The sequence below is a fragment of the Aeromonas aquatilis genome (assembly GCF_054052405.1).
The window spans coordinates 54674-106123 of the sequence record NZ_JBSTYP010000002.1 but is presented as its reverse complement, the minus strand read 5'-3'; the positions used below and the strand labels follow the sequence as shown (position 1 = coordinate 106123).

General features: G+C 56.8%; 70 protein-coding genes and 1 pseudogene (2 of these 71 only partly in view). 34 read left to right on the top strand and 37 right to left on the bottom strand.

The window, feature by feature from the left end; translation table 11 throughout:
• The 13 genes from lysC to ACW5W8_RS01360 form a co-directional block, all read right to left on the bottom strand.
• Positions 1-162, bottom strand: the 5' portion of a protein-coding gene (gene lysC / locus ACW5W8_RS01420) for an Rz1-like lysis system protein LysC (protein WP_498626083.1). The gene continues 81 nt to the left of window position 1, outside the view; only the first 162 of its 243 coding nucleotides appear in the window; it begins with the start codon at positions 160-162; the stop codon falls past the left edge of the window.
• Positions 44-487, bottom strand: coding sequence for a hypothetical protein (locus ACW5W8_RS01415; protein WP_498626082.1), 444 nt, complete (start codon positions 485-487; stop codon positions 44-46). Before ACW5W8_RS01415 ends, lysC begins: the two co-directional genes overlap by 119 nt.
• The gene (locus tag ACW5W8_RS01410) at positions 484-963 is read right to left on the bottom strand and encodes a TIGR02594 family protein (RefSeq protein ID WP_498626081.1); all 480 of its coding nucleotides are present in this window, start codon (positions 961-963) and stop codon (positions 484-486) included. The genes ACW5W8_RS01415 and ACW5W8_RS01410 overlap by 4 nt, the downstream gene beginning before the upstream one ends.
• The gene (locus ACW5W8_RS01405) at positions 963-1277 is read right to left on the bottom strand and encodes a phage holin, lambda family (RefSeq protein ID WP_429194532.1); all 315 of its coding nucleotides are present in this window, start codon (positions 1275-1277) and stop codon (positions 963-965) included. The genes ACW5W8_RS01410 and ACW5W8_RS01405 overlap by 1 nt, the downstream gene beginning before the upstream one ends.
• A gap of 21 nt (positions 1278-1298) precedes the next feature.
• Positions 1299-1508, bottom strand: coding sequence for a TraR/DksA family transcriptional regulator (locus tag ACW5W8_RS01400; RefSeq protein ID WP_139695768.1), 210 nt, complete (start codon positions 1506-1508; stop codon positions 1299-1301).
• A gap of 3 nt (positions 1509-1511) precedes the next feature.
• Positions 1512-1967, bottom strand: coding sequence for a phage protein (locus ACW5W8_RS01395; RefSeq protein ID WP_429194534.1), 456 nt, complete (start codon positions 1965-1967; stop codon positions 1512-1514).
• Positions 1968-1970: 3 nt separating this feature from the next.
• Positions 1971-3095, bottom strand: coding sequence for a DUF2586 domain-containing protein (locus tag ACW5W8_RS01390; protein WP_498626079.1), 1125 nt, complete (start codon positions 3093-3095; stop codon positions 1971-1973).
• Positions 3096-3099: 4 nt separating this feature from the next.
• Positions 3100-3789, bottom strand: coding sequence for a phage virion morphogenesis protein (locus tag ACW5W8_RS01385; protein ID WP_498626078.1), 690 nt, complete (start codon positions 3787-3789; stop codon positions 3100-3102).
• Entirely contained in the window at positions 3786-4310 is a 525-nt protein-coding gene (locus ACW5W8_RS01380) for a phage tail protein (RefSeq protein ID WP_498626077.1), read from the bottom strand. Before ACW5W8_RS01380 ends, ACW5W8_RS01385 begins: the two co-directional genes overlap by 4 nt.
• A complete protein-coding gene (locus ACW5W8_RS01375; RefSeq protein WP_139695759.1) occupies positions 4307-4768 on the bottom strand; it encodes a head completion/stabilization protein in 462 nt (153 codons plus the stop codon). The genes ACW5W8_RS01380 and ACW5W8_RS01375 overlap by 4 nt, the downstream gene beginning before the upstream one ends.
• Positions 4769-4894: 126 nt before the next feature.
• On the bottom strand, positions 4895-5620 hold the full coding sequence (locus tag ACW5W8_RS01370) for a phage terminase small subunit (protein ID WP_498626076.1): 726 nt from the start codon (positions 5618-5620) through the stop codon (positions 4895-4897).
• A gap of 3 nt (positions 5621-5623) precedes the next feature.
• Positions 5624-6682, bottom strand: a complete 1059-nt coding sequence (locus ACW5W8_RS01365; RefSeq protein ID WP_498626075.1) for a phage major capsid protein, P2 family — start codon at positions 6680-6682, stop codon at positions 5624-5626.
• Between the two features lie 10 nt (positions 6683-6692).
• Positions 6693-7547 carry a GPO family capsid scaffolding protein gene (locus tag ACW5W8_RS01360; RefSeq protein WP_498626074.1) on the bottom strand — a complete coding sequence of 285 codons (855 nt, stop codon included), beginning with the start codon at positions 7545-7547 and terminating at the stop codon, positions 6693-6695.
• A gap of 175 nt (positions 7548-7722) precedes the next feature.
• On the opposite strand from ACW5W8_RS01360, the gene ACW5W8_RS01355 reads away from it, so the two are divergent.
• From ACW5W8_RS01355 to ACW5W8_RS01345, 3 genes are read left to right on the top strand one after another with little or no spacing between them, the layout of a single operon-like run.
• Positions 7723-9543 (top strand): terminase large subunit domain-containing protein, encoded by a 1821-nt coding sequence (locus tag ACW5W8_RS01355; RefSeq protein ID WP_498626073.1) that lies wholly within the window; start codon positions 7723-7725, stop codon positions 9541-9543.
• Positions 9540-10550, top strand: a complete 1011-nt coding sequence (locus ACW5W8_RS01350; RefSeq protein WP_498626072.1) for a phage portal protein — start codon at positions 9540-9542, stop codon at positions 10548-10550. The genes ACW5W8_RS01355 and ACW5W8_RS01350 overlap by 4 nt, the downstream gene beginning before the upstream one ends.
• A 57-nt stretch (positions 10551-10607) precedes the next feature.
• Complete coding sequence (locus ACW5W8_RS01345) at positions 10608-10859, top strand: ogr/Delta-like zinc finger family protein (protein WP_101323614.1); 252 nt, start codon at positions 10608-10610, stop codon at positions 10857-10859.
• A 38-nt stretch (positions 10860-10897) separates the two neighbouring features.
• Here ACW5W8_RS01345 and ACW5W8_RS01340 read toward each other — a convergent pair whose 3' ends face one another.
• The 19 genes and pseudogenes from ACW5W8_RS01340 to ACW5W8_RS01250 all read right to left on the bottom strand — a co-directional run bounded on the left by ACW5W8_RS01340 (position 10898) and on the right by ACW5W8_RS01250 (position 19521).
• Positions 10898-11230 (bottom strand): hypothetical protein, encoded by a 333-nt coding sequence (locus tag ACW5W8_RS01340; RefSeq protein WP_498626070.1) that lies wholly within the window; start codon positions 11228-11230, stop codon positions 10898-10900.
• The gene (locus ACW5W8_RS01335; RefSeq protein WP_275065898.1) at positions 11223-11351 is read right to left on the bottom strand and encodes a hypothetical protein; all 129 of its coding nucleotides are present in this window, start codon (positions 11349-11351) and stop codon (positions 11223-11225) included. Before ACW5W8_RS01335 ends, ACW5W8_RS01340 begins: the two co-directional genes overlap by 8 nt.
• Positions 11348-11587: a hypothetical protein gene (locus ACW5W8_RS01330; RefSeq protein WP_139695740.1), complete on the bottom strand. Its 240-nt coding sequence runs from the start codon at positions 11585-11587 to the stop codon at positions 11348-11350. Before ACW5W8_RS01330 ends, ACW5W8_RS01335 begins: the two co-directional genes overlap by 4 nt.
• Entirely contained in the window at positions 11584-11802 is a 219-nt protein-coding gene (locus ACW5W8_RS01325; protein WP_498626068.1) for a hypothetical protein, read from the bottom strand. Before ACW5W8_RS01325 ends, ACW5W8_RS01330 begins: the two co-directional genes overlap by 4 nt.
• Complete coding sequence (locus ACW5W8_RS01320; RefSeq protein ID WP_498626067.1) at positions 11799-12395, bottom strand: 3'-5' exonuclease; 597 nt, start codon at positions 12393-12395, stop codon at positions 11799-11801. Before ACW5W8_RS01320 ends, ACW5W8_RS01325 begins: the two co-directional genes overlap by 4 nt.
• Before the next feature lie 2 nt (positions 12396-12397).
• Positions 12398-12907: a hypothetical protein gene (locus ACW5W8_RS01315; protein ID WP_498626065.1), complete on the bottom strand. Its 510-nt coding sequence runs from the start codon at positions 12905-12907 to the stop codon at positions 12398-12400.
• A 2-nt stretch (positions 12908-12909) separates the two neighbouring features.
• On the bottom strand, positions 12910-13158 hold the full coding sequence (locus ACW5W8_RS01310; protein WP_498626064.1) for a hypothetical protein: 249 nt from the start codon (positions 13156-13158) through the stop codon (positions 12910-12912).
• A gap of 4 nt (positions 13159-13162) precedes the next feature.
• Entirely contained in the window at positions 13163-15370 is a 2208-nt protein-coding gene (locus ACW5W8_RS01305) for a replication endonuclease (RefSeq protein ID WP_498626114.1), read from the bottom strand.
• A 140-nt stretch (positions 15371-15510) separates the two neighbouring features.
• Positions 15511-15768, bottom strand: a complete 258-nt coding sequence (locus ACW5W8_RS01300; protein WP_101316842.1) for a hypothetical protein — start codon at positions 15766-15768, stop codon at positions 15511-15513.
• Positions 15765-16049 carry a hypothetical protein gene (locus ACW5W8_RS01295; RefSeq protein ID WP_498626062.1) on the bottom strand — a complete coding sequence of 95 codons (285 nt, stop codon included), beginning with the start codon at positions 16047-16049 and terminating at the stop codon, positions 15765-15767. The genes ACW5W8_RS01300 and ACW5W8_RS01295 overlap by 4 nt, the downstream gene beginning before the upstream one ends.
• On the bottom strand, positions 16046-16582 hold the full coding sequence (locus ACW5W8_RS01290) for a DNA methyltransferase (protein ID WP_498626061.1): 537 nt from the start codon (positions 16580-16582) through the stop codon (positions 16046-16048). The genes ACW5W8_RS01295 and ACW5W8_RS01290 overlap by 4 nt, the downstream gene beginning before the upstream one ends.
• Positions 16579-17112, bottom strand: coding sequence for a hypothetical protein (locus ACW5W8_RS01285; protein WP_498626060.1), 534 nt, complete (start codon positions 17110-17112; stop codon positions 16579-16581). Before ACW5W8_RS01285 ends, ACW5W8_RS01290 begins: the two co-directional genes overlap by 4 nt.
• Positions 17109-17318, bottom strand: a complete 210-nt coding sequence (locus ACW5W8_RS01280) for a hypothetical protein (protein WP_101316849.1) — start codon at positions 17316-17318, stop codon at positions 17109-17111. Before ACW5W8_RS01280 ends, ACW5W8_RS01285 begins: the two co-directional genes overlap by 4 nt.
• Before the next feature lie 248 nt (positions 17319-17566).
• Positions 17567-17821 (bottom strand): annotated as a pseudogene (locus ACW5W8_RS01275) (helix-turn-helix domain-containing protein); the annotation flags it as partial.
• 2 nt (positions 17822-17823) lie between these two features.
• Entirely contained in the window at positions 17824-18012 is a 189-nt protein-coding gene (locus tag ACW5W8_RS01270) for a hypothetical protein (protein ID WP_498626059.1), read from the bottom strand.
• Positions 18013-18079: 67 nt separating this feature from the next.
• A complete protein-coding gene (locus ACW5W8_RS01265) occupies positions 18080-18535 on the bottom strand; it encodes a hypothetical protein (protein ID WP_498626058.1) in 456 nt (151 codons plus the stop codon).
• Between the two features lie 10 nt (positions 18536-18545).
• Positions 18546-19058 (bottom strand): phage regulatory CII family protein, encoded by a 513-nt coding sequence (locus tag ACW5W8_RS01260; protein ID WP_498626057.1) that lies wholly within the window; start codon positions 19056-19058, stop codon positions 18546-18548.
• 48 nt (positions 19059-19106) lie between these two features.
• Positions 19107-19316 (bottom strand): Cro/Cl family transcriptional regulator, encoded by a 210-nt coding sequence (locus tag ACW5W8_RS01255; RefSeq protein WP_498626056.1) that lies wholly within the window; start codon positions 19314-19316, stop codon positions 19107-19109.
• A 10-nt stretch (positions 19317-19326) separates the two neighbouring features.
• Positions 19327-19521 carry a Cro/CI family transcriptional regulator gene (locus tag ACW5W8_RS01250; protein WP_101323630.1) on the bottom strand — a complete coding sequence of 65 codons (195 nt, stop codon included), beginning with the start codon at positions 19519-19521 and terminating at the stop codon, positions 19327-19329.
• A gap of 102 nt (positions 19522-19623) precedes the next feature.
• On the opposite strand from ACW5W8_RS01250, the gene ACW5W8_RS01245 reads away from it, so the two are divergent.
• From ACW5W8_RS01245 to ACW5W8_RS01215, 7 genes are all read left to right on the top strand, one after another.
• Positions 19624-20307 (top strand): LexA family protein, encoded by a 684-nt coding sequence (locus ACW5W8_RS01245; RefSeq protein ID WP_498626055.1) that lies wholly within the window; start codon positions 19624-19626, stop codon positions 20305-20307.
• 9 nt (positions 20308-20316) lie between these two features.
• The gene (locus ACW5W8_RS01240) at positions 20317-20559 is read left to right on the top strand and encodes a hypothetical protein (protein WP_498626054.1); all 243 of its coding nucleotides are present in this window, start codon (positions 20317-20319) and stop codon (positions 20557-20559) included.
• Positions 20559-20765, top strand: a complete 207-nt coding sequence (yidD, locus tag ACW5W8_RS01235) for a membrane protein insertion efficiency factor YidD (protein ID WP_498626053.1) — start codon at positions 20559-20561, stop codon at positions 20763-20765. The genes ACW5W8_RS01240 and yidD overlap by 1 nt, the downstream gene beginning before the upstream one ends.
• A 37-nt stretch (positions 20766-20802) precedes the next feature.
• Positions 20803-21531, top strand: a complete 729-nt coding sequence (locus ACW5W8_RS01230; protein ID WP_498626052.1) for a hypothetical protein — start codon at positions 20803-20805, stop codon at positions 21529-21531.
• Positions 21532-21566: 35 nt separating this feature from the next.
• Positions 21567-22622, top strand: coding sequence for a phage integrase (locus ACW5W8_RS01225; RefSeq protein WP_498626050.1), 1056 nt, complete (start codon positions 21567-21569; stop codon positions 22620-22622).
• A 65-nt stretch (positions 22623-22687) separates the two neighbouring features.
• Complete coding sequence (gene nhaR, locus ACW5W8_RS01220; protein WP_498626048.1) at positions 22688-23620, top strand: transcriptional activator NhaR; 933 nt, start codon at positions 22688-22690, stop codon at positions 23618-23620.
• Between the two features lie 51 nt (positions 23621-23671).
• On the top strand, positions 23672-23974 hold the full coding sequence (locus ACW5W8_RS01215; protein WP_498626047.1) for an ArsR/SmtB family transcription factor: 303 nt from the start codon (positions 23672-23674) through the stop codon (positions 23972-23974).
• Positions 23975-24023: 49 nt separating this feature from the next.
• On the opposite strand, the gene rpsT is transcribed toward ACW5W8_RS01215, so the two are convergent.
• A complete protein-coding gene (gene rpsT / locus ACW5W8_RS01210; RefSeq protein WP_005308808.1) occupies positions 24024-24287 on the bottom strand; it encodes a 30S ribosomal protein S20 in 264 nt (87 codons plus the stop codon).
• Positions 24288-24478: 191 nt separating this feature from the next.
• Between rpsT and murJ the strand changes: the two genes are divergently transcribed.
• From murJ to tapY2, 12 genes are all read left to right on the top strand, one after another.
• Positions 24479-26041, top strand: coding sequence for a murein biosynthesis integral membrane protein MurJ (gene murJ / locus ACW5W8_RS01205; protein ID WP_498626046.1), 1563 nt, complete (start codon positions 24479-24481; stop codon positions 26039-26041).
• Positions 26042-26195: 154 nt separating this feature from the next.
• Positions 26196-27170: a bifunctional riboflavin kinase/FAD synthetase gene (ribF, locus tag ACW5W8_RS01200; RefSeq protein WP_498626113.1), complete on the top strand. Its 975-nt coding sequence runs from the start codon at positions 26196-26198 to the stop codon at positions 27168-27170.
• Entirely contained in the window at positions 27170-30031 is a 2862-nt protein-coding gene (gene ileS / locus ACW5W8_RS01195) for an isoleucine--tRNA ligase (protein ID WP_498626045.1), read from the top strand. Before ribF ends, ileS begins: the two co-directional genes overlap by 1 nt.
• Positions 30031-30528 (top strand): signal peptidase II, encoded by a 498-nt coding sequence (gene lspA, locus ACW5W8_RS01190; protein ID WP_005340447.1) that lies wholly within the window; start codon positions 30031-30033, stop codon positions 30526-30528. Before ileS ends, lspA begins: the two co-directional genes overlap by 1 nt.
• Complete coding sequence (gene fkpB, locus ACW5W8_RS01185) at positions 30525-30977, top strand: FKBP-type peptidyl-prolyl cis-trans isomerase (protein ID WP_101530173.1); 453 nt, start codon at positions 30525-30527, stop codon at positions 30975-30977. Before lspA ends, fkpB begins: the two co-directional genes overlap by 4 nt.
• Positions 30977-31912 carry a 4-hydroxy-3-methylbut-2-enyl diphosphate reductase gene (ispH, locus tag ACW5W8_RS01180; protein WP_498626044.1) on the top strand — a complete coding sequence of 312 codons (936 nt, stop codon included), beginning with the start codon at positions 30977-30979 and terminating at the stop codon, positions 31910-31912. The genes fkpB and ispH overlap by 1 nt, the downstream gene beginning before the upstream one ends.
• Before the next feature lie 110 nt (positions 31913-32022).
• On the top strand, positions 32023-32427 hold the full coding sequence (locus tag ACW5W8_RS01175; protein ID WP_498626043.1) for a type IV pilin protein: 405 nt from the start codon (positions 32023-32025) through the stop codon (positions 32425-32427).
• A gap of 2 nt (positions 32428-32429) precedes the next feature.
• Complete coding sequence (pilV, locus tag ACW5W8_RS01170; protein WP_005348939.1) at positions 32430-32999, top strand: type IV pilus modification protein PilV; 570 nt, start codon at positions 32430-32432, stop codon at positions 32997-32999.
• A complete protein-coding gene (locus ACW5W8_RS01165; protein WP_498626041.1) occupies positions 32996-33991 on the top strand; it encodes a PilW family protein in 996 nt (331 codons plus the stop codon). Before pilV ends, ACW5W8_RS01165 begins: the two co-directional genes overlap by 4 nt.
• On the top strand, positions 33988-34425 hold the full coding sequence (gene tppD / locus ACW5W8_RS01160) for a type IVa pilus pseudopilin TppD (RefSeq protein WP_498626040.1): 438 nt from the start codon (positions 33988-33990) through the stop codon (positions 34423-34425). The genes ACW5W8_RS01165 and tppD overlap by 4 nt, the downstream gene beginning before the upstream one ends.
• A gap of 10 nt (positions 34426-34435) precedes the next feature.
• Complete coding sequence (locus ACW5W8_RS01155) at positions 34436-38098, top strand: pilus assembly protein (protein WP_498626038.1); 3663 nt, start codon at positions 34436-34438, stop codon at positions 38096-38098.
• Positions 38095-38376, top strand: coding sequence for a type IVa secretion system protein TapY2 (tapY2, locus tag ACW5W8_RS01150; protein ID WP_498626037.1), 282 nt, complete (start codon positions 38095-38097; stop codon positions 38374-38376). Before ACW5W8_RS01155 ends, tapY2 begins: the two co-directional genes overlap by 4 nt.
• Positions 38377-38412: 36 nt before the next feature.
• Here the strand turns inward: tapY2 and ACW5W8_RS01145 are convergent, their stop codons facing one another.
• Together ACW5W8_RS01145 and ACW5W8_RS01140 are read right to left on the bottom strand one after the other, a co-directional pair.
• Positions 38413-38940, bottom strand: a complete 528-nt coding sequence (locus ACW5W8_RS01145; RefSeq protein WP_498626036.1) for a GspH/FimT family pseudopilin — start codon at positions 38938-38940, stop codon at positions 38413-38415.
• A 101-nt stretch (positions 38941-39041) separates the two neighbouring features.
• A complete protein-coding gene (locus ACW5W8_RS01140; RefSeq protein ID WP_498626035.1) occupies positions 39042-39596 on the bottom strand; it encodes a GspH/FimT family pseudopilin in 555 nt (184 codons plus the stop codon).
• Between the two features lie 122 nt (positions 39597-39718).
• Here ACW5W8_RS01140 and ACW5W8_RS01135 point away from each other — a divergent pair, with 122 nt between their 5' ends.
• From ACW5W8_RS01135 to ACW5W8_RS01115, 5 genes are all read left to right on the top strand, one after another.
• Positions 39719-41341 (top strand): NAD+ synthase, encoded by a 1623-nt coding sequence (locus ACW5W8_RS01135; RefSeq protein ID WP_498626034.1) that lies wholly within the window; start codon positions 39719-39721, stop codon positions 41339-41341.
• 9 nt (positions 41342-41350) lie between these two features.
• The gene (gene glnB / locus ACW5W8_RS01130; protein WP_005308848.1) at positions 41351-41689 is read left to right on the top strand and encodes a nitrogen regulatory protein P-II; all 339 of its coding nucleotides are present in this window, start codon (positions 41351-41353) and stop codon (positions 41687-41689) included.
• 50 nt (positions 41690-41739) lie between these two features.
• The gene (locus ACW5W8_RS01125) at positions 41740-42342 is read left to right on the top strand and encodes a transglycosylase SLT domain-containing protein (protein WP_167570880.1); all 603 of its coding nucleotides are present in this window, start codon (positions 41740-41742) and stop codon (positions 42340-42342) included.
• 18 nt (positions 42343-42360) lie between these two features.
• Positions 42361-42870 (top strand): S-ribosylhomocysteine lyase, encoded by a 510-nt coding sequence (luxS, locus tag ACW5W8_RS01120; RefSeq protein ID WP_005340462.1) that lies wholly within the window; start codon positions 42361-42363, stop codon positions 42868-42870.
• A 177-nt stretch (positions 42871-43047) separates the two neighbouring features.
• On the top strand, positions 43048-43227 hold the full coding sequence (locus ACW5W8_RS01115) for a DUF5363 family protein (RefSeq protein ID WP_076494532.1): 180 nt from the start codon (positions 43048-43050) through the stop codon (positions 43225-43227).
• Here the strand turns inward: ACW5W8_RS01115 and ACW5W8_RS01110 are convergent.
• Positions 43196-43807: a type II secretion system protein gene (locus tag ACW5W8_RS01110; protein WP_498626032.1), complete on the bottom strand. Its 612-nt coding sequence runs from the start codon at positions 43805-43807 to the stop codon at positions 43196-43198. The genes ACW5W8_RS01115 and ACW5W8_RS01110 overlap by 32 nt on opposite strands.
• 41 nt (positions 43808-43848) lie before the next feature.
• Between ACW5W8_RS01110 and ACW5W8_RS01105 the strand changes: the two genes are divergently transcribed.
• The 7 genes from ACW5W8_RS01105 to deoD all read left to right on the top strand — a co-directional run bounded on the left by ACW5W8_RS01105 (position 43849) and on the right by deoD (position 51080).
• Positions 43849-44652, top strand: coding sequence for a TatD family hydrolase (locus tag ACW5W8_RS01105; protein ID WP_498626031.1), 804 nt, complete (start codon positions 43849-43851; stop codon positions 44650-44652).
• A 192-nt stretch (positions 44653-44844) separates the two neighbouring features.
• The gene (locus ACW5W8_RS01100) at positions 44845-46119 is read left to right on the top strand and encodes a NupC/NupG family nucleoside CNT transporter (RefSeq protein WP_498626030.1); all 1275 of its coding nucleotides are present in this window, start codon (positions 44845-44847) and stop codon (positions 46117-46119) included.
• 125 nt (positions 46120-46244) lie between these two features.
• Complete coding sequence (locus tag ACW5W8_RS01095; RefSeq protein ID WP_005340467.1) at positions 46245-46415, top strand: XapX domain-containing protein; 171 nt, start codon at positions 46245-46247, stop codon at positions 46413-46415.
• 424 nt (positions 46416-46839) lie between these two features.
• A complete protein-coding gene (deoC, locus tag ACW5W8_RS01090) occupies positions 46840-47613 on the top strand; it encodes a deoxyribose-phosphate aldolase (protein ID WP_374867806.1) in 774 nt (257 codons plus the stop codon).
• 115 nt (positions 47614-47728) lie between these two features.
• Positions 47729-49060, top strand: coding sequence for a thymidine phosphorylase (gene deoA / locus ACW5W8_RS01085; RefSeq protein ID WP_498626029.1), 1332 nt, complete (start codon positions 47729-47731; stop codon positions 49058-49060).
• 14 nt (positions 49061-49074) lie between these two features.
• Positions 49075-50283 carry a phosphopentomutase gene (locus ACW5W8_RS01080; RefSeq protein WP_498626028.1) on the top strand — a complete coding sequence of 403 codons (1209 nt, stop codon included), beginning with the start codon at positions 49075-49077 and terminating at the stop codon, positions 50281-50283.
• A gap of 80 nt (positions 50284-50363) precedes the next feature.
• The gene (gene deoD / locus ACW5W8_RS01075; RefSeq protein ID WP_498626027.1) at positions 50364-51080 is read left to right on the top strand and encodes a purine-nucleoside phosphorylase; all 717 of its coding nucleotides are present in this window, start codon (positions 50364-50366) and stop codon (positions 51078-51080) included.
• A gap of 67 nt (positions 51081-51147) precedes the next feature.
• On the opposite strand, the gene ACW5W8_RS01070 is transcribed toward deoD, so the two are convergent.
• Positions 51148-51450, bottom strand: the 3' portion of a protein-coding gene (locus ACW5W8_RS01070; RefSeq protein WP_498626026.1) for an AhpA/YtjB family protein. The gene runs 318 nt beyond the window's last position; only the last 303 of its 621 coding nucleotides appear in the window; its start codon lies off the right edge, out of view; its stop codon occupies positions 51148-51150.

Below are 51450 nucleotides of genomic sequence, written 5' to 3'. Positions count from 1 at the left end.
GGGGATAAACCGCACGGCATCGCCGTAGGTCGCCCCCGTGAACTCAGGTTCCGGGCAGTTTGGCACCAGCCCCGGCGGCGGTAGCCGCTTGACCACCTTGGTTTGCACCACGGTTGTTGGCTGGCTGGAGCAGGCGCAGAGCGCCAACAGGCAGAGGCTCACTAGCGCAGTTCGGGCGGCCTTCCGGGGGCGTGGCCAACGCTTGTTGCAGTTCATCGGCGGTCTTCCTGTTCTGTTGATCGAGATCGGCCAAGGCGGCGTTCTGGTGTTCAAGCAGGGCGCGCAAGCCCGATTCCTTCTTCGAGAGAGTTTCGAGGTCTTCGGCCATCAACTGGTTAGCCAACTGCAAGGTGCTGATGGTGCTGTCGGCATCAGCCAGAGCCTTGGTGCGTTCTTTTAGCACCCCATAGCCTGCTCGTATGGTTACCAGCAGGACCAGCACCAGTACGAACAGCACGTTGGAGAACAACTCCTTGATGATGTTCATGCTTCACCCATCGACAGCTGGGCCGGAGTACCAACAGGCAGATCACCCACTGGCAGCGGCTCATTGAGCGGCCAGCGATAACTTGGCTTTCTGCTGAGCGGAAACTCTCTCACGTTCACGGCATCGTCTTGGTTGCCACCCAGCACCAGCAAGTTGCCAGAGGGTGACTGTCCGACCACGAAGCCCACATGGCCGCCGCCGTCACGGCTGAACACGACCACACAGCCGAGCACCGGGCGATCCAGTTTTTCGCCCCAACCCAGATAGCTTTTGGCGCTCTCGAAGCGGGTAGACTGGATGCCAACCCGTTCCAGGCAAGCGCCCACGAAGGCGGCGCACCATGGGGTTTCATCGTCTTTGATGCCGCCCCGCTTGATGGCTTTCCACATGTCCAGAATTTCCTGAGCATGCTTCGACCCTTTGATCTCTTTCAGGCCCAAGAACTTGCGAGCCTCGTTAATCCAGCGCAGAGCCATCAGCCCTCCTCCTTCTTGTTGAACACCAACTTGGCCCGCTCGCGGATGATGTCTATCCCGAGCAGCCCCACCATTCCGCCGATAAGGGGGGACGCCTCATAGGGGACGCCCAGCAGAGTGGTACCGGATGAGGCGGCCAAGGTGATCAGGCCGCACATGGTTGATTCGATCAGACGGCGGCGCCCGCTGCCGCCGTCATAGGTGATGCGCATAAATGAAATGCTCAACGCCAGCAGAGCCCCGGAAACGGCGGGCCAGTTGTCCATCAACCAGGCCAGCAGGGCGGCCCAGAGGGTGGGGTCTTTGTTTGGCATAGGGTTCATATCCCGTTCTCGTTATTGTCCGCGCCGTTCGGAGCGGCTTTTGCAGCTGACGCACAGGCGCACACCCGGCACATGCTGGCGGCGCGCTTCCGGGATCGGATCGCCGCACTCTTCGCAGTGGTGAAGGCTCTCGCCCTGGTGGTGACTGCGGCCGAGCTGGTTATCCAGCTGGGCCGCCAGCATCCGCTCGGCGTGTTGGGTGGCACGGTCGATCAGATCCATCCGTTAGCCCTTCATGTGGCGGGTGTCGTCTTCGGAGAGGTACGGCACGCCATCGATGTGGATGAAGTCAGGGGAGGTAACGAAGCCCTTGATCTTGTTTACCGCCTTGCTACCACCCTTGGGGTCGAGATCGAGCAGGTCTGCGATCAGCAGCTTCACGCCGAATACTTCCACCTTCATGGCCTCGTCACCGGTGTCGGCGTAGAACAGCACATCTTCCGGCTTCATCCCGCGCCAGCTACCGGCCCGCTTGGCCGCATCGCTCAGTAGTTTGAAGTTCTTGGCATCGAGCTCGAACTCCAGCTCGGCCGCCACATCACCATCGATATAGCCGTCAGGGATGCCACGGGTCTGGGCCACAGCGCTGTTGTCGGTGATGGAGAGGCTGGCCTTCTCGACGTGCACCATGGTGCCCATCAGCTCTACGTCAAAGCTCTGGCCTGAAATGCGTCTGGTCATGGGTTAGCCCTCCCCGTTGTTGAGGCTCAAATCGAGCATGATGTTGATATCGATGCCCTTGGGGCAGTCCACGGTGCGGACTTTCACGTAGATGGAAACGTGGTTTTTATCGATCCACTGGATGGTGATATCGCCATCCTTGGGTGAGGCGATATCGCCCGGGAACGGCTTACCATCGATGGTGGTTGCCTTGGCCATGGTGCGCAGGTCTTTACCGATGTACATGATGGCGGCGGCGGTACTGCCCGGAGTGGAGTTGAACGAGCGATCGCCGATGCGGGCAATGGCGCGCAGGCGCATCCGGCGGGCTACCTTGTAGACCACCCGCAGGTTTTCGATCACCTGGTAGTCGCCGCCTTCGGCGTCCAGGGCGCGACCATCTGCCCAATAGATGCCGTCATAGTCCGGGTACCACATCGGCACCGAATAGCGGTTCTGTTCGAGGGTTTGCAGGGTGGCCAGCGGCAGCTCGGTGCCGTCTTTGTCCTTGGGCTTGTTATCCAGCCCAACCAAAGCGCCGGTCTGCACCCGGCAAGGGGTATCGGCAATGCTCACCGCACGGTTGCAGAGGCGACCGGCGTAGGCCCCGGCGAGGTTCGGCCACAGCTGCGGCAGCAGGGTGACGGATTCCGCTTTGATGCCATCTTGCAGCGCGGCCAGTTCGGCCTCGTACTCGCTCCAGTCCTGGCCGCCTTCGAGGGTGGTGACGATGCCAGCAACGGCCAACAGCATGAACTGCCAGCGACCCCACTTGGCGATCAGCTCCTGGTTGAGAGCGTGGGCCGCGTTGATTTTCGCTTCGTCCCACTCCTGACCCAGTACCACACAGCCCTCGAAGGATTGGGTTTTCTGGGCCTCGCGGACGGCATCTTTCCAGTCCATGTCAGTCGGCAGCACAAAGGCGGCGGCCGTCCAGTTCTGACCGGCGTTGACCATGGCGGCGAGCAGGTTGGTTTTCAGCTCGCTGTCGGCCTCGCCCAGCAGCTTGTCGAAGTCGCTCTGGGTGTTGATGGAGAGCAGCTTGCCGGTATTGGTCGGCGCGGTACCGATGAACAGCAGGTGACGCTCGACTTCCGTCACTGGCCCCTGCATCTGGTTCTTGTTGTTGATCTGTACATAAGGCCACATGGCGTTATTTCCTCTTCATCTCTTGCTTGTTGACGTCCCAGCCGTAGTTGATGCTTTGCAGGGCACGGGCAAAGGCTTGCTCTCGTTGCTTGGTGTTGGCGCCGAGGAACGGGCGGGCTGGCAGAGTTACATCCCAATTTGTTTTTCTGGGGTCACCCTTCAACTTCTTGATCAGCAACCCCGCCTGGGCGTAATTGATGTTCTCGGTTATCCAGCCAATGGATGCAGAGCGGTATGTTCCTTTGCGCTTACCCGGACGTTTGAACCCCAGTTCCCGCAGTTTGCGGGCCTGCCTCTTAGTCGAAGCCATGTCTTTTCCGGCGCCATTAGGCTTCACCTTTAGACGGCTGACATGGTTGACCTTGTAGGTATGCCCTGACTGATGAGCCCCGGCGACTATCCCCGGATGCACACCATATGCACCGCCCTCAAATCTGAGCTTGGCCAAGTTCTGCTGCGGCTTTTCGGTGATCACGATCAGCTTTCGCATGCCCATCAGCATCTTGCGGCGGCCATGCTTCCTTGGAGCCCATGAGCGGCCATTCCAGTCCTGTTGCTTCTGGATGTTGCTCTTTGCCGCAATCCGTAAGTTTTCTGCTGCCCGCCACACCAGCCGCTGGCGCTTCTTGGCTGGCATTTCCAACAGCTTTAGCTGCTCCTTTACCGGTATGGTGTCGATGGTGATGGTGATCATGACTGACCACTTACCTGGTGATGGCCGGTGTCACCGACGTTCATATCGATGTGCTCGGCCACCCAGATTTCATACGGGGCCACGTTCCAGCGTTTGCCCATCCAGTTGATGGGGCCGCTCGGGTTCTCGATCAGGCGCAGCGGTTCGGTAAAGGCGAGCTGGATCTCGAGATCGGCGGTCTTCTCATCGTTCGGGGTGACGGCGTACTCGGGATCGGCCAGATCGAACCGCTCGCGAAACTCGTCATTCTCCTGCACCCATGTGGCCACCGAGGCCAGCACGATGGCCGGATCCAGTTCGCGAAACGGCAGTTGCTCGACGGTGAACACCGCCTGATAAGTGAGCCATGCCACATCCACCCCGGTGGGGCCCATGTTCTTGGGTTCCAGCCGGATGGTGCCGTTCTCCATCCAGCTATCCAGATGCTTGTGGCACTTGGCTGGCAGCACCCGCTTGATCTCGGCATGCAGGGCATGGAGGAAATAGCCCTGGGCCTGCTGTTCGTTAACGCCTGCGCTCATATCAACGACACCCCCGCACGGCGCTTTCCCTTGATGTTGCGCACCAGTTGCTGACTTTCGGCCAGCAGCTGGGCGCGTTGGTCTGGGGATCGCTCTACCTGGTTGTTGGCGGCGGCCCGCTCGGTGACGCTGGCGAACTCCGGCAGCAAGGCGGCTTTGGCACGGGCAAACACGGCTGCCAGATACTGCTCGGTCAGGGCATTGGTGCCGCCCTCAAGGCTCGGCCCCGGCACATCGGCGGCGCTGGCGTAGCCCTCGGCCATCAGCGCGGCCTGACGCATCGCCAGTTGCAGGTTGATTTCAGAGACGGCAGCCAGCAGGGCGGCGCCGGTGGTCTGTTGGTCGAGGTCGGCAGGCAGGGCGCGGCGGCGCTCGAAGTCGGCCACGGCCACATCAGGCCAAAACCCGTCATTGCGGATAGTGGCTGCGCTGTAGTCGATATCCTTGCCTGCAAACATCACTGACCTCGCTGGTTGAATTGGGGCACCCCTGTAGCCACGCAATTGCCGAAGGGTTAGCCAAAGGCTGCCCATGGCATTCGCGCCGGGGTGCGGTGGCGCGGAGAGTCTTATTGCTCCGGCTTTTTATTCCGGATTCAGCGCCCGCAGGCGCATGGCAATTTTGAGCAGCAGGGTGTTTACCCCCACTTTGCTGTGCAGCTTCTCGGCCTGGAGCAGCCAGTGGGCGGCCTGCTCCAGAGTGGCGCTGTCACCCACGGCACTCGGTCTGGGCTGGCCGTCGTGGTCGCGCAGTAGCAGGCAACCCGCAGCCTTGAACCACTTGGCGGTCAGCTTCTCGTTGAGGCGCCAGTCGTTGCGCACCTTGTCGAACACCCGAGAGAACCATGGATCGACGGCGTGACCTTCTGCGGCCTGCTTCTCGGCCCACTCCAGCACGGTGTCGGCCACGAAGTGGGCCCAGTCGCGCTTGATGTTGTTCGGGGAGCGCTGGCCCTGGATGATGGCGAGCTCGGCCCAGGCGATCCCGGTGTCGAAGTCGCCCACATCGAAGGCCCAGATCACCAGCCGCTGAAACAGCTCGTTCTGGTAGGACTGGCCGGACTCGGCCACGCTGGCCAGATACCGCTCCACATAGGGGCGGTATTTGGGCATCAGCTCGTCCCGCTTCATGTTCACCCGGTCCCCAATGCGGGCCAGCTTGCGCAGGCGAACGATGTCCTGTTCCAGGGCAATCATTTGCAGGTGCAGGCTGTCAGCCACCGCACCGGTGGCCACGCCAGTGCAGGCGGCCTGTTCGGCCCCCTGCATGGCTTGCACGCGCTGCTTGTGACGCTGACCGGGTGAGCTCATGGTTTACGCACCCGCTTCTGCGGGAGCCGCAGGAGCCGCACCGATCACAATGTCCGCCTCTTCAAAGCCGCCATAGGCTTTGTGCTCGCCCAGGGCATAACCTTCCATCCGCCAGTACTGGTTATCGAAGCTCTTGGAGTCCTGGTTATCGTCGGCCTTGCGCTTGCGGGTACCGCGCTGGGTGTAGCAGTGCAGGTTGTCCAGGGTGGTGACCACCATCCGCTTGCCCGGGAAGAACGGCGGGATCATCGCCTTGCGACCGGCAATGGACTTGGCCAGCTGCTGGGCGGCGATCTGTTCGCTCGGCTTGGTGGCTTCGCTGTAGAGCTTGGCCTGAGCTGCGGCTACCAGATCGGTACCGACCAGCACCACCAGACGGGGGTCTTGCTGGAACAGCGGATCGATAGTGGTGTTGATCAGGTCAGACGCCATTTCGTCCAGGGTCTTGTAATCGCCCTTGCCGTCCGGGTCGAAGTAGATCTTCTTGCCCGCTTCGGCATTGATGATCTGGCTGCCACCGTCCCACTCGCGGGCGATCTGGTGCCAACCCTTGTTGACGTCTTCGCCGAGCGGGTGAGCGTCCGGATCGGTGTTGTCAGCAGCTGACACACCATTCCAGCCTACCCGCAGCATATCGAGAGCGAATGCGGTGTTGACGAACTCACCAACCAGCTTGATGAACTCGCCTTCGCTACCAGCATTTGCCCAGGTGCAGAGGGTTGACCAGTCGAGAGATGCGCAAGAGTCGGTCTCGGTCAGCTCGTAGGTATTGCCATCCACGCCGACCTTGCCCTTGAAGCGGCCGCCTTTTTTACGACCGGTATAGAGCTTGCCGACGCCGACCTGCACCACTTGGCCCTTGATCTGGTCTACGTCCAAACAGGTGATCATGCCGAGGAATTCGACCGAGGCGAGCAGGGCAGAGCGTAGGGTCGTCTCAATCGGCCCGGTGACGCTGAACTGTTTATTCAGCTTGGTGATGTTGATGCCATAGGCTTTTGCCAGGGCATCGCAGTATTTGCTCAGGCGCTGTTCGGCCTGAACGGTCAGGGTTTGGCTCACTGAATGCTCCTTAGCAAATGTTATAGGTGGTGTCGTCACCGCCGAGCGCATCAGGTCGCTGACCCGGCACCTCGGCGGAGAACTTGTCGATCTGGCCTTTCATCTCGCCGACTGTGGCGGCCAGACCGGTGATGGTCTCGTTCAGCTTGCTGAACTTGTCGTCGTCTTCTTCTTTCTGTTCAGTAACCTGTTCTGGCTTTACTTCCGGTTTTGCTTCCAGCTTCGCGCTAAAGCCTTCGATCTTGGTGCCAAGGCCGGTGACGGCACCCAGCAACTGGTCGAACTGTTCTTTGGTCATTTCCTCATCCTCTGGATGGCTGGGGGTAGGTTTGGTTTCCTGTTCACCATGGCTGGCCAAGAAGCTGAAAAACTTGGCGATTAGACCGTCAGCTTTTTCGTTCTTTGGCAGTTTGAAGGTGGAGAGATCCAGCGGCTCACTGGTGCCAATCAGGCGAGATTTGCCACTCTTGTCTTTGAACTTCAGGTGGGTGGTGCCGGTGCTGGCTGGCTCATCGGTAACGCCGAGACCGCGCAGGTAGGTGCGTCCCAGATCGGCAAATTGCTCTTGCGGCTCGATGGAACAGAACTGGTATTGGCCAACCTGGTTGTAATAAACCAGATCACGAGTCGGGCTCAGGATGGCGAACAGCTTGAGCTTGCCATCAACGACTTCAGTCTTCAGTTCCTGTACATAGCCGAAGTTCGACCAGCGGTCGTGATCAGGCCAAATCAGTGCGGTGTAGTATTCCGGATCGTAGGTCTCGGCCATGTCAGTCAGCCAAGCGGCAGTAATCTCCCGACCATCGACGGTTGTCCCTTCGTTGGCGATACAGACCCAGCCAGTTCTCAAGGTTGATGTGTTCATGCCTGCTCCCAATTGATACGGGCTCAGGCTATCGGGTCGGCAAGGGGTATTCATCCGGTTGTGTTCAAGGCGATTCGGATCCGTGGGGATATCCGAATTGGTTGGAACATCAGGGCGATAAGTGGGGGCGGGTGGCTGGCTATGATGGCGCCATCATTCACAAGATGGAGGCGCCGTGGCGTATCCCGAAGAGCTCCGCAATGCTGCGCGGGGTCTGTATCTTAAGCGCTGGACCCCTCAGGAGATCAAGGACGAACTGGGCCTTAACTCCTGCAGGGTAGTCTACTTCTGGGCCGAGAAATACGGCTGGCGCGACCTGTTGACCGACGAAGCGGTAGAGGATGCTATTGCCCGCCGCCTGCACTATCTGCTGGGGCGAGAGAAGAAAACCGCCGAGGAGCTCGACGAAATCGACCGGCTGGTCGGCCACCATGTCAGCCTGAAAGAGAAAGCCCTGAAACGGGCAGAGCGGCAGCATGCCCTCACCGCCCGCATTGAATCCGGTGACGAGCCCGCCCCCGACCGCTCCCCGCGCAGCAGGGGCGGGCAGGATGGCGGCGGCCGCAAAGGGAAGGGCGGCAAGAAGGGCAAGAACGAGATCGGCCACCTCACTGAGGCCGACTTTGCCGAGTGGCTTGGCACCCTGTTTGGCTATCAGCTGCGCTGTCGCGAGGCCAAGAACGACCCGGCATTGCCGCGCACCCGTAACATTCTGAAATCCCGTCAGGTCGGCATGACCTACTACTTCGCCGGTGAGGCGCTGGAAGATGCGGTACTGACCGGCGGCAACCAGATATTCCTGTCTGCTACCCGCGCCCAGGCGGAGGTGTTCCGCTCCTACATCTGCAAGATTGCCCAGACTTTCCTCGGTGTCACCCTTACCGGTAACCCCATCGTCCTGTCGAACGGGGCCGAACTGCACTTCTGCTCGACCAACTCCAACAGTGCGCAGTCCCGCTCCGGCAACGTCTACATCGATGAGTATTTCTGGATCCCCGGCTTCGAGAAGCTGTCAGACGTGGCCAGCGCCATGGCGACCCAGAGCCACTGGCGCAAGACCTTTTTCTCGACTCCATCGAGCAAGACCCACGAAGCATATCGATTCTGGACGGGGGATCGCTGGAAGGGTACTCGCCCAAGTCGGCAGGCTATCGACTTCCCTGGTGAGGACGACCTGCGCGACGGCGGCCGCGTCTGTCCGGATCGGCAGTGGCGCTACGTCATCACCATCGAGGACGCCATTCGGCTTGGCTGCCACCTCATCGACATCGAGGAGCTCAAGGACGAGTACCCCGAAGAGGTGTTCGATCGCCTCTACATGTGCCGGTTTATCGATGATGCCCTGTCGGTGTTCAAGTTCCAGGATATGGAGCGGGCAGGGGTGGATCCGAGCCGGTGGGAGGACTACAAGCCCGGGCGGCCTGACCCGTTTGGGCGGCGTGAGGTGTGGATGGGCTACGACCCGAGCCGCACCCGCGACAATGCCACCCTGGTGGTGGTTGCCCCGCCGATGGTGGCTGGTGAGCGCTTTCGGGTGCTGGAGAAGCACTACTGGCGCGGGCTAAATTTCCAGTTTCAGGCAGGCGAGATCGTGCGCATTGCCAAGAAGTTCAGGGTCACTTATCTGGGGGTCGATGTGTCCGGCATTGGCTCAGGGGTCTATGACCTGTTGAAACCTGAGTTCAAAGGGGTGTGCCACCCCATCAACTACAGCATCGAGAGCAAATCGCGGCTGGTACTCAAGATGATCGATGTGGTGGAGGCGAACCGCATCGAGTGGGACGGCTCGGATCGGGATATCCCGCTGGCGTTCCTTGCCATCAAGCGCAGCACCACCGGCGGCGGCCAGATGACGTTCCGCGCCGCTCGGGACAACGTGACCGGACACGCTGATGTATTTTTTGCCATTGCCCACGCCGTGGCCAACGAGCCGCTCGATACCAACCGCAAACGTAAATCCACCTGGACAACCAGCCAGCAGAAGAAGGCAGCATGACCAAACGACAGCAACCACAGGCCAAGGTGGCCACACCCGCAAAGAGCGCCGTGGCGTTCAGCTTGCCGGAGGCCATCGACCCCACGGCCTGGATGACCGATTACACCGGCGTTTTCTTCAATCCCTACGGGGAATATTACCAGCCGCCCATTGATCGCAAGGGGCTGGCCAAGGTGGCACGGGCCAACGCCCACCACGGGGCGATCCTGATGGCGAGGCGCAATATGGTGGCTGGTCGCTTCACCACACAGCGCAATGTCATCACCGCCTACGTGCACAATTACCTGCAATTCGGTGACGGTGGCCTGCTCAAGCTGCGCAACGCCTTCGGGCAAGTGGTCGCCCTGCATCCGCTCTCCAGCGTCTACCTGCGCCGCCGTGCTGACGGGTGCTTTGTCTATCTGCAGCAGGGCAAGCCGAGCATCATCTATCGCCCCGAGGATGTGATTTGGCTGGCCCAGTACGATCCCGAGCAGCAGGTCTATGGCATGCCCGATTATCTTGGCGGCTTGCAGTCGGCCCTGCTCAACCAGGATGCCACCCTGTTCCGCCGCAAATACTTCCTCAATGGTGCCCATATGGGGTTCATCTTCTACGCCACAGACCCGAACATGGACGATGACACCGAGGAGGAGATGAAGCAGATGATCGCCAACTCCAAGGGTGTTGGTAACTTCCGCTCGATGTTCGTCAACATTCCGGACGGCAAGCCTGATGGCATCAAGCTGATCCCGGTGGGGGATATCGCAACCAAGGATGAGTTCGCGGCCATCAAGGGGATCACCGCTCAGGACGTGCTGACCAGTCACCGCTTCCCGGCGGCGCTGGCCGGTATCATTCCGACCAATGGCGGCGGTGGTTTGGGTGACCCCGAGAAGTATGACGCCACCTATGCCCGCAACGAGGTGCTGCCCCTGTGCGAGCTGGTGCAGGACTCGATAAACAGTGCTGGTTTGCCCCGTGCGCTATGGGTCGATTTTCGGGAAACGATAGGTTCAACTGTATAAATAAACAGTGTCTTGTGGCATAATAGCTCGTTGATTTATAAGAGAAAGGGGGATGTGATGCGGGTGTATTGCAAAGAGTGTGGCCAGCGTGGTCGCATTACCAAGACCAATAAGCTCAGCCCTGATGTTTCTGACCTTTATTGTCAGTGCACAGATGCGGAGTGCGGCCACAGCTGGGTTGCGTGCCTATCTTATTCGCATCCCCTGAGCCCCTCATCGAGAACGGCGAGCCAGCTGGTATTGAACCTTGTTGGTTCACTCACGCCAGAGGGGCGGCAGATGGTACTGAATGGATTGAGGGCGCAATAGCGCCCTCTTTATTTTCCCCTTCCCGATCATATTCACCCTTACAAGGCCAGTTCCTTGTCGCCCTGGGTGTGCCAGCATTCGGCTTGGCCCGTGAATACGCCGCCGCATCCTTGCGGCAGTGCACAGTCGCAGTTGGGGCAGGTCTGTTGTTTCAGCTCGGCCTCCTGTTCCAGCCACTTCTCCCAGTCCCGCCGGATCAGGGTGCTGATGTACTCGTCTACTGAGTAGGGTTCACCGCTGCCAGCGCGAGCGATGCGCAGGTGGTCCAGCTGCTGGCGCTCCCGCTCTGAGAGCGCCACCTCGACACGCTTGATACCGAGAGCCGCCCGTCTGGCCCGCTGGGCCTGCTTGCGCTTGGTGGCGTCATTCATCCCTTGCCCCCTTCTGTCTTCCCCATCCGCAACGGCGCCACAAGTCCGGAATGACGATCAGATAAAACAGCACGTGGCCGATCAGCCATATGATGCCGAGCGGGTCGATATGGTTGCTCATGTCTCACGCCCTTCTGCTTTGGCAATGGCAGTGCGCCCGCTATTCCGGATCATGCTTTCCATATTGGATAGAGTCCCGACAACCCCAATTCTATGTTCCCAATATGATTCATACAGCTTCAGCGCTTCCAGCAACTCTTTGCACGGGCTTTCTGGCTCTGGCATCTCAAGCTCGATGTTCTCTGCATGGAGCAGCTGAACTCGCATCATGGGGGTGATTGGTATAGTCAGTTTCATGCCGTTCCCTCCCTGACTACCATGGCATCCTGCTTTGCCCACCCCCGCCAGCTGGCGATGGTGGCTTCTGTCTCTGGCAGGTCAACTGCCGGATGGCGGTACACCACATGGGTGACGGTGCTGCGCTCGTTCTGCTTGGTGGCCGTCACTTCCCTGGTGGTAGCGAAGCGGGTGAGCACGTCACCCGGTACCGGATTTTTGCGTGGGTCTCTCATGCCGCACCCCCTACCATGCCGTAGCCGTTAATCGCTGCCTGCATTCGCTGATAGATGGCACTTACGTAGCGGGCCTGATGCTTGGCGTCGTCCAGAGCGCGATGGGCCACGCCCTCGAATGGCATGTCTTTCTTAGGGTCAAAGCCCAGCAGGTCACGCCCCATATCAACAACGGTGCGCACGTCCCGGTCGTTCCAGTAACGCCACGCGGGTGGCACTCGAGTTTGCTGGCAGGCATTGCGCAGGATCACATTGTCAAAACTGGTTCCGTTCCCCCACACATTCAGGTTTCCGTCGTTTCCTTCGCTTCCGTTCACCATCCATTCGTAGAGCCCCCAAAGCGCATCATTTAACGGCTGGTGTTTTCCTGATGGCTTGAGAGCCGCCCTGGCATCGTCACTTTTCCCCAGCCACCACAGCATTGTGTCAGGGTCCATCTCTCCGAAGCGGGCACTATCGTTCAGGTCGATATGCGCCTCAAACTCGGCGCCCAGTTCACCTGTCATCGGGTCAAAGAACACGGCCCCGATGGTGACGATTGCCGCGCGTGGGCCCTTGCCCATGGTTTCCAGATCCAGCATTACGTTATTCATGGTTACTCTCCTGCTTCGATTTGACGGTGGTCAGCCACTACCTGGTGCAGGGCTGGCTGGTATGTTTTGTTGAGCTGTTCGGCGGCGCCCGGGTTGGCTCGGTCGATTTGGCTGCCCGGTGCGATAAAGAGGGTGCGGCCGGTGACGGCGCAGCGGATGGTGCCGCTCTGGTCGATGGCCACTGGGGTGAGCCCGTCCACGATATGGCGGCGGCCGACAGTGCGGCCATCGGCTGAGCGCACCGGCACAGTGGGGCGGTTGGCGCTGGCTTGAAACGGGTTCGGCACCTCGGGGGCTATGGCCGGCAGAGCCAGCTGCGCGGGGCGAGGGTGGCGACGGCGCAGGATGGCGCAGGCCACAGACTGCTGTTTGCCCTTGAGCATCCCCACCCACTGGCTGATCTCTTTGGCTGGCCAGCGTTGCTGCAGGATACAGGTCACCCGATTATCCAGGCTGCGGTATTCTTCGCGGCTGACGGCCTTGGCGCTGGCGCCCTGGTGATGGTTGTTCATATTTATCCTTCTTGCTTATCCCGTGGATACAGGCACTCATAGGCAGCTGTCGGGTTTTGATATACCAGCTCCGCCAATTCGGGTGATATGTGGCAGATGGCGTCCCAAACTCGCCCCTGCGCCTTGTGCCAGTCCCCAAAGTAATAGAGGCTCACCAGCTCCTTGAGGGCGTTCATGATTTTGTCATTATCCGGCGGTGGTATATCCGCCCTTGGCGCGTACTCGATACCATCAACAATCACTCTCGGCATACCTCTATACCTCCCACGCTTGTTCGCTGTAGTCGTTCTGCTCTTGCATCCACTCCGGGGTGTCCAGCATCTCCAGCACCCGCCACATCTCGGACTGATAGGGCTCCGGCAGCATCTCGATCCAGCGGTGCGCCCCGGCGTGGCCTTGTGCCTGGTAAACCTTGCCGCACAGCTCGACCAACATTGGCCAGTCCTGATCCCCCGTGGGCACTGCGTACTCATCCGGCTGGCCCTGTTCGGCTGGCCGCTGGCCCTCTGGCTGCCAATCCGGCTCGCTTGGTAGTGCACGGCCAGACTGCACCTGACCGTTCTCAAGCCAGAGGCTGAAACCGTCTGCTCTAACGCTGGCGCCTGAGCGCAAACGTCCGATAGAGAAGGGCGATAAACCCCATTGCTCTGCCATTAACTGATCCGCATACGCCTCTGGATCCGGCTGCGTACAGTTATTGTCAGAGCTCCAAGGTGCCGGGCTGCCGCCCGACTGAACTGCAACACCTAAACCCACACCCACACCGGCAGCCCCTGCGGCTTTGGTGGCCGCATGGGTGCCGGCGGGTACGACTTCCCACCCTTGCAGGCGGGTCTTGATACCCAAGTTCGCGGTGTGCAGTCCCATCAACCGTTTGATGTCTTCGCCGTAGCAGTTGGCCTGCTCCTCGATGAGGTGGGCCAGCTTGATGGGGTGCTCGGCACGGGTGGCCAGTGCTCCGCCCATGGCTTCGAGGTAGCAGCGAAAGATGGCGTTATCGGCAGCAAAGCGGGCTGCCTCAAAGCGCGGGTCTTGCAACACCGGCTTGGGTGGCCCCACCAAATCGCCATGCTTCTTGGCGTTGCTGATGCGGCGCAGCTCGCGCCACACCCCGACCGGTGCGCCGCCGAGTTGCTGAAAGGAACGAATCCCCCACCAACTTGCCCAGGCGCAGGCATGCAGCGCGCCCTGATCGGCAGGGGTGTTTGCCTCTTCGTCGTCACCGACATAGGCGCCGTCGATGTTCTTGGCGATGTATTTGGCCAGATAACCGGTGGCATCGCCCTTGGTGGGGTCGATCAGCTTCCAGTCGAATCGTGGCGTGATATCGGTAAAGGCGGGGGCGGCGATGGGGTTGCGCTCCAGCTCGGTTTTATTGTCAGTCAGGGCATAGCGCTGCAGGGTGCTGATCACCTTGTTGCGATCGCTCGGGCGCATAAACAGCAGCATGTGCCAGTGCGGGGTGGCGTCGTGGTGCGGCTCGCAGACCCGAAAGCCGTACACCGGGGTGTTGTGGCGCTTGAGTGCGGCGCGGCTCTTGCTCCACAGCTTGGCCAGATAGGCGCAAGTTTCGCGCGGGGTGGCACCCTCATACTTGTCGTTATCAATGGTCTTGCCATTGCGGCCGGTCTTCCAGGCGTGAAATTTGCTCGGTGCGGTCCAGGTGAAAAAGACCCCCACATGGCCCTGGTCTTCGGCGTAATCCTCAAAGCCACGCATGCGGGTCATCATCTCGGCGCGGCGGTTGATCGGGTTTGAGATGCTGGACTCCCAGCAATCCTTCATCGAGATCACCAGATCGTGCTTGGCGTTCATCACTTCTGATTCAGCCAGCCAGCGCATCATGGCCCGCTTACGCTCGCGCACCACCTTGATGGTGGTGTTCGAGACGTAGGCAGAGACGCCCTTGCGTACCTTGCCCAGCAGGATAGCGATGTGCTCTTGCAGCCGATCCCAGCAGCGGTTCACGCGCTTCTCCCACCACTTGGCAGAGAGCAAGCGCACCATCACGCTCAGGATCCAGCTATTCCGCGCCTCTTTGGTTTGGAAGTCCGGCATCTTGCCGATGAACCCCCACTGGTCTGCGGGCTGCTTGATGGCTTCCCATGTTGCCAGCAGATCCAATTCACCGGCGGTACTGTTCTGTTCGATGTTTTTCCAGATGGCGGCGCACTGGTTGGCGAACGAGTGCGCGACCCGCTTGCGGCCTTCGTCATCGCGCAACTGCTGGGCATCGACCGGGATCGCCAGTACAAGTTCGCGAATCCACCTGACCCGCTCACTCAGCCAGATGTTGGCATCGCGGGCTTTCCTGGCGGTGCCACCCTTGCGGCGGCGGATGTACTGCTTGAACAAGGTCTGGGTCAGCGGCATGGAGAAACCATCGAGCAGCTGCACGGCCCACACCAGATCATATTCACCGACAGCACCGATAAACGAATCGGCCAGGTTGATACCTGGCATGGAGTTGGAGAGCGATTCAATGCGCGACCTGATGGCCTTCTTTGACAGCGGCAGCTGTCCATGAGCAGCAGACGGCAGGCGGGTGATGGCAAAACCAAATTGGCCAGCCTCGGCGGCTGGCCCTGTGTTGTGCTTGTTGGTCATTGTGCGGAAGTACCTAACAGCGAGCTCAGGCCGCCACGGCGGGCCTTGATAACGAGGGTGGTGTGGGCCCGCAGCTTGCGGGCTGCGACACACTGGCGCAGGGTCAGCGCAATGCTGGCCCGTGGGCGGGGCGAGATCTGGCGACAGGCGATCAGATGGCGCTGGTAGTCACGCAGGCGCGCACTGGCACCGCGCAAGTCTTCCCACCACCAACTCAAGTCCCGTTCCATGTCGGATATCAAACGGTGGTTCATGCGCTGCCCTCCTCACTTTTGTACCATTTGGCAAAACTGTCCTTGGCAGCAGCGAGGGCTTCTAACCCATAGAGGCGGGCACGGCGCTCCACCCTGCATTCAAACAGCAGGCGATAAATGGCATATTTTGGACAGGGCTTATTGCCCCGCCGCATGGTGACGAGCATGGTCTGGTACTGACGCAGGGATGTCAGCTTCACTTCGGCAATGTCTTGCAGGGTGGCCAGTTCGGCCTTGAGTTCAGCCTCAAGCGTGAGGCGCGACGGCTTGAGGAGTTTCATACCGCATCCTCCGCAATCAAATGGCTCAGCCCGTGCGGCAGGTTCACGCGGCCGCCTTTATCCCAGATAAACCAGCTGTATTCGCAGGAGTCAGACCCGCCATTCACAAAGCTATGGCGCGGAACCAAGATCGGTGTTTTGTTCGGAAAGCCAACCTCTGCCCAGAACGGCACTCGTTTCCTGCTGCCCAAGAAGTTCACCCGCTGCAAATAAATCAGGGTGCCGTCAGGCGCGAGCTCCGACAGGCTTTTTCTCAAAAACTCTTCGGTCAGCGAAAACGGTGGGTTGGTGATGATTACGTCAAACTGGCGGCCAAAATCCCACGCCAAGTAGTCACGGCCTTGGCTGATCTCTGCCCACTCTTTCTGCTCTGCAGGGAGTTGCACAGGGTTATAGATGTTCCCCTCTGCGCGGCACGGCTCCATAAAGTGGTCGCCAGCGCGAAAGCTGATGCAGTTCAGCAGGGCAGCAACGGCGCTTTTCGGGGTGGGGTATAGCTCACGTGCGATGGTGTTGCCGGTGGTGCGGCTCATGCTGCACCCCCTACCACCGAGCACCCGTTCGCCGGTGACCAGCTTGAGATCGGGACTTGCAGGCCCAGCTTGTTTTGATCACGCTCGCCTTTCAGCAGCGCGCTGACAGTTTCGTTACAGTTAGCACAGCCGCACCACTGGCCGCCGCACTGGCAGAACTCCATCCCGTATTGCTTTTCCTTGGAGCAGATCGAGGTGCGCAGGCAGCCTTGGCACAGCACAAAGAAGCTAATGCGGATAACGCTCAAGCGATTAGGGCGGATCGGCTCATTGGCCATTGGCTTGCTAAACACGGTTTCATCAGGGCCAGATGCCATATCAGCGCCAATGAAGAACGGGTCAGCCATAAACGGCAGGTCATCAAACTCCACCGGCTCTGCATCGTCTTGCGGCTGGAAGACCAGCCGATCTTCTTCGAGATCCCACGTAAAACCGCTTCTCCCCTCAGCGAACAGCCATTCATCGGCTGCCTGTGGGTTTGCGGCCGCGAACTCGTTAAACAAGCGAAGGAACATCAGGTCTTGGCTCATTCCTCGTCCCCCATCACTGAGTCGTCATCGAGCAGATCAGCAGGGCAGCTGGTCACCACCAGTTGCACCTGGATGTATTGGTCGCCCGAGTAGAGTTCGCCCAAGGCGATCCGGTTGGCTTGTTCATTGCTGGCCAGCAGTTCGGTCAGCAGCGGCAGCACGGCCTGCTCGGCGCGCTTGGCGATATGAATGGCGTCGATGCTCATGCCACCGCCTCGTTGTTCTTCGGAAATAGTGGTTTGAACCATGTTTCAGACGTCTTCTCAAAGGCTTTGCGGCCGTCGTGGCAACCTTGTTCATAGAAGGCTTGGTCGATACCAGGGAACTGTTTGATGGGATGAACGGCCGCCTCAGTCCAGCCACGGTTAAACCCTTGGGTGTAAGCTGACCCCTTTTTGTTTTCGTGATGGTCGGCTAGCAGGTGCGGTTTGGTTGCCGCCACATCCAGCATCGGCTGCTGCTGGTTGGCATTGATGCCAGTCATCAGCCATCCGGTGTACTGGGTCAGCCCTGGATGGTTGGCGATCAGCAGCAGCAGGCCACCGCCGATCTCGCGGTATCCCAGCTCGTAGTTTTTGAGCGTGGTGGGCGGAATGCCCAGCAGGTCTGCAAACTTCGGGCGGCTCAAGCTCATCTGTTCCCGCAACTGGCGCAGACGCTTGGCGGCATGGTGGTTCAACAGATTGATTTCGGTCATGGGTGCGGTCATGGTCAGACTCCTTGTTGAGTGGTGCAGGGATGGATGCAGCTGAACAGGGATGCCCAAGCCAGTGCAGTTGAACGCTCGGCGAGCGCAATACCATCAGGGTGCTGAGTAAGGCGGGAGCCATAACGGCCCGCCAGCTTGCGTTGTTGAATGCGAAGGTTGCGCATCGCGCAGGGGATCGCTAAAGTTGGCATGTCGATTCGTCCTATGGATTGATTAATGAAGGCCCGCTTGGAGTTGCTGCTCCGTTAAGCGGGCTTTTTATTGCCCGATTGCTCGCGGGCCTGGCGTCATCTGGCTTGCCGCCAGCACTGCACGTTTCATCCGCAGCTTTGCGGCTCTCTCTTTCTTCTCTCTCTCGATATCGCCGATAGCGCGGGTCACCGGAGCCGGGTGCCACACCTTGCTGTCACAGCCGCCGCGAAACTCCCCCTGATAATCCAGCGCTAACACCGCCAGACGGAGCGCCTCGCGCTGCCCATGGGGCAGGGCAGACAGGGTGGCAGTCATCAGCTCACCGCGTGGCTGGCGGGCGATGGTGCAGATGGCTGCTTTTTTGGCGGTGCTGATGGCCAACCAGTCGGAGTCCAGGCGGCTGCGGGTCTTGCCGAACATCTCGCGCACCAGCATTAATCCTGCGGTGTTCATCGCGGCTTGTTCGTCTGGCGTCAGGCCAGCCAAATTGCGTTGTTCATGGTCAATACGTTGGGTTTGCATGGGTTTCCCCTTACATGGTCATGGTTTGCATCAGGATGTCTGATGCGCAGGCGACAGCCGGCACAGCCTGAAAGCGGGCCTCGATGTCGTGGATTAAGATGGCGATAGACCCCATCGCTGACGTGGCCACGCTCACCAGGGTGTTGCGTTCTGAACGGGTGATCCGGCCACGGTCGGTTAGCTCCAGCGTTCGCTGGCCAATGCTGGCGATCTTGGCGTTCAGGTCGATTGCCTGATGGGGAAGTGATGGCGCGCGCTCTGCGTTTGGAATGGCGATGGCGGTGAGCTTGCATTCCATCAGCATGCCGTCGAACAGGGTCTCGTCACCGTCTGTGGCGTGATACAGCGCGATGAGATCGAAGGCCGTTAGCTTGTGGCTTTCGCATGCCTGGTTGAGCTTGTTGTGCAGCACGCCGCTTTTCATGCCGAGCGCGCGTTCCAACTGGCTGATGTTATGCGTTTCTTTAAAACGGTCGATGGCACCAACAAAGTGGCTGTGTGAAAGGTTGGGTTTATTTGACACTCTAATTTCCCTCCAAAGTTCGCTATGGTTAGCTGGCTGCATGGCAGCTCAACGTGAAACCAACGCGGAGGCTTGGCACTGCAGGCGCAGCGCTTCGAGATTGATGAGTACCTTCTGACGCCGACCTGTTTTTGGCAGGGTGGGCAAACGACCGTCCTCGATCATGGTCTGGACGAAGTCCTCGGTGAAACCGGCCAGCTCGGCGAACTTCTCCTTTGAACAAACCGGAAAGGTATAAACGGGGATGGTTGGCGTCATGGCGAGGCCCTTACTGTGCGTTGTTATCAGGGGTTGGCGTGATGGGGTCGGCCTTCAACTTGCCACCGGTCAGTACCTCAATCTGGTAGGCACGGCCTTTGGGGATGGTTTCGCCCCATTGAGAAATTGCCGCCTCTGAAATGTTCAGCTTCTTGGCCAGCTCAGCTGCTGAGCCGAAGTAGTTGATGGCATCTGCTTTTTTCATACATCCCCTGTTGTCGATCTTAAGTTCGGATTGATTGCATCCTATCTTAGGTTCGAACCATAAGCAAGCTTAAGATCGGGTCGCCAAGGTTAAGCTAGCTTTATGCATATTTCAGATCGCATCTTCAGTAGAAGGTCAGCCCTTGGCCTCTCCAAAACAGCGCTAGCCAAAGCCGTTGGCGTAGCCGATGTTTCTGTCGGTAAGTGGGAATCAGGGCAGAACCAGCCCAAAGGCCGCTATCTCAACGACTTGGCGGCGGCATTAGGCGTATCTGTCGATTGGCTACTGACTGGCAAAGAGGATGGGGTGACCGGGGTGACTGAGCTTCCGTTCCCTGGCTACCGCAACGTTGAACCCGCGATTATTCCGCAGGGCGGACGAGTGCCGATCCTGAGTTATGTGCAGGCGGGCAATTGGCGGGAGATGTGCGAACAGGCCAGCACCTTCGATGGCAATGTCGAATATGTGACGGCGAGCGTAGATATCGGCCCTTGTGGCTTTGGTCTCTGGCTACGCGGCAACTCGATGTCACCGCAATTTAATGAGGGTGATTTGGTGATCGTTGACCCCGACGAACAGCCCCGCCCGGGGGATTTCGTTGTGGCCAAAAACGGCAGCGACGAGGCTACCTTCAAGAAGTACCGCCCCCGCGGCATCGATGAGCACGGTCAAGAGGTGTTTGAACTGGTTCCGCTCAATGACGATTACCCGCCCATGTACTCCGACCGGCAGCATATCGAGATCATTGGCGTGATGGTCGAGCACCGCATTTTTAGAAAACGATAAGGACGCGTTATGTACACCTATAAAATGATCCAAGTGCCCCCAACTATCGCCATCACTGGCAAAGATAACGCTCAAGGCGCGGCGGCAAGTTATTTACAAAACACGGTAAACGCTCAGGCCGTAGATGGTTGGGAGTTTCAGCGAGTAGATTCTTTTGAGGTTGATGTTCAACCTGGTTGCTTTGGTGCCTTGTCTGGGAAGAAAGCAGGCGTTACTTCCTATTATGTCATCACGTTCCGCAAGCCCGTCTAATGCTTGTTTGTTTAAGTATTCGAGCGATTTATTTTTACCGAGTTGTTGCGCCTAAGTCACTTCGTAGCAGTTGCCGCTTCAATCCTTCTTGTTCTGAATATGCACTGCTAGCTTTACGAAAATATGGATTTTTAGTTGGCTGGCGGATGACGCTGAACAGAATTCATCGCTGCCAGCCACCTGGTGGTGGCGATGATTTTCCTTGATATATTTTCGACTTACTTCTCCGCGGGATTAAATTAAATGAAAAAAGCAGCAATCCTAGCCCTAGTGTTATCCGCCTCATTATTCGGCTGCGGCAAAGATCCAAAAGAAATGCCGTTCCCTGACAATATGTCAACGTGGAAGACGGATAGTGAGTTCACTGAGGCCATCAAACAGCTGAATGAAGATGACCGTAAGTTGCTGCAAGGCTATATGGTTGCGGCTGTCATGTCTGAGGCTTTTGGCGGGAAGGGAGTTCCTGAAGGTCAGACAATCGGTGCAGCCATTGAGGCCCAGCGCACAATGATTGAAGCGAAGGCGCGTGAGGAGCAGGAGAAGGCAGCCAAGCAAGAGCAGGTTAAACGGGCACAAGAAGATGCCCTGGCCAAGATGAACAGTGCTGTTGATGCCGTATTGCTCACCTTCAAATTCGTCCCTGCTGATGCTGGTGCAAAACGTTACTCAGACAGCTTTGATATTGCTATTGGCTTTAGAAACAAGACCGACAAGGAAATATCAGGGGTGAAAGGTGTTGTCATTCTCAAGGATATGTTTGGCGAAATTATCAAAGCTGTTCGACTATCCAACTATCAGCCTGTTCCAGCCAAAGGAAAATCCATATATCGAGGCAGCATCGATTACAACCAGTTCATTGATTCCGACAAAAAATTACGAAGCATAGACCATAAAAAAATGAAATTTGAATGGACTCCTGAAATCTATGTTTTTGATGATGGTTCAAAGCTTGATGCTGCGGCGATTAATTAACCTACAGGCTACCTCGTAACAGGTTTATTACCGCAATGACCGTCCGCAAACTTGACGATGGCAAGCCAAAGCTCTGGCTTGCCGAGGTCTATCCCCAAGGTCGAGACGGCCCGCGCAAACGCAAGCGCTTCGCCACCAAGGGCGAAGCCTTGGCTTGGGAGCGCTTCACCCTGGATGAGCATCAGGCCAAGCCCTGGCTAGGGCAAGAGGCGAAAGAGCATCGCACCTTGCAAGACCTGATCGATCTCTGGTTCAAGTTGCATGGGCAGACCCTTAAGCGTCAGCAGGTCCGGCTGGCCAAGCTGCAGATCATCTGCAACGGCATGGGAAACCCGAAGGCGATTGAGGTCACCCCAAAAATGTGGGCGCATTACCGCGCCAAGCGAATGGCTGGTGAAATCGATAACGGTTGGAATGTCGGAGCAAAAAAGGCCATCACAGCGCGCACGGTTAATCAGGAACTGGCATTCCTCAAGGCGGTGTTTGGTGAGCTGATCCGTTTGGGGGAATGGCTTCACCCGCACCCATTGCAGACTACCACCGCAGTAAAGACCCCCGATCCCGAGATGACCTTTCTGCAGCAGTGGCAGATCGCCGATCTGCTCTCGGCGGCGCAGCGATACCCGAACCCTGATTTGGCGCTCATTATCAAAATCTGTCTGGCGACCGGCGCGCGCTGGCGTGAGGCGGAATCATTGACCACATCGCAGGTCACCCCGTACCGAATTACCTATACAAACACCAAGGGCAACAAAAACCGGACGGTGCCGATCAGCAAAGCGCTTTATGATGAGCTGCTGACGGGTAGCAAGAGCGGCCAGCTGTTTCAGCCCTGCTATCTGGATTTCGGCAGGGCACTTAAAACAACCGGCATTGAATTGCCTGATGGTCAGCTGACCCATGTCTTGCGCCACTCGTTCGCCAGCCACTTCATGATGAATGGCGGAAATATCTTGGTTCTACAAAAGATATTGGGCCATGCGAACATCCGTGACACGATGCGCTATGCCCACTTCGCACCCGACCATTTGGAAGATGCCGCCCGATTAAACCCGCTGGAAGTGTGGCGACAAAATGGCGGCATAGCTTAGGATTATTCGCTTTTATCGCCCCTTATTCCCCATTGTACGCCTGAAAATCAAGGGATAGCGCCGTCATGTCACACCTCAATTACAACCATCTCTACTATTTCTGGATGACTCAGAAAAAGGGCTCCGTTACCCAGGCAGCGGAAGCCCTTTTTTTGACCCCGCAAACGGTCACCGGCCAGATCAAGCTGCTGGAGCAGCGCCTCGGGGGCAAGCTGCTCAAGCGCAAGGGGCGCTCGCTCGAGGCAACCGAGCTGGGCCAGCTGGTGTTTCGTTATGCCGACAAGATGTTCAGCCTCTCCTACGAGATGCTCGATATCGTCAACTACCGCAAGGAGAGCCAGATCCTGTTCGACGTCGGCATCGCCGATGCCCTCTCCAAGCGCCTTGCCAGCCGCGTGCTGCTCTCTGTTATTCCGAATGATGGATCCATTCACCTGCGCTGCTTCGAATCGACCCACGAACTGCTGCTGGAGCAGCTGAGCGAGCACAAGCTCGATATGATCCTTTCCGACTGTCCGGTGGACTCCAGCCAACATGCGGGGCTGCTCTCCAAACGACTGGGCGGCTGTGGTGTCAGCTTCTTCTGCAAGGCGCCGCTGCCTGAAAAGCCTTTCCCTGCCTGTCTGGAGGAGCGCAAGCTGCTGATCCCCGGTCGTCGTACCGCCATGGGGCGACAGTTGACCCAGTGGTTCGAGCAGCAGGGGGTCTCTCCCAGCATTCTCGGCGAGTTTGATGACGCGGCTTTGATGAAGGCGTTTGGCTTCTTCAATCAGGGGATCTTCATGGCTCCCACCATCTATCGGGAGGAGATCCTGGAGGGGGAGGGGGTGATGTTGCTGGGCGAGACCCAGGATCTGATGGAGGAGTACTACGTCATCTTCGCCGAGCGAATGATCCAGCATCCGGCGGTAAAACGGGTGTGCGAGAGTGATTTCACCTTCCTTTTTGCCGGGGAGGAGAACTTCTCCGCCATCCAGCCAGCCACCCTGTCGTTTTAAAACGACCCGTCACCACGTATCATCGGCGATGAGTGGTAGAGGAGAGATGTGATGCAACTTGAAGAGATGGAAGCCAATGCGAGTCAGGCTGTGGCGCTGCTCAAGGCGCTGGCCAACGAACGGCGGCTGTTTATTCTGTGCCAGTTGCTGGAGCGGGAGCTGTCGGTTGGGGAGCTCAACGAGCGATTGGGATTGAGTCAGTCGGCCTTGTCACAGCATTTGGCGCTGTTGCGGCGGGATGAGTTGGTAACGACGCGCAAAGAGGCCCAGACAGTCTACTATTCGCTGCGCAGCCACGAGGTGCGTGAAATGATCAGTTTGCTGCATCGACTTTATTGCAGCGCAGATAAATAAAAAACCGGCACTAAGGCCGGTTTTTTTAGCTTTGATCAGCAGAAGCTGATTAAGCCATAGCTTTGATCTGGGCAGACAGGCGGCTCTTGTGACGAGCAGCTTTGTTCTTGTGGATCAGGCCTTTGGTCGCCATACGATCCATGATCGGCTGAGCAACAGCGAAAGCGGCAGTCGCAGCAGCTTTGTCGCCAGAGGCGATAGCAGCGATGACTTTCTTCAGGTAGGTACGGGTCATGGAACGACGGCTGGCGTTGTGCTGACGGCGTTTTTCTGACTGAAGAGCGCGCTTCTTAGCAGATTTGATGTTAGCCAAGGTAAAACTCCTAAAACTGTCTTAGCGAGTGTATTGAAAAGGCCCGGAAATATGCCCTTCCAACCACATATTGTCAAATGATTTGTGCAAATAAACACCGCCTCCCGGTGGTGTGTCAGTAGGGAGACGGTTAAACTGTCGGCCGATTCTAGCAGCATTCTTTTCATTCTGACAGTTCCAGAGGCCTCGTCTTGAGTAAGAAATTGATCAAATCCGGCATGATAGTGTCCGGAATGACGCTGGCATCCCGCGTAATGGGCTTGGTTCGCGATGTGGTCATCGCAAATCTGCTTGGTGCCGGGGTGGCCGCCGACGTCTTCTTTTTTGCCAATCGCATTCCCAACTTTCTGCGTCGTCTGTTCGCCGAAGGTGCCTTCAACCAGGCCTTTGTTCCCGTGATGACGGAGTACAAGAAAAATGGCGACGAGGGGGACGTGCGTGAATTGCTGGCAGCAGTGGCGGGCACGCTGGGGGGCATAGTGACTGTGGTCACCCTGCTCGGGGTGCTGGGGTCGGGTGTGCTGACCGCGCTGTTTGGCTGGGGCTGGTTCTGGGACTGGCTGTATGGCGGCCCTGCGGCCGAGAAGTTCGAGCTCGCCAGTCTGATGCTGAAAATCACCTTCCCCTACCTCTGGTTCATCACCTTTACCGCCATGGCGGGGGCCATTCTCAACACCTTCGGCCGCTTTGCGGTCTCGTCGTTCACGCCGGTGTTTCTCAACATCACCATGATTGCGGCTGCCTGGTGGATTGCACCGCTGATGGACAATCCCGAGATTGCGCTGGCGATAGGTGTTTTTTTGGGTGGTTTGGTACAGTTTTTGTTCCAGTTCCCGTTTTTACGCCAAATCAACATGCTGGTGTGGCCCAAGTGGGGATGGCATCACCCTGGGGTGGTGAAGATCCGCACACTGATGATCCCGGCCCTGTTCGGGGTCTCGGTCAGCCAGATCAACCTGCTGGTCAACACCATGCTGGCTTCGTTCCTCGCGACCGGTGCCATCAGTTATCTCTACTACTCGGATCGCCTGCTGGAGTTCCCCCTCGGCCTCTTTGCGGTGGCCATCAGTACTGTGATCCTGCCTGCCCTGGCCAAGAAGCATGTGGATGCCGATCCGGCCGACTTCTCCCGCACCATGGATTGGGGGGTGCGGATGGTGATGCTGCTCGGCCTGCCCGCCATGATCGGCATTGCGGTCATGCGCGAGCCGATTCTGCGGGTGCTGTTTATGCGCGGCGAATTTGGCCTGCATGAGGTGAGCATGTCCAGTGCCAGTTTGCTGGCATCCACCACCGGTCTGCTCTCCCTGATGCTGATCAAGGTGCTGGCGCCCGGTTACTACGCCCGTCAGGACACCAAGACGCCGGTGCGGATCGGGGTGATGGCGATGATTGCCAATATGGTCTGCAACCTTATCTTCATCTACCCGCTCGGTTATGTGGGGCTGGCGCTCTCGACCGCCTGCTCGGGCACTCTGAATGCGGCTTTGCTGTTTAAGGGGTTGTATCAGCAGAGCGTCTATCGTCCCTCCCGTCATACCGGCGTGTTCTGCCTCAAGCTGCTGGTCGCCAGCGTGCTGATGGGGGGCGTGCTCGCCTATCTGTCGCCGGATCTGGCCCAGTGGGGCGCATGGAGCATGGGCAAGGCCAGTTTGCAGCTGACCATGCTGCTGTCGCTGGGGGCTGCGGTCTATGCCGTGGTGTTGCTGCTGCTGGGCATTCGGCCGCGTCACCTTAAATCGGGGCAGCAGTAGCCGTGATCCTGCGGCGCCATGGGGATAGTGCCTCATGGCGCCGCAGGGGGCGTGATTGGGCCCGGATAGTTGAAATCAGGCTATGAGGGCTGACCCTGCCTGCTGCCTGATATATAATCCGCCGATTTCCATGGCAGCAACGCACAAGGCACTGATGGAGCTTATTCGCGGCATTCACAATCTCAAGCCCCGTCACCGGGGATGTGTATTAACCATTGGCAACTTTGATGGGGTTCATCAGGGTCACCATGCGGTATTGGCACGTCTCAAGGAGAAAGCGGCCCAGCTGGGATTGCCCGCCTGCGTCATGCTGTTTGAGCCGCAGCCGCTGGAGCTGTTTGCCGGCACAGCTGCGCCCGCCCGGCTGAGCCGGTTGCGCGAGAAGTATGAAGCGCTCAAGGGTCTGCAGATCGACCGCATGCTCTGCGTGCGCTTCAGTCACCGCTTTGCCGAGCAGGCGGCCTCGACCTTTATTGAGCAGTTGCTGGTGGAGAAGCTCGGGGTGCGCTACCTGGTGGTCGGCGACGATTTTCGCTTCGGCAAGGGGCGGCAAGGGGACTTCCACCTGCTGGAGGAGGCGGGTCATCGCTTCGGCTTCGAGGTGATCAGTACCCAGAGCTTCCAGCTCGAACGGCAGCGGGTCAGCAGCACACTCGTACGCGAGGCCCTGAAAGCGGGCCGGATGGCGGAGGTGGAGCTGATGCTTGGCCGCCCCTATACCATTAGCGGCCGGGTGGCCCACGGCGACAAGCTGGGGCGCACCATAGGTTTTCCCACCGCCAATCTGGCCCTCAAGCGCCAGGTGATCCCGGTCGGTGGCGTGTTTGCGGTGGAAGTGATATGTTCCGGCAAGACCTTCCCCGGTGTAGCCAATGTGGGTGTACGGCCGACCTTGAGCGGTACACAAGCCAGATTGGAAGTACATCTATTTGATTTTTCTGGTGATCTATATGGTCAGCAGGTCAAGGTGCTGCTTCGCCACAAGCTGCGCGAAGAGCAGAAGTTTGCCTCTTTCACTGCCTTGAAAGAGCAGATCGAACGAGATGCCCTGGCGGCCCGAGCCTGGTTCGGGCTGCCACAATTCAATTTACCCAGCACTCTTTTAGAAAAGAAGGGAACCCAGGACTGATGAGCGACTATAAACACACCCTGAATCTTCCGGAAACCGAGTTTCCGATGCGTGGCGATCTGGCCAAGCGCGAACCCAACATGCTGAAACGTTGGTACGATCAGGATCTCTACGGCGCTATTCGCCGCGCCAAAGCGGGCAAGCCTTCTTTCATTCTGCACGATGGCCCCCCCTATGCGAACGGCAACATTCACATCGGTCACTCGGTCAACAAGATCCTCAAAGACATCATCATCAAGTCCAAGGGCCTCTCTGGCTTCGATTCCCCCTATGTGCCGGGTTGGGATTGCCACGGTCTGCCTATCGAACTGAAAGTAGAAGGCATGGTCGGCAAGCCGGGCGAGAAGGTTTCCGCTGCCGAATTCCGCGCCGAGTGCCGCAAATACGCCAAGACCCAGATCGAAGCGCAGAAGACCGACTTCATCCGTTTGGGTGTGCTGGGCGACTGGGAACACCCCTACCTGACCATGGATTTTGGCACCGAAGCCAACATCATCCGCTCCATGGCCAAGATCGTTGAAAACGGCCACTTGCACAAAGGCTCCAAGCCGGTGCACTGGTGTACCGATTGCGGCTCCGCCCTGGCTGAAGCCGAAGTGGAGTACTACGACAAGAACTCCCCCTCCATCGATGTGCGCTTCAAGGCCGTCGATGAAGCATCTGTTGCCGCCAAGTTTGACTGCGCCGAAGGCCACACCGGCAAGGGCCCGATCTCTGCGGTGATCTGGACCACTACCCCGTGGACCCTGCCAGCCAACCGCGGCATCGCCATGCACGCCGACCTCGACTATGCGCTGGTGCAGGTGGAAGGCGAGCATCCCGAGCGTCTGATCCTGGCCGCCGAGCTGGTCAAGGACGTGATGGATCGTGCCGGTATCGAGCAGTTCCACAATCTGGGCTACGCCAAGGGCGCGGCACTCGAGCTGCTGCGCTTCAACCACCCCTTCTACAGCTTCGACGTGCCGGTGGTGCTGGGTGACCACGTTACCCTGGATGCCGGTACCGGCGCCGTGCACACCGCTCCTGGCCATGGTCAGGAAGACTTCGTGGTCGGTCAGAAGTACGGTCTGGAAGTGGCCAACCCGGTTGGCAGCAACGGCGTTTACCTGCCGGATACCGAACTGTTTGCCGGCCAGCACGTGTTCAAGGCCAATGCTGCGGTTGTCGAGGTGTTGACCGAGCGCGGCGCCCTGCTGCATCACAAGGTGTTCAACCACTCCTATCCGCACTGCTGGCGTCATAAGACCCCGATCATCTTCCGTGCCACCCCGCAGTGGTTCATCAGCATGGAGCAGAAGGGTCTGCGCCAGCGCGCGCTGGAAGAGATCGAGCGCATCGAGAAGGACGGCATTGCCCAGCAAGGCCAGAGCGGCTGGGTACCGGCCTGGGGTAAAAACCGTATTCAGGCGATGGTCGAGAACCGTCCTGACTGGTGTATCTCCCGTCAGCGTACCTGGGGTGTGCCTATCTCCCTGTTTGTCCACAAAGAGACTCAGGCGCTGCACCCGGAATCCGTGCGCCTGATGCACGAAGTGGCCAAGCGGGTCGAGCAGTCCGGCATCCAGGCATGGTGGGATCTGGACAAGGCCGAGCTGCTGGGCAGCGATGCTGACATGTACGACAAGGTGCCTGACACCCTGGACGTCTGGTTTGACTCCGGTTCGACCCACTCCTCCGTGGTCGATGCCCGTCCCGAGTTCAACGGCAACCCGGCCGACATGTATCTGGAAGGTTCTGACCAGCACCGCGGCTGGTTCATGTCCTCCCTGATGATCGGCGTGGCAATGAAAGACAAGGCCCCGTACAACCAGGTGCTGACCCACGGCTTCACCGTGGATGGCCAGGGTCGCAAGATGTCCAAGTCCATCGGCAACGTGGTCAGCCCGCAAGACGTGATGAACAAGCTGGGTGCCGACATCCTGCGTCTGTGGGTAGCGAGCACTGACTACACCGGCGAGATGACCGTATCCGACGAGATCCTCAAGCGCTCTGCTGATGCTTATCGCCGTATTCGCAACACCGCCCGCTTCCTGCTGGCCAACCTGAACGGCTTCAATCCGGCGACCGATATGGTTGAGCCTGCCGACATGGTGGTGGTGGATCGCTGGGCTGTGGGTCGTGCCAAAGCAGTACAGGCCGAGATCATGGCCGCATTCGACGAGTACAACTTCCACGGCGTGACCCAGAAGCTGATGCAGTTCTGCTCCATCGAGATGGGCTCCTTCTATCTGGATGTCATCAAGGACCGCCAGTACACCGCCAAGGCTGACAGCCTGGCCCGTCGCTCCTGCCAGACCGCCCTCTATCATATCGCCGAGGCCATGGTGCGCTGGATGGCGCCGATCATGAGTTTCACCGCTGATGAAATCTGGGCACTGCTGCCGGGCGAGCGCGGTGAGTTCGTCTTCACCGAAGAGTGGTACGAAGGCCTGTTCGGGCTGGAAGCCGGTGAAACCCTCAACGACGATTTCTGGGCCGAGATCCTCGCCGTGCGTGGTGAAGTGAACAAGGCGCTGGAAGTGGCCCGTGGCGAGAAGCGTATCGGCGGCTCCCTGCAGGCTGAACTGACCCTGTTCGCCAAGCCGGAGCTGGCTGCTCGTCTGAACGCGCTGGCTGATGAGCTGCGCTTCGTGCTGCTCACCTCCAAAGCCAAGGTGGTGGTGGCTGACACTGCGCCGGAAGGCTCTGTGGCGACCGAGCGTGATGACCTGTGGCTGAGCGTTGCCCAGTCTGCCGCCGCCAAGTGCGACCGCTGCTGGCACCATGTAGAAGATGTGGGCACCATCGCGGGTCACGAAGAGATCTGTGGTCGCTGTGTGACCAACGTTGAGGGTGACGGCGAAACGCGTCAATTTGCCTGATGAACATGACTCAACATAAAAGCGGCCTGCGTTGGCTGTGGCTGGCAGTGCTGGCCTTTGTACTGGACCAGGCGAGCAAGCTCGCCGTGGTCAAGTTGCTGCCATTTGGTTACCCGGGGGTGGAGATCACCCCCTTCTTCAATCTGGTGCATGTCTACAACAAGGGCGCCGCATTCAGCTTTCTGGCTGATCAGGGGGGCTGGCAGCGCTGGTTCTTCGCGGTGCTGGCGTTTGCCATCTGTGGATTGCTGATCCACTGGCTGCGCAAGCAGTCGGTGACCCAGCGTTGGAGCGGTATCGCCTATTCACTCATCATCGGCGGCGCCCTTGGCAACGTCTTTGATCGACTGGTGCTGGGCCATGTGGTCGATTTCCTCGACTTCTACTGGCAGCGTGCGCACTGGCCGGCGTTCAACCTGGCCGATAGCTTTATCTTTATCGGGGCAGCCATGATTGTGCTGGACGGTTTCCGTGGTGAGAAAAAGGAGCAGGCATGAGCCAGCAGATCACCGCTAACAGCAGCGTGCTGTTCCACTTCTCCATCAAACTGGAAGATGGCTCGGTTGCCGACAGCACGGCGCTGCACGGCAAGCCGGCCCGCTTGCGGATGGGTGATGGCAGCCTGACCCCGACCTTCGAGCAGTGCCTGCTGGGCCTGTGCGAGGGGGAGTGCAAGAGTTTCACGCTCGCGCCGGAAGAGGCCTTTGGCCTCTCCAATCCCGACAACATCTACCATCTCGATCGTGCCAAGTTTGGCGCCGATGTGGAGCCAAAAGTCGGCACCATCATCCTGTTCGATCAGCCCAATGGCAGCGAATTGCCGGGCATCATCCGGGCGGTAGCCGGGATGTCGGTCACGGTCGATTTCAACCATCCCCTGGCCGGTCATACCGTCACCTTCGAGGTGGAGATCCTGGGCGTTGATGATGAGGAGAAGGTGCACTAATGGATATTCTGCTCGCTAACCCTCGTGGTTTCTGCGCCGGTGTCGATCGTGCCATCAGCATCGTCGAGAGCGCGTTGGAGAAGTTCGGTGCCCCCATCTATGTCCGTCACGAAGTGGTGCATAACCGTTATGTGGTGAACAAGCTGAAAGAGGCGGGAGCAGTCTTCGTCGAGGAACTCGACGAGGTGCCGGACGACAGCATCGTCATCTTCTCCGCCCACGGCGTGGCCAAGACGGTACGCGAGATGGCCAAGTCCCGCGCCCTCAAGGTATTCGATGCCACCTGTCCGCTGGTGACCAAGGTGCACATGGAGGTTCATCGCGCCAGCCGCAAGGGCTCCGAAGCGGTGCTCATCGGCCACGCCGGTCACCCCGAGGTGATCGGGACCATGGGGCAGTACGAGAATCGCGAAGGCGGCATGTATCTGGTGGAGACGCCGGAAGATGTCGCCAAGCTCAAGGTGAAGAATCCGGATGACCTCTGCTTCGTCACCCAGACTACCCTGAGCGTGGATGAGACCTCTGACGTGATCGATGCGCTGCGCAAGCACTTCCCCAAGATCCAGGGGCCGCGCAAGGACGATATCTGCTACGCCACCCAGAACCGTCAGGATGCGGTGCGGGAGATGGCGGGGCTGGTGGACGCCATGCTGGTGGTGGGGTCTCGCAACTCTTCCAACTCCAACCGTCTGCGCGAGCTGGCCGAGAAGGTGGGCGCCAAGGCCTACCTCATCGACGATGCCTCGATGATTGATGCCCGCTGGTTGGAAGGGGTAACGGCGATCGGCGTCACTGCCGGTGCATCGGCACCCGAGGTGCTGGTGCAATCCGTCATCACTCGCCTGCGCGAGTTGGGCGGCAAGGTGGTCGCCGAGCATCCTGGCCGTGAAGAGAACGTAGTCTTTGAGGTTCCTCCCGAACTTAGAATAATTTGAGTGCAGCCAGCAAGGCTTAAGAATAAAATGTGTTGGTAATGACGCCGGGTTTGTTCAAGAGACAGGCTCGGCGTTAAACTTATGAAGCAGTCTGTCACCAAGGATGGGATATGATTGGATACTTTCGTGGCTTTTCTCTTATTGAGCTGATGATTGTCGTCGCCATCGTGGCGATTCTTGGCACCATCGCTTACCCCTCTTATCAGCAATATGTGCTGAGCAGTCATCGTGTCGAAGCCAAGAGCATGCTGCTCAATGCGGCCAATCGGCAAGAAACCTATTTTATGGATTTCAATCAGTATGCATCCTCTGCAGCTGCTCTTGGTATCAGTAGTGCATCTGAGAATGGCCTGTATCAATTATCTATTGCCGTATCAGGCAACACCTACACCTTGTCAGCCAGTGCTGGCGCGACGACAGCCCAAGCCAAAGATACCGATTGCACGGTGTTTTCCATTAATCAGTTGGGCGTCAAAAGTGCTTCTGGTGCAGCTAGCAATAGCTGTTGGGAATAGCCATGGCCATTCATGTTTCATCACATGAGAGAGGATTCAGCCTGCTGGAGGTGATGATCACCGCAGTCATCCTGTCGTTGGGGCTGCTTGGTCTGGTTGCTTTGCAAACCCATTCCAAATTTGCCAGTTATGAAGCTCGTCAGCGCACTATTGCCAGCTGGTTGGCTAACGATATGGTCGAACGAGTACGGATAAATCGCGATAGCTGGACCGCATCCGGTGCAGTGACCGTTAATCTTGCCGCCAACTTGCCACGTCCGACATGCGCCGCCGCAGATGGCACAATCAGCGCGTGCAGTGCTGCAGATTTACGTAATGCAGACCTTCACTACTGGCAACAAGCCCTGCTTGGGGCCAGTGTGTCGGGGGCGGCATCTTCCTTGAATTCACCGATAGGCTGCGTGGTGCGGCGGGCTAATAATGTATTGGCTGTCGGAATATTCTGGGCTGGCAAGCAAGAGATATCTGATGGGGGGGCTGCTGCCGCAGCAGCAACGCTGATCAATGAGTGTCAACTCTCGACAGCAAATAATCTTTCGAGGCGCCAGTTTATTCTGACGACGACTTTATGAATTCTCGCGGTTTCACGCTGGTAGAGTGGCTAGTCGCTATGCTGCTCGGTCTATTTTTGTTGGCGGGGGTATTCACAGTTTTTGTGATGTCTCGCTCCAGCTCTGAAGATGCCTTTGATCAAAGTGAATTACAGGAAAATGGTCGATTGGCCATTCGGTTGATTAGCCAAGATATCAAATGGGCGGGTTTTTTTGGATCTTATACCGGCCAGTCAACACAAGTTGGCTCCTCACTGTCGCTCAGCACTGGCAGTACCATTTTATCAGCCAGTGATTGCCTGGATGAGCGCTCTGTCGGTAGTTTGCCATCACCTCTTGGGCCAATTCGCGGGCTTTGGGTTTCACGGGTTTCCGCAAGCAAAGGATTGAGTGGTTTTACTTGTATTGATGCCAACGATCGAGTGGCAAACTCCGATGTAATCAGTATCAAGCGACTGGTAGGGCGTCCTATACCAGCATCAGAGGGATTGGATACAAACCGCTTTTATATGGCAACCAATAGTCAGGAGGCGAGAGTCATCAAGGGAAGCGAAACCAGACCACTCTTTGGTGCCAATAATGAGAGCCAGATCTGGGAATACCAGCACTACATTTATTACCTATCACAAGAAGATGGTATTCCTGTTTTACGCAAGCGCTATTTGACCGTCAATGGTGGTTCATCTCTGATTGGTGGCGCTATGGCTGAGGGCGTTGAACATATGGTTCTGCTGTATGGTGTTGACGATTCCTTGATCCCTGATGGACGCATAGATCGATATATGTCCACGGATCAGATGACAACTCAACGTTGGAATGAAGGGCGAGTATTGGGCGCTCGGCTTTTTTTACTGATTAGAGCGGCTCGGGAGTCGAGTCGTTATAAGAATAACAATAGCTATCAACTCGGTAATATTACGGTCAATGGTGGCGGAGATGGTTATCGCCGTCTGCTATTGGAAAGCAGTATTGCATTGCGTAACCAGCAAATTGTTACCCGGAGTGGAACATGAGATCGCTTCAACAACAACAAGGGATTGCACTGATAGTTGCACTGGTCATTCTGGTACCGCTCACCCTGATTGCGGTAGTGGTGATGCAATCAAGTGGTATGAGTCTGAAAATGGCCGGTTCTAGCGCCAGTTTGCAACGAGCAGAACACGAAGTGGAAGGTACCCTCGAGTCTGCTTTGGGGGATGCGGCTCTTTCAACAAAAATAGCCACGCAGGCCATTGGAACTTCAGCGGCAATCGGTACTACCACTCCTGCGACTACCCTGACAATCAATACCGAAAGTGTATGCAAACGCAAATTTGAAGCCAGTAGCCAGAATGTAACACCAGCCTGTCGTTATGCTGAAGCGACCACATCCAGTGCTTATGGCAAAGTGAATAGCCAAATGACCTTTACTGCCGGGGTAGAACAACCCTTGCTCAGTGCCAATTAGGGGGCAGAATATGAACATCAGGAACTGTGTACTAACAAGCTTGCTGGTGTTGTGTAGTGGAATATCCAGCACATCTTTGGCTGTGGGCTCTGGTTATTCAGATGATACTGAATTATTCATTTATGATTTTGCAAAGGCTGGTGATTTTCGGCCAAAGGTTCTCTTTATATTCGATAATTCAGGTAGTATGGGGTCGACTACATTGATGGCAAAAGATGAGTATGATCCTGAATTTTCTTATCCAAAATTGCAATACGATGATGGAAGTAAAAATTATTTGTACTATTCCACCAGTGGAACCCCTCCTGATATTTTATACTCTGGGTATTCAAAAAGATTTCTTAATAATGTAAATGCGTGCGGTACATCAAAAGACGTATTGAATAATGATGGGTTGTTCTCTTCCGTATTTTGGAATTATGTTGAGTCTGGAACTGGAACTAAAAAGAAAGGTGAATGGAAACCATTAAAAAATTATAATGAAAATGATGTAAAGATTGTTGAATGTCAACAAGATATCACGGCAAAAAATAACAATAATAGCAGTTTCAGTGGCTCATATATACCAATGGCAGGCTACCCCGTGAATACCACTAGCACCAGTGTTAGCAAACCATGGCAAGATGGTCTATCGCCTGTAGCTCCTGCTACAGGAGGTGCTGAAAGTTTGACTATTTATACTGCTAATTATCTTCGTTGGTATCATGCGCCAGCGAATATATCAGTGTCTAGGCTGACTGTAGCTAAGCAGGCGCTTAAAGAGCTTGTGCGCTCAACTCCGGCTGTGGATTTTGGCTTGGCTGTTTTTAACAGAAATACTGATGGTAGTAATAATGGCGGTCGAATTATTAGAGAAATAATCGGAAATGACACAGTTTTAACTAATGGTAAGACAGGCTCGCAAGACTTAATCGATAAGTCAAATAGTCTCACAGCGGAGACAAACACTCCATTGTGCGAAACAATGTATGAAGCGTATCGTTATTTTGGTGGGCGCGATGTCTACTTTGGTGATGACGGTGGTGATATACAGCCTCCACGTGATCTCAATGCAGAAATAACACTCAAGAAATATAAAACACCTTATGATAAGTGTTCCAGTAACGGTTATGTAATATATATGACGGATGGTGCGCCAACGAATGATATGGCAGCGGATAGTTTAGTCATAAATTTACTAGGTAGCTCTACTGATCCGAATAAACCTAGTTATAGTGGTTCTGTCGGTTATGGTTCGAGTAATGCAAAAAGCTACTTGGCTGCTCTCGCTGGCTATATGAAAAACAATGATATCAATACATCTTCTACTGGCAAGCAGACTGTTACTACTTTTACAGTGGGATTTGGTGATGAGGCGATAAAAGGGGCTGGTAATTTATTGGCTGAAACTGCGCGCAGAGGCGGCGGCAAATATTATCCAGCTACAGATTCGACGCAGCTGAACGAAGCATTAAAATCTTCATTGTTGGCTATTCTGAAAATGAACACATCACTTGTCTCGCCAGCGATTGCCACCAATAACTTTGACCGTACTCGTAGTCTGAATAATATTTACTATGCCATGTTTGAACCGGGGGCTGGCCCGAGATGGAAAGGGAATCTGAAAAAGCTGGCTTTAGCCCCTGATAAAGGATATGTGGTTGATCAAAGTGGTATGCCTGCGATCGCTAGCGACGGGACTATTCTTGAAGCTGCGATAACCTTCTGGTCCTCAACCAGCGATGGCAACAAGGTTGCTGAGGGGGGGATACAAGAGATGTTGGCAGCGAAAACTAATCGTAATATTTATATTATTCCGCCTTCCGCAAGCACCACAAATGCATTAATCTCATTTAGCAAGTCTACCCTTGAAAGTATGGCGGGTGGGGCTACTCAGTTACGCACAGTAATGAGCCTCAATAGCACGGATAACATGGATGATCTGCTTAATTGGGTCAAGGGGGCGGATGCTTTTGATGAAAATCAGGATGGAAGCAAAACGGATATTCGGGAGCATATTCTTGGTGATCCTCTGCATTCTCGGCCATTAGTTATCAACTATGGTTGTACAAAGTTAACAGGACAGACATCGTGCACACCTGACCTGCGAATCGTGATGGGAACCAATGCTGGCTTTTTGCATATGTTCAAAGACAGCGGTTCCACCGTTGATGAAAGCTGGGCCGCCATGCCTTATCAATTTATCGCTAATCAGAAAGCGTTGCGAGAGAACCTGGAATCATCGGTGCATCTCTATGGTGTGGATTCATCACCTACCGTGCTGGTCAATGAGCAAGTCAAAGATGGTTATATCCAGTCGTCACAAGGTGATAAGGTATGGTTATTTACAGGGTTACGGGGCGGTGGCAAGGCCTATTATGCTTTGAATATATCCAATCCGGATTCTCCCTCGCTTATGTGGCGGTTGGACAAAAAAAGTGCTGGCTTTGGCAGGCTCGGTGAAACTTGGTCGATCCCTGAGGTAGCTTTTATCCCTGGGTATTACACAGAAACCGCTGGTAAAAAAAACTATAAGCCTGTTTTGATATTCTCTGGGGGGTATGACCAATCAAAGAGCTATTTGGGTCAAGGGGTTGAAGACAGTGAAGGGTTGGGTATTTATATCGTTGATGCTGAAGCTGGTACTCTGTTATTCAGCTTCACTCCAGATGCAGCTAGTGCAACGAACAAGCAAGTTGCAGGCATGGTTTACAGCATGCCAGGCTCGGTCTCTGTGCTGGACAGCGATGGAGATGGTGTCTCTGACAGGATCTATGCGGGTGATACCGGCGGTCAGATCTGGCGCATCGACATGAAGGGGACAGAAAAAGCCAAGTGGACGGCCATCAAGTTTGCCAGTCTGGGCAATACCCATTTAACAGGTACTGCCAAGAAGCTGGAAGATGACCGCCGCTTCTTTACGCAGCCGGTTTTGGTTCGCACTATCAACAAGGGCTGGAAATATGATGGCACCAATTACCTCTACAGTGAGCGCCCGTTTGATGCTGTGTTGATTGGGAGTGGTGATCGAAACCGACCTTCCTCGGAGGCAACCACCAAAAATGTGTATGTGATGCTACGTGACTACCATGTCAATCCAACCTTGTTTGGAGGGACGTCAGAACCCTCTGTGCCAGCCGCGATCACGCTCAATGATCTCTATGACGTGACCAGTGACCCCTTTGCTGGTTTGAATGAAGAGCAGGCAGTCAATACCACCAAGGCGTTGACCAGCAAGTTGGGATGGAAATTCTGGCTTAACGAGAGCGGCGAAAAATCCATGGGTTCAGGTTTGGTGCTGCAAGGAAAGCTCTATTTCACCTCCTTTCTGCCACAAGTGCAGGACTTCCAGCAGTGCACCATTCAATCGATTGGCGCCATGCGCCAGTATATGATTGATATGCACTACGGCACATCGTTCAAATACGTACTCGATAGCGCCAATCAGGAGGTGATCCAGCGCTATGTCGAGGTGCAAAACAAAGTGGCCGATGATCTGGTTATCCACGGTGGTGACGATGGCCGGATCAGGATTATCGGCGGTGCACCCGGCAAGGAGATCATCCTCAAAGATGATGGACAGGGAGAATCTGAGCGCTGTACTGGCAAAGGTGAGTGTTCGCAAGGTGCAGAGGAGGCGAAGATGGATATGTCTCCCAAGAAAATCTACCTCTATGAAGGAGAACAGAGATGAATCGAATGCTGCTCTGGTGTGTGAGCTTACCCTTGCTGGCTCAGGCGCAAACTGAGGATATGAAATGCTATGTGACCTTGGAAGGGGGCGCACAAATAGTGCTGCAGCAGCCCGTTGCCGACACCAGCAAGGCAAATCTGGTTCGTGTGTTTAAACAGAAAGGTTATGAGATTGATGGAGTAGTACATCTTGTAACAGAGGTAATCGAGTGCGTTCCTTTGGCGGCCACCTTTTCGCGGGCTGATGCAAAAAAGCAAGATGAAATCCAACCCAGATAACACTGTTGATGGAGTGTGACAGAGGGATAAAAGGGGCTAAGAACAACTCAGCCCCTTTTTTTCGCTTCTGCTACGGCCGGATGGCGAAATAATGATATCTACTCGGGGGGCCTGGTCGATACAAAACCGGAACGTCATGTTGGTGCCAATAGCAGTGCCATCTGGGCTAAAGCGAACAAATTGCCGATTAGCCGTGATGGTATGTTCTCCAAGAAAGGGTTCTGTTGCTGATAACAAGATGTCGCCACTTGTAATATCGAGTTGGCGATCCTGATTGGTGTCGATAAAAACCAGCATGCGTTGGGCGCCGGTTTGATTTGCGAGTACGCAGCTTTCTCTTGTTGAGTTACTGACAGGCATGGCAAGGCATGCAGTGACGGACTGTTGCTGCGTGATGGCTTGCCGTTGGCCGAAGATCAGGTGGTCCTGAATATTTCTGGTGTAGATGTCGCTGTCAGTGGTTGTCAGCAGGCTTGCCAATGACGGTAGTCCCACGGTCAGCAGGATGGTAGCCAGACTGGCTGAGATCAAGAACTCGAGCAGGGTAAATCCATTTCGTAACATGCCGTGTGAGTCCTTCTGCAACAGAGACTCCAAGCATAGTCATTGAGTTGAGACGCACGCACCCTCTACTACTTCTTTTGTCATTAATGGCGTGCTAAATATCACGGGCATACAGTGCCGCTCGTCTTGGAATGCGCACGTCCGGAAGCCTTTATTTTAATTTCAACCTCATTCTCACCGCTGATACAAATTGAGAACGTGGCGTTACTGCCAGTGGCAAGTGTGCCATCCGGGAGGAAACGTAGCGCCTGTGCATCGGCAGAAATGGTCAGTTCTGCCGGAAACTCAGGGCTTGCTGCAATCGTGACCTCGCTGCCATTAAGCTTCAGGTCACTATTGCTATCGATAAAGGCGAGTAGCCGGTTAGTTCCACTCGCATTGGCCGGGATACAACCCTCGACTGCAATATTATTAATCAGTGTTATGGTCGTCAGGCAAAGCGTGACGGTTTGCTGATTGGAGACCGCTTGTTGTCTGGCGTAGTTTAAGTGATTGAGAAGGCTCTTCTCCTGCGTCGCCAGATTATTGCTGCCAAGCAGGTTGGTGAGGGAGGGAATGCCTATTCCCAGCAAAATGACGCCCAGTGCAATGGCAATCATCAGCTCCATCAGGGTAAATCCGGCGTTTTTCATCTTTGCGAAGGCCTGTCGTTCCATGACTGCTTACAGCTTATCCTTATGGCGGATAGCTGTCACATGGTTACGCCTGTCTTGAACTGGCAGATTGCCCCCCTTTTCTTTATCATTCCACATCATTTTCGAATTCAAGATGCATCGCCATGGCAAAAGCCCTCTCTCTGATGCTTGCCCAGTTGAATCTGACGGTAGGCGCCATCGAAGATAACACCGACAAAGTGCTCGCTGCGGCAGCCCAAGCCGAACAGCAAGGTGCCGATCTGCTGGTCTGCTCCGAGCTTGCCCTGACCGGCTATCCACCGGAAGATCTGTTGCTGCGTGCCGATCTGATGATCCGGGTTGAGGTCGCGCTGGCTCGCATTGCCGAATGGCAGGGGAACTGCGCCATTTTGGTCGGGCATCCCTGGCGTGAAGGGGAGGAGCTTTATAACGCAGCCTCCCTCTATGAGCGCGGCAAGCTGATTGCCCGTTACTTCAAGCAGGACCTGCCCAACTACGGGGTATTCGACGAGAAGCGCTACTTCACCGCAGCGACCGAGACCTGCGTGGTACCGTTCCGTGGTCACCAGCTGGGGCTGCTCATCTGCGAAGATTTGTGGCAGCCGGGCCCGGCGCTGGCCGCCAAGGCGGCAGGGGCCGAGCTGCTGCTCACCATTAACGCCTCGCCCTATGATCAGGAGAAACCCTGGATCCGCCGCGAGCTGATGGCCGAGCGCTGCGATCAGACCGGTCTGCCGCTGGTCTACCTCAATCAGGTATGCGGTCAGGATGAGCTGATTTTCGACGGCTGCTCCAAGGTGTTCAGTAGCCAGGGCGAACTGACCCACAAGCTGGCCCCGTTTGCTGAAGAGCTGGCGCTGGTACGCTTTGCCGATGGCCAGCCGGTGAAAGAGCGGGAACCGGCTGCGCCGCTGGAACCGTTGGCCGAGATCTATCAGGCGCTGGTGCTGGCGGTGCGCGACTATGTCACCAAGAACGGTTTCCACGGTGCTGTGCTGGGTCTCTCCGGCGGGATCGACTCGGCGCTGACGTTGGCCATCGCGGCCGATGCCATCGGCGCCGACAAGGTGCAGGCGGTGATGATGCCGTTCCGCTACACAGCACAGATGAGTGTGGAAGATGCCAAGGAGCAGGCCGAGCGGATGGGGGTTGAGTTCAACATCATCTCCATCGAGCCGATGTTCGAAGGATTTATGACCCAGTTGGCGCCGTTGTTTGAAGGTACCGCTCGCGATACGACCGAAGAGAACCTGCAGGCCCGCTGCCGCGGTGTGTTGCTGATGGCGCTCTCCAACAAACGTCGTCGTATTGTGCTGACCACTGGCAACAAGAGCGAGATGGCGGTCGGTTATGCCACCCTGTACGGTGACATGGCGGGCGGTTTCGACGTGCTGAAAGATGTGCCCAAGACGCTGGTATTCAAGTTGTGCGAATATCGCAACTCGGTCGACTATGTGATCCCGCAGCGGGTTATCGACCGTCCCCCTTCGGCAGAATTGGCGCCGGATCAGGTGGATCAGGACAGTCTGCCGCCATACGACATCCTCGATGCCATCCTCAAGCGTTATGTGGAAGAGGATGCGTCGGTCGCCGACATGGTGGCAGAAGGATTCGAGGAAGCGGTGGTGCGCAAGGTGATCCGCCTGGTGGATCTCAACGAATACAAGCGCCGTCAGGCGGCGGTCGGGCCCCGCATCACGGCTCGCAACTTTGGTAAGGATCGCCGTTACCCCATTACATCCGGGTTTGGCAAACAGAACTGGTAAGGAGTCACCATGAAGAAGATTGAAGCCATCATCAAACCGTTCAAGCTGGACGATGTGCGCGAGGCCCTGGCCGAGATCGGCATCAACGGCATGACCGTATCCGAAGTCAAAGGCTTCGGCCGCCAAAAGGGCCATACCGAGCTCTATCGCGGCGCCGAATATATGGTCGACTTCCTGCCGAAAGTGAAGGTGGAGCTGGTGGTGCAGGACGAGGATCTCGATGCCTGTCTGGAAGCGATCCAGAACACCGCCCGCACCGGCAAGATTGGTGATGGCAAGATCTTCGTCTGCGAGGTGGAGCGTGTAATTCGTATCCGTACCGGCGAAGAGAACGAAGACGCGATCTGACCTTGGCTATCTCTTTACCTGACCAGCGGCGTGAAGTGTGGCCTCATTTGATGGGGTGGCTGCGTTTGGTGGTGGTCGCCAGCCTGTTGGCGGGCCTGACTGCTTGCAGTACCCGTCCACCGGCCCAGCCGGAGAATCTGTGCCAGATCTTTCGCGAGAAGCCTGACTGGCACAAGGCCGCGCTCAAGATGAACGAGAAGTGGGGGACGCCGATCCATGTGGTGATGGCCATGATGTATCAGGAGTCCTCTTACGTACATGATGCTCAGCCGCCGATGCAGTATTTCCTCTTCATCCCGACCGGGCGGGCCAGTTCGGCTTATGGTTATGCTCAGGTCAAAGATGAAACCTGGGCGGATTACCAGCGGGAAACCGGCAACAGCTGGAGTGACCGCGATGATTTTGCCGACGCCATCGATTTTATGGGTTGGTACACTAACAAAGCCCAGCGGCTCAATGGCACCTCCAAGTGGGATGCCTATGGTCAGTACCTCAACTATCACGAAGGGTGGGGTGGCTACCGGCGTGGCAGCTATCGCAGCAAGGGGTGGTTGATGAAGACCTCGCGCAAGGTGGAAGCTCGCGCCCAGCGCTACGGCGCCCAGTACCGTCAATGCAAGGATCAGCTCTCCCGTGGGGGCTGGTTCTGGTAACCAAATCAGGAGTCAGAAATGCCGTTATTGGACAGTTTTACCGTTGACCACACCCGTATGGAAGCGCCAGCGGTGCGTGTGGCCAAGACCATGCAGACCCCGAACAAAGACACCATTACCGTGTTCGACCTGCGTTTCTGCGTACCGAATCAGGAGATCCTCTCCGAGCGCGGTATCCATACGCTGGAGCACCTGTTCGCCGGTTTTATGCGTGATCACCTGAACGGCAATGGCGTGGAGATCATCGATATCTCCCCCATGGGTTGCCGTACCGGTTTCTACATGAGCCTGATCGGCGCGCCAGACGAAGCCCGTGTTGGCGCAGCCTGGCAGGCGGCCATGAGCGATGTGCTGACCGTGCAGGATCAGGCCAAGATCCCCGAGCTGAACGAGTATCAGTGCGGCACCTACAGCATGCACTCGCTGGAAGAGGCGCACGCCATCGCCCGTCATGTGCTGGAGCGTGGTATCGGCGTCAACCACAACGACGAGCTGGCCCTGCCGGAAGAGAAACTGAAGAGTTTGTGAGGCTGATGAGCTGTCGCTCATCGGATAATCTCTTTGGGGAATGTTAAAAGAGCCGGTCAGCCATGCTGACCGGCTCTTTTTTATTCCGCCCGATCGCTGTGATTAGGATGACTTGCTCCCCTTGCCGACACTGATTAGGATGGTTTTTGACCTGAACCTGTTGGCGGAGGTGTGACGATGAAAGGGGTATTGCTGCGTTGGCTGGCCCGTTATGACGCGTGGTGCGAGGAGTGGGGGCTCACTCAGGAGAACCGGCGCTGCTGCACGCCGGTTCGTTATGATGATGATTCAAGCAAAGAGCGAGCTTGCGCAGAAGAGGCTGAACTCAATCAAAATTGCGGGTCACGGCGCCGGTAACGCTGTTGTACTCAAAGCCGAGGCCGTTTTCATACTCTGAGCCAGTCTGGAAGCGGCCCATCGAGTCGCGCAGGATATAGCGGCAGTTGTGATGTTCCAGTCCTCCAGCCTCAGTTTGATGGTCTGCACGAATAATCTCAGACTTATAACTGGAAGTGCTGTCCTTCTCGAAGGCAGTTTGGTCTGTATCAAGTATTGCCGCGAAGAGGAGCTCGCAGTCCTCTGGGCTGTTAACTGATATTTCGTCGCTACCACCACCTGTCGAGGGCTCATCGACTCCTTGACCACCTTCCTCAGTCCCCACCGGCCAACCATAATGGTTGATATCCAGATCTTTATTGCCCATCCCACTGAAGTTATACAGTGCGAGGTCTTGTCCCTGCACTTTCACCGCCCAGCCAGCATGAGCCAGCTGTACCGCACTGGCAAAGCTGCCAGCGGTCGCCGAGACCGTGCTTTTCAGGGCATCATCCTTGATATTGATAAAGCGGGGCAGGGCGGTGACGGCCAGGATCCCCAGCACTATGATCACTAGCACCAGTTCAATCAGGGTAAAGCCGTTGTTTTTGTTGTTCATCATGTTCAATGACCCATTAAATACCGCAAACAGGTGTGAGTGATATGCAGTTGATAGATACCCATTGCCATCTCGACTTTCCGGACTTCGACCAGGACAGGGAGGCGTTGCTGGCCCGTTGCAGGGCATTAGGGGTAACCGAGTATATCATTCCTGCCATTGCAGAGGATAACTGGACTCGTGTGATGGCGTTGGCAGATCAGTATGATGGCCTTTTTTATGGTCTGGGCATTCATCCCTGGTATGCCGGTGAGCAGCGGGAGGGGGTGATGGATCGACTGAGAACGCTGGTGATGAGCCAGCCTGCCGGGCTGGTTGCCATTGGCGAGTGCGGGCTGGATCTGCGCTCTCACGTGCCGCAACAGGGGCAGCTTGCGCTGTTTGAAGCCCAGATCCGGCTGGCAACTGATGCCGGGTTACCCCTGATGATCCACTCGGTGCGCGCCAATGACACGGTGGCCAAGCTGTTGCGCCGCTTCAAGCCGCCACGTGGCGGGGTGATCCACGCCTTCAGCGGCTCGTTGCAGCAGGCGGAGGCATTCTGGCAACTGGGTTTCCGGCTCGGGGTGGGCGGGGTGATCAGTTTTGAGCGGGCGAACAAGACGCGAGAGGTATTTCGGGTCATGCCGCTTGAGGCCCTGGTGCTGGAAACCGACTCGCCCGATATGCCGCTGCAAGGTGTACAAGCAACAAGAAATACCCCGGAAGCACTGCCGAAAATAGCGGAAATATTGATGACGTTGCGTGGGGAATCGTCTGCTGATGTTGCCAAGGTGTTATTTAAAACTGCCCATAATATTTTCCATCACAATCAATTATTACGAAACAAATCGGCAACACATGATTAAGTTATCAGGAAAAAAAACGAGCGTAAAAATCGTTTGCTGTCTAATTTTGTGACACTTGGACATTTTGATAACGATAAAATGTGACCAGCATTCTATTTTATCGGACTTTAATTAGTATAATGCGCTCCCCTTGATTAGTTGGGTTTGGTAACAACTCGCTAACAAGATAGGTGCTACTAGAGGAAGATAATAATGAATTTGTTCATGGGTCTGGTAGGGATGGCGACGCTCGTCCTTATCGCGGTGCTGTTCTCCAGCAATCGCAAGGCAATCAACGTGCGTACCGTTGTCGGTGCGTTCGCAATTCAAGCCGGTCTGGGGGCGTTTGTTCTCTATGTTCCGGTTGGTCGCGATATCCTGGTTGGCGTGTCCGACGCGGTATCCAGCGTGATCAGCTACGGCCAGAACGGGATCGAATTCCTGTTTGGTGGTCTGGTCAGCAACAAGATGTTTGAAGTGTTCGGTGGCGGCGGCTTTATCTTTGCCTTCCGTGTTCTGCCGGTCATCATCTTCTTCTCTTCCCTGATTGCCGTGCTCTACTACCTGGGCATCATGCAGGTTGTCATCAAGTTGCTGGGCGGTGGCCTGCAGAAAGTACTGGGTACTTCCCGCACCGAATCCCTGTCAGCCACAGCCAACATCTTCGTAGGCCAGACTGAAGCGCCGCTGGTGGTTCGTCCCTACATCTCCAAGATGACTGACTCCGAGCTGTTCGCCGTCATGTGTGGTGGTCTGGCTTCCGTTGCCGGTTCCGTACTGGCCGGTTACGCCTCCATGGGCGTCAAGATGGAGTACCTGATTGCTGCCTCCTTCATGGCTGCTCCGGGTGGTCTGCTGTTCGCCAAGCTGCTGGTTCCCGAGACCGAGACCCCGAACTACGACGAAAGCTCTGCCGATGCCGAGCTGGACGACAAGCCTGCCAACGTCATTGACGCTGCTGCTGCTGGCGCCTCTGCCGGTATGCAACTGGCCTTGAACGTAGGCGCCATGCTGCTGGCCTTCATCGGTCTGATTGCCATGATCAACGGCATCTTCTCCGGTGTGGGTGGCTGGTTCGGTTATCCGCAACTCTCTCTGGAACTGCTGCTGGGCTGGATCTTCTCCCCGCTGGCCTTCCTGATCGGTGTGCCCTGGAGCGAAGCGGTCGTTGCCGGTTCCTTCATCGGTCAGAAGCTGGTAGTGAACGAGTTCGTGGCTTACCTGAACTTCGCTCCGTACCTGAAAGACGAAGTGCTGATCAACGGTGTGGCCATGTCCGATCACACCAAGGCGATCATCTCCTTCGCGCTGTGTGGTTTTGCCAACCTCTCCTCTGTTGCCATCCTGCTGGGTGGTCTGGGGTCCATGGCGCCGAACCGCCGCGGTACCATTGCACGCTTTGGTCTGAAAGCCGTACTGGCTGGCTCTCTGTCCAACCTGATGTCTGCCACTATCGCAGGCTTCTTCCTGGCACTGTCCGGCATGTAATCGCCGCCTGACTGACAGGGTATAAACACGAACGCCACGGCATCTGCCGTGGCGTTCGCGTATGGAGCGGTGACAACCGTTTTCCTATCTAAACTAATAATAAAATGAGTCAAATCGGAGGTTATATGAATGAAGTGCTACTGGCGATGGTGGCCGGCTTTATAGTTGGTTTGTTGTTTTCTTTCCTCAAATTGCCGATCCCTGCGCCTCCCGTTTTGTCCGGGGTAATGGGGATCGTCGGGGTCTATCTGGGGGGATTGGCCTACTCTTGGATCCTGACTCGCTTCTTTTCGTAAGGTTTTTTTAGACATGGATTTGCCAGATGTGAGGTACCTCTGAAATTGGCAAATCCGGCTTGCAAACAGGGGGTATCTCGGCTGAAATAGGCATTGCCAGCAGGGTGCTGGCAATGACTAATACTCGATGAAATCGGGTGTTGGCGGTCAAATGGAATTGATTGGGAAGTCGGGTCAGATGTTGTCGGCCTTTCTCAAGTCTTCATGGAACCAAGTCCGCACTTTTGTAAGAAAGTGACAGGGCTCTTGCCTTATTTACAGTCGCAGTGCCTGCAGGGTGCTTTGAATAGCATCCGGATAGTGGCGGTGCCTTCGCACTGTAATTCCATTCCCGTATAGCTGGGGATTACTGCCTGTGCATCCATCACTGGATGGTCTGGTGGTGCCCGGTTATCTGGATTAAATCGAGACTTTGGAGAACAGAATGACTGATCTGAAAGTGGCCGCTCAGCGCGCCCTGAATCTGATGGACCTGACCACCCTGAACGATGACGACACCGATCAGAAGGTGATCGACCTGTGCCGCAAGGCCAAGTCACCGGCTGGCCTGACTGCCGCCGTCTGCATCTATCCCCGTTTTATCCCTATCGCTCGCAAGACTCTGCGTGAGATCGGCGCTGCCGACGTGCGCATTGCGACCGTGACCAACTTCCCTCACGGCAACGACGACATCGAGATCGCCGTGGCCGAAACCCGTGCCGCTGTCGCCTACGGTGCCGACGAAGTGGACGTGGTATTCCCGTACCGTGCCTTCATGGCGGGCAATGAACAGATCGGTTTTGATCTGGTCAAAGCTTGTAAGGAAGCCTGTGGCGCCAACGTGCTGCTGAAAGTGATCATCGAGACCGGTGAACTGAAAGAAGAGGCGCTGATCCGTCGCGCTTCCGAAATCTGTATCGATGCCGGTGCCGACTTCATCAAGACCTCCACTGGCAAGGTGCCGGTCAATGCGACCCCGGAAGCGGCGCGCATCATGATGGAAGTGATCAAGGCCAAGAATCCGAAAGTCGGCTTCAAGCCTGCCGGTGGCGTGAAAGACGCAGCCGTTGCTGGTCAGTACCTGGCCATGGCTGAAGAGATCCTCGGCAATGGCTGGGTCTCCGCTCGCACTTTCCGTTTTGGCGCCTCCAGCCTGCTGGCCAGCCTGCTGGCTACCCTGGGACATGGCGACAAGCCAGCCAACACCAGCGGTTACTAATTCCAATAAGTTGATGAGAGGGCGGGCATTCCCCGCCCTGTTAAGCCCCCACCATGCGGTGTGCGGGCAAGGAACCAGGCTTGTTTGACGCCAGCGATGGCGGAGGGAATGAAAGATGTTTTTGCCTCAAGAAATTATTCGCAAGAAGCGCAACGGTGAAGCGCTCAGTACCCAAGAGATTCAATTCTTCGTTCAGGGCATTACCAACAACACCATCGGTGAGGCGCAGATCGCAGCGCTGGCGATGGCGGTCTACTTCAAAGACATGACCATGGATGAGCGGGTTGCCCTGACCTGCGCCATGCGTGACTCCGGCATGGTATTGACCTGGGATCACCTCAATCTGGGTGGCCCGATTGTCGACAAACACTCCACCGGCGGTGTGGGTGATGTGGTCTCCCTGATGCTTGGCCCGATGGTCGCCGCCTGCGGTGGCTTTGTGCCGATGATCTCCGGCCGTGGTCTTGGCCACACTGGCGGTACTCTGGACAAGCTGGATGCCATTCCCGGCTATCAGACGTCGGTCGACAACGATCGTTTCCTGAAAGTGGTGAAAGAGGTGGGTGTCGCCATCATCGGTCAGACCGGCGATCTCGCCCCGGCCGACAAGCGTATCTATGCGGTACGTGACATCACTGCCACCGTCGAATCTGTCGCCATGATCACCGGCTCCATCCTCTCCAAGAAGCTCGCCTCCGGGTTGGAAGCATTGGTGATGGACGTGAAAGTGGGCTCCGGCGCCTTTATGCCGACCTTTGAGGCCTCCGTAGACCTGGCCAAGAGCATTGTGGCCGTGGCCAACGGTGCCGGCTGCCGTACCTCTGTCCTGCTGACCGACATGAACCAGGTGCTGGCCTCCAGCGCCGGTAATGCGGTGGAAGTACGGGAAGCGGTGCGCTACCTGACCGGTGAATACCGCAACCCGCGCATCCACGCTGTGACCATGGCGCTGGCTTGCGAGATGCTGATCTCCGCCGGTCTTGCCAGCGATGAGCGTGATGCCCGCGCCAAGCTGCAGGCGGTACTGGACAACGGCAAGGCTGCCGAGATCTTCGGTCGTATGGTGACTGGCCTCGGTGGTCCGTCCGACTTCATGGAACGTTATGATCACTACCTGCCGAAGGCTGCCATCGTGCGCCCGGTCTTCGCGGCCAATAGCGGTTTTGTGACCGCCATGAATACCCGTGAAGTGGGCTTGGCCGTGGTCGCCATGGGTGGCGGTCGCCGCGCTGCCGGTGACAAACTTGATTATGCGGTTGGTCTGACCGACTTTATCCGCCTGGGTCAGAGCGTCGATGCTGACAAGCCGATCGCGATGATCCACGCTCAGACCGAAGAGCAATATGCACAGGCTGCCAGCATGGTGCAGGCGGCGGTCCAGATTGGTGGCGAGCGGCCCGAGGCACTGCCTGAAGTGTACCGCCGTATCACCCTGGCTGATTTGTAACAAGGGGAAGACCCATGAAACGTACCTTTATTCTGATGATGGACTCTTTCGGTATTGGCGCTGCTGCCGACGCCGAGCAGTTCGGGGATGTGGGAGCCAACACCCTTGGCCATATCGCCAAGGCGTGTGCGGCAGGTGAGATTGAAGGCCGTGGTGCCCTCAATCTGCCTAACCTCAACAAGCTGGGTCTGGGCCATGCCGGTGAGCTTGCCTCCGGCACCTTCCCGGAAGGGCTGAAGAAAAATATCGAGGTGGTCGGTGCCTACGGTTTCGCGCAGGAGCTCTCCTCCGGCAAGGACACCCCGTCCGGTCACTGGGAGATCGCCGGTGTGCCCGTGCTGTTCGAGTGGGGCTATTTCAAGGATCACCACAACAGCTTCCCGCAGGAGCTGCTGGACGCCATCGTCGAGAAGGCCGGTCTGTCGGGTTACCTCGGCAACTGCCACGCTTCCGGTACTCAGGTGCTGGACGATCTGGGCGAAGAGCACATGAAGACCGGCAAGCCGATCCTATACACCTCTGCCGACTCGGTGTTTCAGATTGCCTGCCACGAAGAGACCTACGGCCTCGAGAAGCTCTATGAGCTGTGCCACATCGTGCGCGAGCTGCTGGAGCCCTACAACATCGGCCGCGTTATCGCGCGTCCGTTCGTGGGCACTGGCAAGGGTAACTTCAAGCGTACCGGCAACCGTCACGACTACTCCGTGCTGCCGCCGGCGCCGACCGTGCTGGACTACATGAAGAACGCGGGTGGTCAGGTGGTCTCCATCGGCAAGATCGCCGACATCTATGCCGAGCAGGGCATCACCAAGAAGGTGAAGGGCACCGGCCTGACCGAGCTGTGGGATCGCACGCTGGAAGAGGTGAAAGCGGCCGGTGACAACACCATCGTCTTCACCAACTTCGTCGACTTCGACTCCTCCTTCGGTCACCGTCGCGACGTGAAGGGCTACGCCGATGCGCTGGAGTATTTCGACTCCCGTCTGCCGGAGCTGTTCGACCTGCTGCAGGATGGCGACGTGGTGGTGCTGACCGCCGACCACGGCTGTGACCCGACCTGGGGTGGCACCGACCACACCCGCGAATACATTCCGGTGCTATTCTACGGCAAGCCGGTCAAGGCCGGTTCCGTCGGTCGTCGCGAGACCTTCGCCGATATTGGCCAGAGCATCGCGGCGTACCACGGTCTGCCCAAACTGGCATACGGTACCAGCTTCCTGTAATTTACCCGCCCGCCGCTCCGGTGGCGGGCAATTTTAATAAAGACAATAAAACTCAACCCAAGTGTGAAGGAATCAAGAGAATGGCAACTCCTCATATCAATGCGAAAGATGGCGCCTTTGCTGATACCGTGCTGATGCCGGGCGACCCCCTGCGCGCCAAGTACATCGCTGAAACTTTCCTGGAGAACGTCGAGCAGATCTGCGACGTGCGCAACATGTTCGGCTTTACCGGTACCTACAAGGGCCGTCGTATCTCCGTCATGGGTCACGGCATGGGTATCCCCTCCTGCTCCATCTACGCAAAAGAGCTGATCACCGATTACGGTGTGAAGACCCTGATCCGCGTCGGTTCCTGCGGTGCCGTGCGTGAAGACGTGAAACTGCGTGACGTGGTGATCGGTATGGGTGCCTGCACCGATTCCAAAGTAAACCGTCTGCGCTTCAAGGATCACGACTTCGCCGCCATCGCCGACTTCGAACTGGTTGCCAATGCTGTTCAGGCTGCCAAGAACAAGGGCACTCCGGTGCGCGTTGGTAACATCTTCTCCGCCGACCTGTTCTACACCCCGGACCCCTCCATGTTCGACGTCATGGAAAAGTACGGCATCCTGGGTGTCGAGATGGAAGCAGCCGGTATCTACGGCGTGGCCGCAGAGTACGGTGCCAAGGCTCTGACCATCTGCACCGTCTCCGACCATATCCGTACCGGCGAGCAGACCACTGCCGAAGAGCGTCAGCTGACCTTCAACGACATGATCGAGATCGCGCTGGACTCCGTTCTGCTGGGCGACAAGTAATCCCCTTGCGAATAAGAAACGGCGGCCTTCTGGCCGCCGTTTTTGTATCTGCTCTCTGGTTGCGCCATCAGTTTTCCGGAGGTGGCGCGGGGGGCGTACTCTTTTTCTTGTGTTTGCGCACCCGCATGTAGTTACGGCGCACGCCGTAGGAGATGAGCAGCCCGGCCAGCAGGGCGACCAGCAGCATCAGGCGCTGTTTCTCTTGCACCACCTTGAGCCGGGTGTCCTTGTCTGCCAGCATCTGCTGCTCTTCCAGGGTGATGCGCAGGAAACCGATGGTCTGCTCGCCATCGCGGATCTCTTGCACGAACTGGATCCGCCCCTTGCCCTGCGCCGGCAGTGACTTGTTATCGCTGCCGATGGGCAGCAG

What these genes read in the sequence shown, in the direction of transcription:
- ACW5W8_RS01415 (WP_498626082.1), bottom strand. Translation starts at nt 487, where the DNA reads ATGAACATCATCAAGGAGTTGTTCTCCAACGTGCTGTTCGTACTGGTG.
- ACW5W8_RS01410 (WP_498626081.1), bottom strand. Translation starts at nt 963, where the DNA reads ATGGCTCTGCGCTGGATTAACGAGGCTCGCAAGTTCTTGGGCCTGAAA.
- ACW5W8_RS01405 (WP_429194532.1), bottom strand. Translation starts at nt 1,277, where the DNA reads ATGCCAAACAAAGACCCCACCCTCTGGGCCGCCCTGCTGGCCTGGTTG.
- ACW5W8_RS01400 (WP_139695768.1), bottom strand. Translation starts at nt 1,508, where the DNA reads ATGGATCTGATCGACCGTGCCACCCAACACGCCGAGCGGATGCTGGCG.
- ACW5W8_RS01395 (WP_429194534.1), bottom strand. Translation starts at nt 1,967, where the DNA reads ATGACCAGACGCATTTCAGGCCAGAGCTTTGACGTAGAGCTGATGGGC.
- ACW5W8_RS01390 (WP_498626079.1), bottom strand. Translation starts at nt 3,095, where the DNA reads ATGTGGCCTTATGTACAGATCAACAACAAGAACCAGATGCAGGGGCCA.
- ACW5W8_RS01385 (WP_498626078.1), bottom strand. Translation starts at nt 3,789, where the DNA reads ATGATCACCATCACCATCGACACCATACCGGTAAAGGAGCAGCTAAAG.
- ACW5W8_RS01380 (WP_498626077.1), bottom strand. Translation starts at nt 4,310, where the DNA reads ATGAGCGCAGGCGTTAACGAACAGCAGGCCCAGGGCTATTTCCTCCAT.
- ACW5W8_RS01375 (WP_139695759.1), bottom strand. Translation starts at nt 4,768, where the DNA reads ATGTTTGCAGGCAAGGATATCGACTACAGCGCAGCCACTATCCGCAAT.
- ACW5W8_RS01370 (WP_498626076.1), bottom strand. Translation starts at nt 5,620, where the DNA reads ATGAGCTCACCCGGTCAGCGTCACAAGCAGCGCGTGCAAGCCATGCAG.
- ACW5W8_RS01360 (WP_498626074.1), bottom strand. Translation starts at nt 7,547, where the DNA reads ATGAACACATCAACCTTGAGAACTGGCTGGGTCTGTATCGCCAACGAA.
- ACW5W8_RS01350 (WP_498626072.1), top strand. Translation starts at nt 9,540, where the DNA reads ATGACCAAACGACAGCAACCACAGGCCAAGGTGGCCACACCCGCAAAG.
- ACW5W8_RS01345 (WP_101323614.1), top strand. Translation starts at nt 10,608, where the DNA reads ATGCGGGTGTATTGCAAAGAGTGTGGCCAGCGTGGTCGCATTACCAAG.
- ACW5W8_RS01340 (WP_498626070.1), bottom strand. Translation starts at nt 11,230, where the DNA reads ATGAATGACGCCACCAAGCGCAAGCAGGCCCAGCGGGCCAGACGGGCG.
- ACW5W8_RS01335 (WP_275065898.1), bottom strand. Translation starts at nt 11,351, where the DNA reads ATGAGCAACCATATCGACCCGCTCGGCATCATATGGCTGATCGGCCAC.
- ACW5W8_RS01330 (WP_139695740.1), bottom strand. Translation starts at nt 11,587, where the DNA reads ATGAAACTGACTATACCAATCACCCCCATGATGCGAGTTCAGCTGCTC.
- ACW5W8_RS01325 (WP_498626068.1), bottom strand. Translation starts at nt 11,802, where the DNA reads ATGAGAGACCCACGCAAAAATCCGGTACCGGGTGACGTGCTCACCCGC.
- ACW5W8_RS01320 (WP_498626067.1), bottom strand. Translation starts at nt 12,395, where the DNA reads ATGAATAACGTAATGCTGGATCTGGAAACCATGGGCAAGGGCCCACGC.
- ACW5W8_RS01315 (WP_498626065.1), bottom strand. Translation starts at nt 12,907, where the DNA reads ATGAACAACCATCACCAGGGCGCCAGCGCCAAGGCCGTCAGCCGCGAA.
- ACW5W8_RS01310 (WP_498626064.1), bottom strand. Translation starts at nt 13,158, where the DNA reads ATGCCGAGAGTGATTGTTGATGGTATCGAGTACGCGCCAAGGGCGGAT.
- ACW5W8_RS01305 (WP_498626114.1), bottom strand. Translation starts at nt 15,370, where the DNA reads ATGCCAGGTATCAACCTGGCCGATTCGTTTATCGGTGCTGTCGGTGAA.
- ACW5W8_RS01300 (WP_101316842.1), bottom strand. Translation starts at nt 15,768, where the DNA reads ATGAACCACCGTTTGATATCCGACATGGAACGGGACTTGAGTTGGTGG.
- ACW5W8_RS01295 (WP_498626062.1), bottom strand. Translation starts at nt 16,049, where the DNA reads ATGAAACTCCTCAAGCCGTCGCGCCTCACGCTTGAGGCTGAACTCAAG.
- ACW5W8_RS01290 (WP_498626061.1), bottom strand. Translation starts at nt 16,582, where the DNA reads ATGAGCCGCACCACCGGCAACACCATCGCACGTGAGCTATACCCCACC.
- ACW5W8_RS01285 (WP_498626060.1), bottom strand. Translation starts at nt 17,112, where the DNA reads ATGAGCCAAGACCTGATGTTCCTTCGCTTGTTTAACGAGTTCGCGGCC.
- ACW5W8_RS01280 (WP_101316849.1), bottom strand. Translation starts at nt 17,318, where the DNA reads ATGAGCATCGACGCCATTCATATCGCCAAGCGCGCCGAGCAGGCCGTG.
- ACW5W8_RS01270 (WP_498626059.1), bottom strand. Translation starts at nt 18,012, where the DNA reads ATGCCAACTTTAGCGATCCCCTGCGCGATGCGCAACCTTCGCATTCAA.
- ACW5W8_RS01265 (WP_498626058.1), bottom strand. Translation starts at nt 18,535, where the DNA reads ATGCAAACCCAACGTATTGACCATGAACAACGCAATTTGGCTGGCCTG.
- ACW5W8_RS01255 (WP_498626056.1), bottom strand. Translation starts at nt 19,316, where the DNA reads ATGACGCCAACCATCCCCGTTTATACCTTTCCGGTTTGTTCAAAGGAG.
- ACW5W8_RS01250 (WP_101323630.1), bottom strand. Translation starts at nt 19,521, where the DNA reads ATGAAAAAAGCAGATGCCATCAACTACTTCGGCTCAGCAGCTGAGCTG.
- ACW5W8_RS01245 (WP_498626055.1), top strand. Translation starts at nt 19,624, where the DNA reads ATGCATATTTCAGATCGCATCTTCAGTAGAAGGTCAGCCCTTGGCCTC.
- ACW5W8_RS01240 (WP_498626054.1), top strand. Translation starts at nt 20,317, where the DNA reads ATGTACACCTATAAAATGATCCAAGTGCCCCCAACTATCGCCATCACT.
- yidD (WP_498626053.1), top strand. Translation starts at nt 20,559, where the DNA reads ATGCTTGTTTGTTTAAGTATTCGAGCGATTTATTTTTACCGAGTTGTT.
- ACW5W8_RS01230 (WP_498626052.1), top strand. Translation starts at nt 20,803, where the DNA reads ATGAAAAAAGCAGCAATCCTAGCCCTAGTGTTATCCGCCTCATTATTC.
- ACW5W8_RS01225 (WP_498626050.1), top strand. Translation starts at nt 21,567, where the DNA reads ATGACCGTCCGCAAACTTGACGATGGCAAGCCAAAGCTCTGGCTTGCC.
- nhaR (WP_498626048.1), top strand. Translation starts at nt 22,688, where the DNA reads ATGTCACACCTCAATTACAACCATCTCTACTATTTCTGGATGACTCAG.
- ACW5W8_RS01215 (WP_498626047.1), top strand. Translation starts at nt 23,672, where the DNA reads ATGCAACTTGAAGAGATGGAAGCCAATGCGAGTCAGGCTGTGGCGCTG.
- ribF (WP_498626113.1), top strand. Translation starts at nt 26,196, where the DNA reads ATGGAGCTTATTCGCGGCATTCACAATCTCAAGCCCCGTCACCGGGGA.
- ileS (WP_498626045.1), top strand. Translation starts at nt 27,170, where the DNA reads ATGAGCGACTATAAACACACCCTGAATCTTCCGGAAACCGAGTTTCCG.
- lspA (WP_005340447.1), top strand. Translation starts at nt 30,031, where the DNA reads ATGAACATGACTCAACATAAAAGCGGCCTGCGTTGGCTGTGGCTGGCA.
- fkpB (WP_101530173.1), top strand. Translation starts at nt 30,525, where the DNA reads ATGAGCCAGCAGATCACCGCTAACAGCAGCGTGCTGTTCCACTTCTCC.
- ispH (WP_498626044.1), top strand. Translation starts at nt 30,977, where the DNA reads ATGGATATTCTGCTCGCTAACCCTCGTGGTTTCTGCGCCGGTGTCGAT.
- ACW5W8_RS01175 (WP_498626043.1), top strand. Translation starts at nt 32,023, where the DNA reads ATGATTGGATACTTTCGTGGCTTTTCTCTTATTGAGCTGATGATTGTC.
- pilV (WP_005348939.1), top strand. Translation starts at nt 32,430, where the DNA reads ATGGCCATTCATGTTTCATCACATGAGAGAGGATTCAGCCTGCTGGAG.
- ACW5W8_RS01165 (WP_498626041.1), top strand. Translation starts at nt 32,996, where the DNA reads ATGAATTCTCGCGGTTTCACGCTGGTAGAGTGGCTAGTCGCTATGCTG.
- tppD (WP_498626040.1), top strand. Translation starts at nt 33,988, where the DNA reads ATGAGATCGCTTCAACAACAACAAGGGATTGCACTGATAGTTGCACTG.
- ACW5W8_RS01155 (WP_498626038.1), top strand. Translation starts at nt 34,436, where the DNA reads ATGAACATCAGGAACTGTGTACTAACAAGCTTGCTGGTGTTGTGTAGT.
- tapY2 (WP_498626037.1), top strand. Translation starts at nt 38,095, where the DNA reads ATGAATCGAATGCTGCTCTGGTGTGTGAGCTTACCCTTGCTGGCTCAG.
- ACW5W8_RS01145 (WP_498626036.1), bottom strand. Translation starts at nt 38,940, where the DNA reads ATGTTACGAAATGGATTTACCCTGCTCGAGTTCTTGATCTCAGCCAGT.
- ACW5W8_RS01140 (WP_498626035.1), bottom strand. Translation starts at nt 39,596, where the DNA reads ATGGAACGACAGGCCTTCGCAAAGATGAAAAACGCCGGATTTACCCTG.
- ACW5W8_RS01135 (WP_498626034.1), top strand. Translation starts at nt 39,719, where the DNA reads ATGGCAAAAGCCCTCTCTCTGATGCTTGCCCAGTTGAATCTGACGGTA.
- glnB (WP_005308848.1), top strand. Translation starts at nt 41,351, where the DNA reads ATGAAGAAGATTGAAGCCATCATCAAACCGTTCAAGCTGGACGATGTG.
- ACW5W8_RS01125 (WP_167570880.1), top strand. Translation starts at nt 41,740, where the DNA reads ATGGGGTGGCTGCGTTTGGTGGTGGTCGCCAGCCTGTTGGCGGGCCTG.
- luxS (WP_005340462.1), top strand. Translation starts at nt 42,361, where the DNA reads ATGCCGTTATTGGACAGTTTTACCGTTGACCACACCCGTATGGAAGCG.
- ACW5W8_RS01115 (WP_076494532.1), top strand. Translation starts at nt 43,048, where the DNA reads ATGAAAGGGGTATTGCTGCGTTGGCTGGCCCGTTATGACGCGTGGTGC.
- ACW5W8_RS01110 (WP_498626032.1), bottom strand. Translation starts at nt 43,807, where the DNA reads ATGATGAACAACAAAAACAACGGCTTTACCCTGATTGAACTGGTGCTA.
- ACW5W8_RS01105 (WP_498626031.1), top strand. Translation starts at nt 43,849, where the DNA reads ATGCAGTTGATAGATACCCATTGCCATCTCGACTTTCCGGACTTCGAC.
- ACW5W8_RS01100 (WP_498626030.1), top strand. Translation starts at nt 44,845, where the DNA reads ATGAATTTGTTCATGGGTCTGGTAGGGATGGCGACGCTCGTCCTTATC.
- ACW5W8_RS01095 (WP_005340467.1), top strand. Translation starts at nt 46,245, where the DNA reads ATGAATGAAGTGCTACTGGCGATGGTGGCCGGCTTTATAGTTGGTTTG.
- deoC (WP_374867806.1), top strand. Translation starts at nt 46,840, where the DNA reads ATGACTGATCTGAAAGTGGCCGCTCAGCGCGCCCTGAATCTGATGGAC.
- deoA (WP_498626029.1), top strand. Translation starts at nt 47,729, where the DNA reads ATGTTTTTGCCTCAAGAAATTATTCGCAAGAAGCGCAACGGTGAAGCG.
- ACW5W8_RS01080 (WP_498626028.1), top strand. Translation starts at nt 49,075, where the DNA reads ATGAAACGTACCTTTATTCTGATGATGGACTCTTTCGGTATTGGCGCT.
- deoD (WP_498626027.1), top strand. Translation starts at nt 50,364, where the DNA reads ATGGCAACTCCTCATATCAATGCGAAAGATGGCGCCTTTGCTGATACC.